Raw genomic sequence first — 57671 nt, 5'->3', positions numbered from 1 at the left:
CCACCGCCCGCGCCGCCGCCGCGACGATCGCCGAGAGGACCGGGCACGCGCGTCACGACGTCGCGATCGTGCTCGGGTCCGGCTGGGTGCCGGCGGCCGACGCGCTCGGCGTGGCCGACGCCGAGATCCGGACCACCGACCTGCCGGGCTTCCTCCCGCCCGCGGTGTCCGGTCACGCCGGCACGATCCGGTCGGTCACGGTCGGTGACCGGCACGTGCTGGTCTTCCTCGGCCGCACCCACCTCTACGAGGGACGCGGCGTCGAGCCGGTCGTGCACGGCGTCCGCACCGCCGCGGCGGCCGGGGTGCGGACCCTCGTGCTCACCAACGCCTGCGGCGGGCTCGACCCGGCCCACGTCGTCGGGCAGCCGGTGCTGCTGCGCGACCACCTCAACCTCACGTTCCGCAGCCCGCTGGTCGGGCCCCGCTTCGTCGACCTCACCGAGGCGTGGTCGAAGCGGCTGCGCCGGCTCGCGCAGGAGATCGACCCGAGCCTGGTCGAGGGCGTCTACGCCCAGTTCCCCGGCCCGATGTACGAGACGCCCGCCGAGGTGAAGATGGCCGGCACGCTCGGCGCCGACCTGGTCGGCATGTCGACGGTCCTCGAGGCCATCGCGGCCCGGGCCGAAGGCCTGGAGCTGCTGGGGATCTCGCTGGTGACCAACGCTGCCGCCGGCATGGGCGGGGAGAACCTCGACCACCACGACGTCCTCGCCGCCGGCGCCGCGGCCGCCTCGCGGATGGGCGGCCTGCTGCGCGAACTGGTCGAGCGGCTGCCCGCCGAGGAGGCGGCGTGACCGAGCTCGACGACCGGGTCGCCGCCTGGCGGGCCGACGAGGTCTCCGACCGCGACGCCACCGAACTCGACGCGCTGGTCGCGGCCGGCGACACCGCCGCGCTGACCGACCGGTTCTCCGCCACGCTGGCCTTCGGCACCGCCGGGCTGCGCGGTCCGCTCCGGGCCGGACCCAACGGCATGAACGCGGCCGTGGTGCGCCGCGCCGCCGCGGGCATCGCCGCCTGGCTGGGCTCGCGCGACGCGTACGGCTCGACGGTCGTCATCGGCCACGACGCCCGGCACCGGTCGCGGGAGTTCGCTCACGACTCGGCGGGCGTCTTCGCGGCCGCGGGGTTCGAAGTCGAGGTTCTGCCCGGCCCGCTCCCGACCCCGGTGCTGGCGTACGCCGTCCGCGACCGTGACGCCGCAGTCGGGATCATGGTGACGGCCTCGCACAACCCGGCGAACGACAACGGCTACAAGGTGTACCTCGGCCTCGACCCCCGGTTGCACGCCTCGCCCGAGGACTCCGTGCTGGGCGACGGCGCGCAGATCGTGCCCCCGGTCGACAGTGAGATCGAGGCGTCGATCGCGGCCGTCGGGCCGACAGCCGCGATCGCGTTGTCCGACGACTGGTCGACCCTCGGCGACGACCTGGTCGAGGGCTACGTGCGGGCCGTGGTCGGTGCGAGCGGTGTCGAGAGCAACGATCCGGCGAACGCTGCACTGCGCATCGTTCACACCTCCATGCACGGCGTCGGCTGGACGACCGTGCAGCGGGTGTTCGACGCCGCCGGGTTCACCTCACTGGTCCCGGTGACGCAGCAACGCGACCCTGACCCCGAGTTCCCCACCGTCGCGTTCCCCAACCCCGAGGAGGCGGGCGCCCTCGACCTCGCGCTCGCCCTCGCCGCGGAGCAGGACGCACAGCTGCTCATCGCCAACGACCCCGACGCCGACCGCTGCGCCCTGGCCGTCCCCGGCTCCGACGGCACCTGGCGCGCCCTCACCGGCGACGAGGTCGGCGTGCTGCTCGCCGACGCCCTGCTGCGCGACGGCGTGACCGGGACGTACGCCACGACCATCGTCAGCTCGACGATGCTCGGCGCCCTGGTCGAGGCGGCCGGTCCCGGCGCGGTCTACGCCGAGACGCTCACCGGCTTCAAGTGGATCGTGCGTGGCGGCGCCGACCTCGCGTTCGGCTACGAGGAGGCCCTCGGCTACGCCGTCGCCCCGTCCGTGGTCCGCGACAAGGACGGCATCTCCGCGGGGCTGCTCGCGGCCGTCCTCACCCGCGACCTGCTCGCCGCCGGGTCGTCACCCGCCGCGCGGCTGGACGAACTCGCCGCGCAGTTCGGCGTCCACCTCACCCGCGGCGTCTCCCTGCGGGTCGACGACCTCGCCGCCATCGGCACCATGCTCGACGCGCTGCGGGCCGACCCGCCGGCCACCCTGGGGGGCCACGAGGTCAGCACGGTCGACCTGCGCGACCAGAGCCCCGCCACCGACGGCGCCCGCCTGACCTGGGAGACCGGCCGCGCCGTGGTGCGGCCGTCGGGCACCGAGCCCAAGCTCAAGGTCTACCTCGAGGTGCGCCGGTCGGTCGCCTCGGGCGAGGTCGCCGACGTCGCGACCGCCCGCACCGAGGCGGCGGCCGAACTCGACGCGATCGCGGCCGAACTCACCTCACGCCTGCGCGCCGCCGCGTCCTGACCGGATTCCGTGTACTCCTGCAGCGTCAGGCTGCAGGAGTACACAGAATTCGACGGCTAGCGCGGGCCGAACTGGCGGTCGCCGGCGTCGCCGAGACCGGGGACGATGAAGGCGTTCTCGTTGAGGCCCTCGTCGATGCTGGCGGTGAACACCCGGACCGGCAGGCCGGTGTCGGCGAGGTTCTGCAGCCCCTCGGGGGTCGAGAGGGCGCAGATGACGGTGATGTCGTCGGCGCCGCGGCTGACCAGCAGCTGCACGCAGTGGATCAACGAGCCGCCGGTGGCGAGCATCGGGTCGAGCACGATGACCGGCCGGCCGGCGAGCGAGTCCGGCAGCGAGGCCATGTACGGCTTGGGTTCGTGGGTGACCTCGTCGCGGGCCAGACCGACGAACCCCATCTGCGACTCGGGCAGCAGGTTGAACGCGGCCTCGGCCATGCCCAGGCCCGCGCGCAGCACCGGCACGAGCAGCGGCGGGTTGGCCAGGGTGACGCCCGTGGTCGTCGTGACGGGTGTGGTCACCGAGATCTCCCGCACCGCGACGGTCCGGGTGGCCTCGTAGACCAGCAGGGTCGCGAGCTCGGTCAGCGCCGAGCGGAATTCGGCGTTGCTGCTGCGTTCGTCCCGCATGACGGTGAGACGCGACGCGACGATCGGGTGGTCGACGACCGTGGTGTCCACGGCTGCTGACCCTAGCGAGCCCGCCCGGGACGGTCCCACACCCCGAGGCCCAACACCGCCCGGTGTTGATCTCCCAGTTGATCAGCGCAAGCGTTCTCGCTCCGGTGTTAAGGTCCGCCTGTGACACCCGGACGCCCCACGTTGGGTGACGTCGCGCAGCGCGCCGGTGTCCACAAGGCCACCGCCTCACGCGCACTGAACCCCGCGACGGCGGCACGCGTGCACCCGGCCACCGCCCAGCGGGTGCGCGAGGCCGCCGACACCCTCGGCTACCGGCCGAACATGAACGCGCGCGGGCTGCGCATGCGCAGCAGCCGCACCGTCGGCGTCATCGTCCCCGACATCCTGAGCCCGCTCTACCCGCCGCTCATCCGCGGGATCGAGCAGGTCCTGGGCGAGCACGACCTGTTCCTGCTGGTCGCCGACACCAACCGGGACGACAACCAGGAGACCCGCGCGCTCGACAACCTGGTGTCGCGGCAGGTCGACGGCCTCATCACGGCGTCGAGCTACACCAGCCACGGCAGCCTGCAGGGGCTCGCGCGCACCGGCACCCCGGTCGTGCTGCTCGACACCACCGTGAGCCCTGACGGGCTCTCGACGGTCGGGTACGACCTGCCGACCGGCGTCCACGACCTCGCCGCGCTCGTCGTCGGAGCCGGGCACCGCAGGATCGGGCTCGTCGTCGGCCCGGAGGCGCCGAGCAACCCGCCGTTGCGCACCGACCTGCACGCCGACGCGCTGCGTCAGCTGGGCCTGGACCCCGCGACGACCCTGGTCCCGGCGCGTGCGGAGAGCTACTCGATCGAGGCCGGGATGGACGCGGGACGGCGCCTGCTCGCCGAGCGCCCCGACATCACGGCGCTCATGGCCCACAACGACGACCTCGCGATCGGCCTGGTGCACGCCGCGCAGGCGGCCGGGCTCCGCGTGCCCGCCGACCTCACGGTCACCGGCTTCAACGACATCGAGGTGGCGGCGTACCTCGACCCTCCGCTCACGACGGCCCGGCTCGACATGCAGCGGTTGGGCCGGGAGGCGGCGGCGGTGCTCGTGCGCGCCATCGCCACCCCCGGCACGGTCGAGCACCACGAGCTGCCGGTGGACGTCGTCGTCCGCGGCTCGCACGGCCCGCCTCGCCGCGACTGAGGATCAGGCGGCGCCGAGCTCCAGCGCCCGGGCGGCGAGCTTCGCGACGGCGTCGACCTCGATGAGGAACCCGTCGTGTCCGTAGGGGGACTCGACCACGTCGAGGCCGTCGGCGCGCGGCAGCAACTCGGCGAGTTCGACCTGCTGCCCGATCGGGTACAGCCGGTCGCTGTCGATGCCGCCGACGACCACCGGCACGTCGACGCCGCCGAGAGCCGCGGCGAGACCGCCCCGGCCGCGGCCGGCGTCGTGGGTGTTCATGGCGTCGGTGAGCGTGACGTAGCTGCCGGCGTCGAAGCGGCCGACGAGCTTGGCCGCGTGGTGGTCGAGGTACGAGGTCACCGCGAAGCGTCCGGGCGGGGCGTCGGGCGGCGCGGCGAACGGGTCCTCACCGAGCTGCGGGTCGCGCCCGAAGCGCTCCTCCAGCTCGTACGCCGACCGGTAGCTGTAGTGCGCGATGCGGCGGGCGAGGCCCAGGCCGTACACCGGTGCGGCGTCCGGCAGGTAGTCCCCGCCGCGCCACGCCGGGTCGCCCGTGACGGCTTGGATCTGCAGCGTCTGCAAGGCGATCTGGTCGGCGCTCGAGGCCGCACAGGTGGCGAGCAGCAGCGCCGAGCCGACCCGTTCCGGCGCCGTGACCAGCCACTCCAGCGCTCGCATCCCACCCATCGACCCGCCGAGCACGGTCGCGAACCGTTCGACGCCGAGCACGTCCGCCAGCCGTCGTTCCACCTCGACCTGGTCGCGGACGGTGACGCGGGGGAACCGCGAACCCAGCCGCGTCCCGTCCGCCTGGAGGGTCGCCGGCCCGAGCGTGCCGCGGCAGCCGCCGAGGACGTTCGCGCACACGACGAACCACCGGTCGGTGTCGACCGCCCCGCCCGGCCCGATGAGCGCGCCCCACCAACCCGGTGTCGGCTGATCGGGTCCGGCCGGTCCGGCGACGTGGGCGTCGCCGGTCAGCGCGTGCTCGACCAGGACGGCGTTGACGATCCGCCCCGTGTCGTCGCGCCGAGGGGTCCCCCACGTCTCGTACGCGACGCGGACGTCGAGGTCGCCGCCCAGTTCGAGCGCGACGACCCCGATGTCCGCGTACCTCCTGCTCATGGAGCGGTCAGGCGCCCTTCGAGGCCCTGAAGCCGGCGTCGAGGTCGGCGAGGATGTCCTCGATGCCCTCGAGACCGACCGCGAGCCGGACCAGGCCGGGGGTGACCCCCGACAGCGCCTGCTCGTCGACCGTGAGCTGGGAGTGCGTGGTCGACGCCGGGTGGATGACCAGGCTGCGGACGTCACCGATGTTGGCGACGTGGCTGTGCAGTTCGAGGGCCTCGACGAACTTCTTGCCGGCCTCGAGCCCGCCCTGGATCTCGAACGCGACGACGGCGCCGGCACCCTTCGGCAGGTACTTCTGGGCGCGCTCGTGGTACTTCGACGACGGCAGGCCGGCGTAGTTCACGCTCACGACCTCGTCGCGCGCCTCGAGCCACTCGGCGACCTTCTGCGCGTTCTGCACGTGGCGCTCGACCCGCAGCGAGAGGGTCTCGATGCCGATCGACAGCTGGAAGGCGTTGAACGGCGAGATCGAGGCGCCGACGTCACGCAGCAACTGCACGCGGGCCTTGAGGATGTAGGCCAGGTTGGCTCCGAGGGCCGAGCCCACGCCGAGGTCCCGGGCGTACGTGACGCCGTGGTAGCTGGCGTCGGGCTCGTTGAAGCCGGGGTACTTGGCCGGGTCCTGGGCGAAGTCGAAGTTGCCACTGTCGACGATGACGCCACCGATCGACGTGCCGTGGCCGCCCAGGTACTTCGTTGCACTGTGCACCACGATGTCGGCACCGTGCTCGAACGGCCGCAGCAGGTAGGGCGTCGCCACGGTGTTGTCGACGATGAGCGGCACGCCGTTCTCGTGGGCGATGGCCGCGATCGGCTCGATGTCGAAGATGTCGTTGCGCGGGTTCGGGACCGTCTCGCCGTAGAAGGCCTTGGTGTTCGGTCGGACGGCCGCGCGCCAGGCGTCGAGGTCGTCGGGGTCGTCGACGAACGTCACCTCGATGCCGAATTTCGGCAGCGTGTAGTGGAACAGGTTGTAGGTGCCGCCGTAGAGGCTCGCGCTCGACACGATGTGGTCGCCCGCCTGCGCGAGGTTGAGGATCGCGAACGTCTCGGCGGCCTGGCCGGAGGCGACGAGCAGGGCGCCGACCCCGCCCTCGAGCGAGGCGATCCGGTCCTCCACCACGGCCTGCGTGGGGTTCATGATCCGGGTGTAGATGTTGCCGAACTGCTTCAGCGCGAACAGGTCCGAGGCGTGCTGGGTGTCCTCGAAGGTGTAGCTGGTCGTCTGGTAGATCGGCAGCGCGCGGGCGTGGGTGGCGGCGTCGGCACTCTGGCCGGCGTGGATCTGGCGGGTCTCGAAGGACCAGGTGTCACTCGACATGTCTTGTCTCCAGGAGTGGTGGGGATCGACGGGCGGAGTCGTCGGGAACTGACCGGGCGGCGGGGGACGAAGAACCTCAGACGGCGCGACACAGCGCGCTGGCGATGCGCGCGAGGTCGACGGCGCGGCGCTGCGTGAGCAGCAGCGGGGCGGCGGTCGACATGAACCCGGAGCGTAACGGTCCGGTGATGGGATGGACACGTGGCAGTGACCCGCCGGACGATGCTGCTGGCGACCGCCGCGGCCGCGGTCGGAGGGCTCGTCGGCTGCGGACGCGCCCCGAGCCCCGAGGGAGACGGCATGACAGCGAGCACGCGGGTCACCTACGGCGGCGACCCGAGCCAGTGGGTCGACCGCTACGACGTGCCCGCAGGTGTGCCCGTTCGGGCGTGCGCCGTGGCCGTCGTGCACGGCGGTTTCTGGCGGGCGCAGTACGACGCCTCGCTCGGCGTCCCCCTCGCCGAGGACCTCGCCGCCCGCGGGTGGCCCGCCTGGAACGTCGAGTACCGGCGGGTCGGCGACGGCGGGGGGTGGCCCACGACGCTCGACGACGTCCGCACCGCCCTCGAGCACGTCGACGCCGAACGGCTCGTCCTGCTCGGACACTCGGCCGGGGGCCAGCTCGTGACCTGGGCGGCCGGGCAACCGTCGCTGAGGGGGCGGGTGGCGGGCGCCGTGTCGCAGGCGGGCGTGCTGGACCTGGTCGGCGCCGCGGAGAACGGCGTCGGCGGCACCGCCGTGCCGGACCTGCTCGGCGGGACCCCCACCGACGTCCCCGACCGGTACGCCTCGGCGAGCCCGCTCGCCCACCTGCCACTCGGTGTCCCCGTGCGGTGCGTGCACGCCCGGGCCGACGCCAACGTGCCCTACGAGCAGTCGGTGACCTACGTCGACGCCGCCACCGCCGTGGGCGACGACGCCACCCTCACCACCGTCGAGGGCGACCACTTCACCCTCATCGACACCGGGTCGGCCGCCTGGACCTCGATCGTCGGACTGATCGGGGACCTCTCGACCTGACTACGGTGGGCTCCGTGAGTCTCGTGGACACGCCGCTGGCGCCGAGCGGTGAGTGGGCCGACGTCACCCGTGACGAGTCGTCCCTGAAGCGCTTCCTGCACGGCCTGCCGGGCGTCGACCAGGTCGGCGCCGAACAGCGGTGCGCGGCTCTCGCCACCCGCAGCATCAAGACCACCGCGAAGGCCTGGGCCATCGACACCGCCATCTCGATGGTCGACCTCACCACCCTCGAGGGCAACGACACGCACGGCAAGGTCGCGTCGCTGTGCGCCCGGGCCGCGAACCCCGATCCCACCGGGCCGTGGCCGGGCGACGTCCCGCCGCCGCGGGTCGCCGCCGTCTGCGTCTACCCCGACCTCGTCGAGACGGCGGTGCAGCGACTGCAGGGCACCGGCGTCAAGGTCGCAGCGGTCGCGACGGCCTTCCCGTCCGGCCGGGCGTCTCTCGACGTCAAGATCTCCGACACCCAGGACGCCGTCGAGGCGGGCGCCGACGAGATCGACATGGTCATCGACCGCGGGGCGTTCCTGTCGGGCCGGTACGGCCAGGTGTTCGACGAGATCGTCGCGATCCGCGAGGCGTGCGGCGCCGCCCACCTCAAGGTCATCCTGGAGACCGGCGAGCTCGTCACCCTCGACAACGTGCGCCGGGCCTCGTGGCTGGCGCTGCTCGCCGGCGGCCACGTCATCAAGACCTCGACCGGCAAGGTGAACCCGGCCGCCACGCCCCCGGTCGCGTTGACGATGCTGCAGGCGGTGCGGGACTTCGCGGGAGGCGGGCGCGGGCACGGCGCCGCGGCCGCGGGCGGCACCGACATCCGCGGGGTGAAGCTCGCGGGCGGCATCCGCACCACCAAGGACGCCGTGCGCTACCTGGTGATCGTCAACGAGGTCGCGGGCCCGGAGTGGCTCCACCCCGACCAGTTCCGCTTCGGGGCGTCGAGTCTGCTCGACGACCTGGTCCTGCAACGCCACAAGCTCGCCACCGGCGCGTACGACAGCGTCCGCTACGTCAGCCACGACTGAGGAAGCCGATGCCCGCCGAACGCACGTCGTCACCCTTCGAGTACGCCCCGGCACCGGAGTCGGCCGCAGCCGGCCGGCTGCGCGAGCACTACGGCATCTTCGTCGACGGCGAGTTCCGCGCCGGCCGCGGTGACGCGGTCAAGACGGTCAACCCGGCCACCGAGGAACCGTTGGCCGAGATCGCCGAGGCGAACGAGGCCGACGTCGCCGACGCCGTGAAGGCCGCGCGCAAGGCCTACGAGAAGGTGTGGTCGAAGACCTCGGGCCGTGACCGCGCCAAGTACCTGTTCCGCATCGCGCGGGCCATCCAGGAACGCTCCCGGGAACTGGCCGTGCTGGAGACCCTCGACAACGGCAAGCCGATCAAGGAGTCGCGTGACGTCGACATCCCCACGGCGGCCGCGCACTTCTTCTACCACGCGGGGTGGGCCGACAAGCTCGAGCACGCGGGCTTCGGCCCGGACCCGCGCCCGCTCGGGGTGGCGGGGCAGGTCATCCCGTGGAACTTCCCGCTCCTGATGGCAGCGTGGAAGCTCGCGCCCGCCCTGGCGTGCGGCAACACCGTCGTCCTCAAGCCGGCCGAGACCACGCCGCTGACCGCACTGACGCTCGCGGAGATCATCGCCGAGGCCGACCTGCCGCCGGGCGTGGTCAACATCCTGCCGGGCGGCCCCGCGGTGGGCGCGGCCGTCGTCGGTGCCGACGTCGACAAGGTCGCGTTCACCGGGTCGACCGAGGTCGGCAAGGCCATCGCCCGCGACCTCGCCGGCACCCGCAAGCGGCTCACCCTGGAACTGGGCGGCAAGGCGGCGAACGTCGTGTTCGACGACGCACCGATCGACCAGGCCGTCGAGGGCATCGTCAACGGGATCTTCTTCAACCAGGGCCACGTCTGCTGCGCCGGGTCGCGGTTGCTGGTGCAGGAGTCGATCGCCGACGAGGTCGTGGCCCGGCTGCAGGAACGGTTGCAGACCCTGCGCCTGGGCGACCCGATGGACAAGAACACCGACATCGGCGCGATCAACTCGCACGCGCAACTGGAGCGGATCCGGGAACTCACCGCGGCCGGCGAGGCCGAGGGTGCGCACCGGTGGTCGGCGCCGTGCGAGATCCCCGAGCGCGGGTACTGGTTCCCGCCGACGCTGTTCACCGAGGTGTCGACCGCGCACCGCATCGCCCGCGAGGAGATCTTCGGACCGGTGCTGTCGGTGCTGACGTTCCGCACGCCGGCGGAGGCCGTGGCCAAGGCCAACAACACGCCCTACGGGTTGTCGGCCGGGGTGTGGACCGAGAAGGGCTCGCTCATCCTCTGGATGACCCAGCGGCTGCGCGCGGGCGTGGTGTGGGCCAACACGTTCAACCGGTTCGACCCCGCCGCGCCGTTCGGCGGCTACGGCGAGTCCGGGTTCGGTCGCGAGGGCGGCCGGCAGGGTCTGGAGGCCTACCTTGCCCACTGACGGCACGCGCGACTCGACGCGCCTCGACGTCCGCAAGACGTACAAGCTGTACATCGGCGGGGCGTTCCCGCGGTCGGAGTCCGGCCGGTCCTATCCCGTCCTGAGCGCGAGGGGGACTCTTGTGGCCCACGCCGCCCACGCCTCACGCAAGGACGTCCGCGACGCCGTGAAGGCCGCCCGTGGCGCGGTCGCGGGCTGGGGCGGGGCGACCGCCTACAACCGCGGGCAGGTCGTCTACCGCATCGCCGAGATGCTCGAGGGCCGACGCGAGCAGTTCGTCGCCGAGGTGCGCACGGCGGAGGGTGTGTCCGCGGCCGAGGCCGGCCGTCAGGTGGACGCGGCCGTCGACCGGTTGGTCTGGTACGCGGGGTGGGCCGACAAGTACGCCCAGGTCGCGGGATCGACGAACCCGGTTGCGGGCTCGTACTTCTCGTTCACGTTGCCCGAGCCGACCGGCGTGGTCGGGGTCGTCGCGCCGCAGGACAGTTCGCTGCTCGGCCTGGTGTCGGTGTTCGCGCCGGTCGTGTGCACCGGCAACACCGCGGTGGTCGTCGCGTCGGCCGCACGGCCGCTCCCGGCGATCTCCCTGGCCGAGGTGCTCGCGACGTCCGACGTCCCCGGTGGCGTGGTCAACCTGCTCACCGGCCCGGTCGCCGAACTCGCGCCGCCGCTCGCCGCCCACCGCGACGTCGACGCCCTCGACCTCACCGGTGTCACGTCCGAGGACCGGCCGGCGCTGGCGCGCGCGGCCGCGGACTCGGTGACCCGCGTGCACGTGCCCGACCCCGAGGACTGGTACGCCGATCCCGGCACCTCCCGGCTCGGCGCGTTCGTCGAGGCCAAGACGGTGTGGCACCCCATCGGGGTCTGAGCGCTGGTCCGGACTGGGTAGGTTCGCACCCGTGACCGCCTCGACCTCGGGCTCGATCGTCCCGATCACCCTCACCGTCAACGGCCGCATCGGCCTCACCCTGTGGGCGCCGCCGTGGGAGGACGACGACGGCGAGGAGTGGCAGGGTTTCCTCGGCGAGGGCAGCACGATCCTCGTGTTCCCGAGCCCGGACGCCTTGGCCGAGTACGTCGAGCAGGTCACCGAGGAGGACCGCGAGACCGACCTCTCGGACCACCCCGGGTGGGAGGACGTCGTGGACTGGCCGGTGACGCAGTTCCGGGCCGGCCCCGAGGACCACTACGACCTCGACGCCGTGTTCGGCTGGGCCGCCGACACCCCGGACCCGATCACCGTGAGCAACGTCGGATCGGTCGTGGAGATGGTCGCCGAGATCGCCGAGTGCTGCGACGACGGCAAGCTCAAGGCGCTGGTCAACGGCACCCCCGAGTACGTCGACGTGCAGGACGAGGACACCAGCTACTCCGGCCGCGAGGGCCAGAAGGCGTGGGACGACCTCGGCGACGTCGTCGCGTCGACGTGGGAGCGGGCCATCGCCCGCGTCGAGAAGTGGTTGGAGTGGCGCGGCGACTTCAGCGCGACCGACCTCGGCACCGAGACCGCGTGGGACCGCATCGGCGCCGAACCCATCGAGATCGTCCTGCCCGAACGCACCGTCTTCACGGTGCGCGGCGAGCGCGAGGACGACGTCCTGTTCCTCGGCGCCGACGAGACGGTCGCGGTCTTCGAGACCGTCGCGGGCCTCGCCCGGTACTGCCGCGAGGCCGAGGAGCACGAGCTCACCAAGCTGGAGTTCTGGGACGAGATCCGCGATGAGGCCGAGGTCCCCGACGACCGCTTCCGCCCCGGCCTCGGCTCCTCGTTCGACCTCACCACCCCGAACTCCCGTGGTGGCGTCCTGCTGCTCGAGCTCATGGACTTCTGCAACCTCGACGCCGACGAGGACGACCTCGCCGACCCCGCCGACCCCGAGGCCTGGGCCGCCGCGGTCGGGGAGGTCGACAGCTGCCTGCAGCAGGAGGACTGAGCCTGCCCGGCCCTCACTCGTCGGGCACGTCGCGCACCGGCAGCGAGGTGCGGTAGGTCCGCCGCGGGACACCGCGACGTACGCGCCACGAGTCGTCGCCGGTCAGGGGCGCCAGGTAGGGCAGGTTGAACAGGTGCGCCGGCATCATGCGACCGGCTCGGTCGGTGTGGCGCTGCGCGAGGTCGGTCTCGAGCATCGGGGCGTGTGAGCCCGTCGTCCCGACCAGGATGACGTCGCACTCCTCGGCGAGCCGGACGATCGTGGAGAGCTTCACGTCCTCGACGTGGCCCGCCTCGACACGACCGACCGTGGAACGGGGCACCCCTGCGGCCTCGGCCAGGTCGCGTTGGCTCAACCCCGCCGACGCACGGCAGGCGCGGAGGAACTCCCCCACCGCGTCCGCGGTCAGGACCGCGAGACGACGGTCGTACTCCCGCGGCTCGCGCACGCGCACCGGCCGGGTCCACTCCCGCACCGGCGGCGGGCCGGGGAGCGGCATCGACTCCGCGACCGCGTCGAGCTCAGCATCGAACTCGGGATCCCACCACTCCGGTCGCTCGACCGACTCGCACGCTTCCTCGCCCTCATCGTCCACGAGATCCAGCCTGCGCCCGGGGTCCGACGATTTCGTGAGCCGACCCCGGTTCGGGCAGTACCGCCTGCGACGCTCTGGCACTGCTCGCGCCGGTGCTAGCAGTGCCAGAGCAGTTCGACCGGGTCGCCGGGTGGCTGGCGACCCGGTAGCCAGAGTGCGTTCGTGGGCCGGAGGCGGTCAGCGGCCCAGTTGGGGGTCGCTGGTGCTGGGGCGGCCGGTCTCGATGCGGCCGGCGAGTTGGCGGGTGCTGACCGGGGCACCGCTCTTGGCCGGGGTGGTGACGGTGAAGTCGTACCAGCCGGCGGTGTCGGAGATCGGGAGCCGGTGGGTCGTGGAACGGCCGGGCGGCACGGTGAGGGTGGTGGGTCGGCGGGGGCGGTAGGCGTCGGCGACCGTGGCGGTGAGCGGCCGGGTGCCGGGGTTGGCCACCGCGAGCACCAGCACGCCGCCGACGACGTCGAGCGTCACCTCGGGTTCGGCGGCCGTGCTCGTGCCCGCCCACCGGCGGTAGAAGCCGTTCGGGCCGTGGATCGCGAGGTCGTACGCACCGGGTGCGCTCCAGTGCGCGGCGAGGCTGCGGCCGGCGCCCAGGGTGTAGCTCGACGGCGGTACCGCGGCGGGTTGCTGGACCCGGGCCTGGAAGTGGGCGCCGATCCTGCCGTCGTTGCGCAGGGCGACGTCGACGCGTCCCGGGGTGACGGTGGCGCGGGCGTCGACGCGGTAGCCGAGCGGGCGCGACGGACGGGTCCCCGGCTCCTGACGCGGCAGGGACGGATCGGCGGGCGGGGTGGGGACGTAGTCGGGGTGCCGCTCGTGGTCGGTCGGCTTGTAGGCGCCGGTGCGCGGCAGGGTCGGCACGCTCGTCGTGGTCTTGGCGAAGTCGAACGCCGAGGTGAGGTCGCCGCACACGGTACGGCGCCACGCGCTGATGTTGGACTCCGCGACGCCGAAGCGCTTCTCGGTGAACCGCAGGACCGAGGTGTGGTCGAAGGTCTCCGAGCAGACCCACCCGCCGGTGCTCCACGGCGAGATGGCGATCATCGGCACCCGCTGGCCGAGCCCGTACGGCGCGCGGACGCCCTGGCTGCCGCGGTACTCCTCGATCGCGGTCGAGACAGTCGACGCGCCCGGCAACGACGGCGTCGACGGGTACGGCGGCACGACGTGGTCGAAGAAGCCGTCGTTCTCGTCGTAGGTCACCAGGAACACCGTGCGCGCCCACACGTCGGGGTTCGCGGTCAACGCGTCGAGCACCTTCGCGATGTACCAGGCGCCGTAGTTGGCCGGCCAGTTCGGGTGTTCGGTGAACGCCTCCGGCGCCGCGATCCACGAGACCTGCGGCAGTTTCCCCGACACGACGTCGCGGCGCAGGACGCGGAACAGATCGTCGCCCTGTGCAGCGTTCGTCCCGGTGCGGGCCTTCTCGTACAGCGCCGACCCCGGGTCGGCGTTGCGGTAGCGGTCGAAGTACAGCAGCGAGTTGTCGCCGTAGTTGCCGATGTACGGGTCGGTCGTCCAGCCCCACGAGCCGTCGGCGTCCAACCCCGTCCCGATGTCCTGGTAGATCTTCCACGAGACGCCCGCGGCTTCCAGGCGTTCGGGGTAGGTCGTCCAGTCGTAACCCGCCTCGTCGTTGCCGATGACCGGACCGCCACCGCGGCCGTCGTTGCCGGTCCACCCCGTCCACAGGTGGTAGCGGTTCGGGTCGGTCGAGCCCATGAACGAGCAGTGGTAGGCGTCGCAGACGGTGAACGCGTCGGCGAGGGCGTGGTGGAACGGCATGTCGGAGCGCTGCAGGTGCGCCATGGTCGTCGTGGACTTGGCGCCGATCCAGCCGTCGTAGTTGCCGTTGTTCCACGCGGCGTGGGTGTCGCTCCACCCGTGCGCGAGGTCCTGGATGAACGCGAGCCCCAGGTCGTCGAGGTCGGGGCGGAACGGCAGCACGTCGGTGTCGCCGTCGGCCTGGTGCCACACGCTGCGCCCGTTGGGCAGCACCGCGGGGTGCGGGTCGCCGTAGCCGCGGACGCCGCGCAGGGTCCCGAAGTAGTGGTCGAAGCTGCGGTTCTCCTGCATGAGGACGACGACGTGGTCGACGTCGTCGATCGTCCCGTGGCGACGGTCGGCGGGCAGGGACGAGGCCCGGGCGATGCTGGTCGGCAGCAGCGAGAGCGCCGAGGCGCCCCCGGCGAGTTGGAGGAAGCGGCGGCGGTCGACGTTCGGCATGCCCCCGGACCCTGCCCGGTCAGTCCGACTTCGCGGCACACATCCCGTGAACGGCGGGCTTCCGGCTCATCAGGGTTCGAGCAACTGCGCGTACCCCGGCTTGATGACGGACTCGATGATCTCCAGCCGTTCGGCGAACGGGATGAACGCACTCTTCATGGCGTTGACCGTCAGCCACCGCAGGTCGCGCCAGCCCCAGTCGAACGCGCCGACCAGCAACTCCATCTCGCGGCTCATCGACGTGCCGCTCATGAGCCGGTTGTCGGTGTTCACCGTGACCCGGAAGCCGAGTTCGCGCAGCAGGCCGATGGGGTGCGTGGCGATCGAGTCGGCCGCGCCGGTCTGCAGGTTCGACGAGGGGCACATCTCCAGCGGGATGCGCTTGTCGCACACGTACTGCGCCAACTGCCCGATCTTCGCGCTGTGGGCGGCCTCGGCCGCCGGCAGGGACGTGTCGAACACGATGTCGTCGACGATGCGGACGCCGTGCCCCAGCCGGTCGGCGCCGCACCACTGGATGGCCTCCCAGATCGACGGCAGCCCGAACGCCTCACCCGCGTGGATGGTGAAGTGCATGTTCTTCTGCCGCAGGAACTCGAAGGCGTCGAGGTGGCGGGTGGGCGGGAAGCCCGCCTCCGCGCCGGCGATGTCGAACCCGACGACGCCCCGGTCGCGGTACGCGACCGCGAGGTCAGCGATCTCCCGCGAGCGGGCGGCGTGGCGCATGGCGGTGGCCAGCACCCCGACCCGGATGTGCCGACCGCGCGCGGCCGCCTGCGCCACCCCGTCGGCGAAACCCTCGAGGGCGGCGTCGAGGACCTGCTCCAACGAGAGGCCCTGCTCGACACACAGCTCCGGCGCCCACCGGATCTCGGCGTAGACGACCCCGTCGTCCGCGAGGTCCTCGGCACACTCACGGGCGACCCGTGCGATCCCCTCGGGGGTCTGCATGACTGCGACCGTGTGGGCGAAGGTCTCCAGGTAGCGCACCAACGAGCCGGAGTCCGCCGCCTCGCGGAACCACGCGCCCAGCTCGACCGGGTCGTACGACGGCAGACCGGTGTAGCCGATCTGCTCGGACAACTCGACGACCGTCTCCGGCCGCAACCCGCCGTCGAGGTGGTCGTGCAGCAGGACCTTCGGGGCGGAGCGGATGACCTCGGGGGTGAGTGGTGCCGGCATCAGTGCACGGTAACGCTCGCGGGTTGCGGTCAGACGGCGTGACGGGCACGACGGCGTGAACGGCCCGACGCGACCGCGAACGCCCCACCGACGACCAGCAGCACGCCGACGCCGAGCAGCGCCCACGGGTCGGACCCGGTGGCCGCCAGTTCGGGGCCGCCGCCGACGACCGTGGGAGCGGTGCTCGGGCCGGTGGTGGGGCTCGACGGCGTGCCACCGGGCCCCACGAAGAGCACCGAGCGTGGCGCGGTGTCCGCCGTGACCGGGGAGTTGGCCCGCAGGTAGTCGACCAGCATGGTGAGGTCGTTGTCGCCGGTCGTGATCGGGTTCGTGCCGCCGCCGAGCGCCGTGAAGTTGTCGCCGCCCGCGGCGAGGAACGAGTTCACCGTGACGCGGTAGGACCCGGCGAGGTCGATCGGCGTGCCGTCGAGCGTCATGCTCCCGGGCACGATGTGCGACCCCGCCGGGGCGTCCGCGCGGTAGCCGTAGCTGAAGCCCGCCGACACCCCGAGGTGCAGGACCGGCCGCGACGCGCCAGCCGGTTGCCACTGCTGCTCGAGGGCGTCCTCGATCTCCTGGCCGGTGTACGACCTGGTGACGACGTCGTTCTCGAACGGCTGCACCGAGAACGCCTCGGAGTAGGTGACGACGCCTTCTCCCCCGCCGTTCGCGCTCGCGGCGACGAGCAGGTCGGCCCGCAGACCGCCGGGGTTCATCAACGCGATCTGCGCGCCACCTCGCCCCGGGTCCGCGGTCCCGGCCAGCTGGACGTCGGCGATGAAGTTGCCGAGCGCCGACTCCGATCCCCGGTCCTCCTCGCCGTCCGCGCCGACCGCCCGCGTGATGTCGGCGGTGATCGCCCCGACCGGCTCGCGGCCCAGTTCCTCGGACTCGGCCACGGCGTCGGCGACGATCGCCGCCACCTCGGGGTCGTCCGGGTAGCCCACGATCGGGAGCAGGTCGGCGGTGCCGTCCGTGACGTCGCCGGCGTTGCTGTTGTAGGTCAGCGTGATCTTGCCGAGGTTGTTGCCGTAGTTGCCGGTCTGCAGGACCGGGCGCGGGTTGCCGTCGGGGTCCTCGATGACGCAGGTGTAGGTCTGGTGCGTGTGGCCGCTGAAGATGGCGTCGACGCTGCCGGTCATCCGGGTGAACGGGCCGAACACGGCGTCGGAGGCCACCGCGGCGCAGTCGTCGGAGGTCGGCGCGCCCTCGTGGGCGAGCAGCACGACGACGTCGGCCTCGCCGTTGGTGGGGTCGCCGTCCTTGAGCTGGTCGGCCACGGTCGAGGCCTCCGCGACCGGGTCGGTGAAGGTGACGCCCGCGATGCCAGCAGGCGAGACGAGCGACGCCGTCTGCTCGGTGACGACGCCGACGAACCCGACCTGCACACCCGCGATCGTGGTCACGACGTACGGGTCCAGCAGCCGCGAGCCGTCCCGGTAGACGTTGGCGCCGAGGATCGGGAAGTCCGCCCGGTCCTCGACCCGACCGGTGAGGTCGTCGGCGCCCTTGTCGAACTCGTGGTTGCCGGTGGCGCTCGCCACCAGGTCCATCGCGTTGAGCGCGTCGATCGTCGGGTCGTCGTCCTGGATGGCGCTCACGAACGTCGACGCGCCGATGTTGTCGCCCGCCGACACGAACGCCGAGTTCGCCGTCTGCAGCTGGTCGAGCATCCCCGCCAGCTGGGCGGCGCCGCCGACCGGGGCGCCGTCGTCGGTCTCGTCGACCGGCTCGATCCGCCCGTGGAAGTCGTTGACGTCGAACAGCGTCAGCACGGTGTCGCCCGGCGCGGCGGCCGCGGGCACCGCCAGGGTCAGACCGCCGGCGGCCACGGCCGTGACGACGGCGAGGGCGGCGAGGGGACGACGAAGGGGGCGAAACGCACGCATGACGTGATCCTGACACAGCTCTGACGTGTGTGGGGCCGCACGACGTGGGAATGATCCGCGGTGCCTGAACTCCCCGAAGTCGAGACCGCCCGGTCCCTCATCGCCGACCACGCGCTCGGCCGCCGCATCGTCGACGTCGACGACACCGACACGTACGTCTGCCGGCCGCACCACCCCGGCGAGATCCGTGCGGCGCTGCTCGGCCGCCGCCTCACCGCCGCCCACCGCCGCGGCAAGACCATGTGGGTCGAGACCTCCGGTCGGCGCGGCGGCAAGGCGCCCGGACCCGACCTCGGCCTGCACCTCGGGATGGCCGGCCGCATCGTGGTCAGCGGCGGAGGCGACGACGCGGCCGAGATCTACGGCGGCGGACCGGGTCGGCGCCACAAGGTCGTCAAGCCCGAGTGGGACCGCTTCACCCTCCGCTTCGACGACGGCGGGTCGCTGCGGTTGTTCGACACCCGTCGACTGTCGCGGGTGCGCCTCGAACCCGACGTCGACGCGCTCGGCCCCGACGGTCTGGAGATCACCCTGGCCGAGTTCCGCGAACGGGTCGGCCGTGGCCGGATCGCGGTCAAGGCCCGCCTGCTCGACCAGTCGACCGTCGCCGGGATCGGCAACCTGCTGGCCGACGAACTGCTGTGGGAGGCGTACGTCTCGCCGAAGCACCCGTGTGACGAGCTCTCCCGCGACCAGCTGACGGCGTTGCACAGAGCAACGAAGCACGCCTTGAAGGAGGCGACGAAGAAGGGCGGCGTCCACACCGGCGAGTTCATCGAGTACCGCAGGGCCGGCGCCCACTGTCCCCGCTGTGGCACCGAGGTGCAGCATGCAACGGTCGGCAGCCGCTCGACGTGGTGGTGCCCCGAGGAACAGGTCTGACCCGGTGTCCTACCGCCGCCCGACCGCGCCCCGGATGCGCTCGACGATCTGGTCGAGCAGCGCGGTCGAGGTCGCGAAGTTCAGGCGGAGCCAGTCCGGGGACGCCCCGTAGTCCGGACCGGGGCTGCCGTACACCGCCGCCTCGCGCAGGAAGAAGGCAGCGGCGTCCTCACCGAGGTCGGCGCCGGTCCAGTCCAGCCACGCGAGGTAGGTCGCGTCAGGAGGGCGCAGGGTCAGGCCGGGGACACCGGCGAGGCCGTCGACCAGTCGGTCACGCTGCCGCACGAGGTGGTCGCGCAGACCGTCCAGCCAACTCCCGCCGTCGGTCCAGGCGGCCGCGGTGGCGACGACGCCCAGTGAACTCGCGACCCCGTGCAGATCAGGGGGTTCGGCATCCCACCGACGCCGGAGTTCGGCCGACCCGACGTGGACGACGGCGGTGCGTACCCCCGCGATGTTGAACGCCTTGGTGGCCGACGTGACCGTGACGGTCCGGGCGGCGACGTCCGCGCCGAGCGAGGCGAACGGGACGTGCCGCCCGGGCGCGTGCACGAGGTCGGCGTGGATCTCGTCGCTCACCACGAGCAGGTCGTGGCGGCCCGCGAGGTCGGCGACCGCCTCGAGCTCGTCGCGTCGGAACGCCCGACCGGTCGGGTTGTGCGGGTTGACCAGCAGCAGCACCCGCGCCGACGAACCGTTGCTCAGTGCAGCGTCGAGGGCGTCGAGATCGTGACGCCAGCTCGTCCCGTCGGGGACCACCCGCAACGGCACGACCCGCCGGCCCATCGACGGGACGGTGGCACGGAACGGCGGGTAGTTCGGCTCCTGCAGCACGACCCCGTCGCCCGGCGTGGTCGCGAGGTCGAGCACGATCTGCAGCGCGGAGATGACGTCGGTGACACCGCGGACGTGTGCCGGGTCGGCGCGCCAGTCGAAGCGGCTGGCCATCCGCTCGGCGAACAGCTCGGCGAGAGGGTGCACCCCGGTCCAGTCCGGGTAGCCGAGGTCGCCACGGTCGATGGTCTCGACCAGGGCGGCGCGGACGGCCGGCGCCACCGGGAAGTCCATGTCCGCCACCCAGGCGGGCAGCACGTCGGGCCCGGGGCGGCGCCACTTGACGCCCTCCTTGCGGCGCAGCCACGTCAGCGGCGGCTCGAAGGCCGGCACCGACGGCGGGGCCACGAGCAGGGCGTCGCGCAGCACCTCCAGCTGGCCGTGGTGCTGGACCAGTTCCTCGAGCACGTGCACCAGGACACCGCCGCGGTCGAGCTCACGGTCCGGCCCCTGGAAGGCGGGATCGGGGGTGGCAGCCGGCGGGGCCGCACTGTCCAGGCCGGTGAGGTCCTCGGCCAACCGGTGCCGCGCGGCACCGATCCGGTCGAGCAACCGGGCCACGGTGCCGGTCGCCTCGAACTCCGCCTCGCGGTCGCGCACGACCTCGCGGCCCGCGACGAGGCGTCCCGCCCAGTACTCGACCACGCCGAGGCAGTGGGTGACCAGCCCGTACGGGGTGTTCGCGCCGGGTAACGCCGGCCGGGCCACCGCTCGGTCGTCCCCGAGCTCCAGCAGGATCGAGCGCATGCCGGCCAGGGCGCGGTCGACGTAGAACAGGTAGTCCTCGACGGAGACCCTGACCCCGCTCCCGGCCGGCACGGTGTCGGTTCGCTCCTCGGGTTGCACCCGTCCAGACTGGCCATGACGCTCGTAACCTGTCAAGCTGGTTACATGCACGTCTTCGTCAGCGGCCGGCCGAGCCTCGACCTGCTCGGCACGCTGAAGTGGCGACGCGACGACCCCGACGAACTGCTCCACACCACAGCCGACGTCCGCGCCTGGTTCGCCGCGGCGGGTCACCCCGTGTCCGTCGCACCCTCGACCGGCGACGTCGTGCGCGTCCACGACGTGCGCGAGGCGTTGTACCGGACGGTGACCGCGGCGCGGGCGGGGTCGCGACCGGCGAGGTCGGACGTCGCCCTGGTCAACGCGGTGGCCGCCGAGCCGGGACCGGAGCTCCGGCTCACCGCGGACGGCACGGTGCGGCGTTCGGCGACCGTGGAGCAGGCTCTGGCCGACGTGGTGCGCGACGGCCTCGACCTGCTCGCGGGCGAGCAGTTGCGGCAGGTGAAAGACTGCGCGAACCCCCGCTGCACCCGGCTGTTCCTCGACACCTCACGCGGCGGGAGCCGCCGGTGGTGCGGGATGACCGAGTGCGGCAACGCCGCCAAGGTCGCGGCGTTCCGCGCCCGGCAGCGTTAGACCGAGACCGGCAACCGCTCCACGCCGCGGATCACGAACTCGGGGCGGCGGGGTGGCGGCGCGGCGAGGGCGAGGTCGGGGAAACGGCCGACCAGCGTGCGCAGGGTGGTCTGCAGCTCGATGCGGGCGAGTGGCGCGCCGACGCAGAAGTGGATGCCCGCGCCGAAGCCGATCTGGGGGTTGGGGTCACGGGTGACGTCGAGGGTGTCGGGGTCGGCGAACACCTCCGGGTCGCGGTTGGCCGCGCCCAGCAACGCCGCGATCTTCTGCCCCTTCTCGACCACCACGCCGCCGATCTCGACGTCGGACGTCGCGGTGCGTTCGAACAGCTGCAACGGCGCGTCGAAGCGGATGAGCTCCTCGACCGCGGTCGCGACGAACGCGTCGTCGTCGAGGTTCTCCCGGACGGTCGCGAGGACGTCGGGGCGCGCGAGCATCGCGGCGAACCCGTTGCCGACCACGTTGACCGTCGCCTCGTGTCCGGCGTTGAGCAGCAGCGTGCCGGTGGTGACCAGTTCGTCCATCGACAGCCGGGAGCCGTCGGCGTCGGCCTCGGCGAGCAGCGAGGACATCAGGTCGTCGCCCGGCTCGACCCGGCGCCGCTCGACCAACGCACGCAGGTGCTCGACGAACTCGGCGCTGGCCCGCTCGGCGGCGTCACGTTGCTCGGGCGTGATGCCGTACTCGTACATCTTCACGATGGCGTTGGACCACGGCCGCAGGAGGTGCCGGTCGGTGGGCGGGATGCCCAGCAGCTCGGCGATGACCCCGACCGGCAGCGGTTCGGCGTAGTGCGCGATGAGGTCGACCGGGCCGTCGGCGCCCGCCGCGGCGAGGTCACCCGCGAGGCGGCCGGCGAGCGCGTCGACCGCCGGTCGCAGCCGTTCGACGTGCCCGCGCGAGAACGCACCCGCGATGAGGCGGCGCAGGCGGGTGTGGACCGGCGGCTCGCTCTCCAGCAGCGAGTGGACGTGGATGAGCTCGAACGCCGGCATCGAGATCTCGGGGAACCGCGGCGACCACAGCCGGCCGAGCGACCGCGAGCGCAGGACGTCGCTCGACGCCCGGTGACTGAACGCCAGCCACATCCCGGTCGGCGCGTGCCACTGCACCGGCGCCTGCGCACGCAGCTCGGCGAACACCGGGTACGGGTCGGCGAGGAACTCCGGATCGGAGAAGGAGAGGTCGTCGATCCTCATGGGCCGGTGGCGCCGCCGCGGGCTCCGGCCGCCTCGAGATCGGCCGGACCGAACGCACGGGGCAGGATCTTCGACATCGGCTCCGGGCCGTCGACGGTCTCGACCAGCAGGTCGTTGCCACCGAACTCGAACAGCAGCTGCCGGCACCGGCCGCACGGCATCAGCGGCTCACCGTCGCCGCCGACACAGCTGAACGCGACCAGGCGACCTCCGCCGCTGGCGTTCAGCGCCGACACCAGCCCACACTCGGCGCACAGGCCCACGCCGTACGAGGCGTTCTCGACGTTGCACCCGACAACGATCCGGCCGTCGTCGACCAGAGCCGCCGCACCGACCGGGAAGTTCGAGTACGGCGCGTAGGCGTGGGTCATGATCTCCCGCGCCGCGGCTCGCAGCGCCGGCCAGTCGATCTCGCTCACTCCCGTTGCCCCTTCCGCCAGACGAGACCGTCGGCCTTCGGCGGCCGCAACCGCTGTGAGGCGAAGGCCAGCACCAGCAGCGTCACGAACTGCGGGGTGTAGGTGACCAGCTCCTGCGGCAGGCTGTCGGTGACCAGGTACCAGACCACCACGAGCCCGGCCAGCACGATCGTGACCACACCGGGCATGATCCGCTTGGCCCGCCAGGCCCGGAACGCGCCCGCGGCGAGGATGATCGCGACGAGCACGAGCAGGGCGTGGACGGAGATCGATCCCTGCCGCAGCTGCAGGGCGTCGGTGTAGCCGAACAGTCCGGCGCCGGCGGCGAGGCCGCCGGGGCGCCAGTTGCCGAAGATCATCGCGGCCAGGCCGATGTACCCCCGGTTGGCCGTCTGGCCCTCCCGGTAGATGTTCGCCAGCTGCACGAGGAACCCGCCGGCCATGCCCGCGAGCGCACCGGACACCAGGACCGCGATCCACTTCATCCGGTACACGTTCACACCGAGCGACTCGGCCGCGCTGGGCTTCTCGCCGCACGAACGCAGCCGCAGGCCGAACGCCGTGCGCCACAGGATGAACCAGGTCAACGGCACCATGAGGATCGCGATGATCGTGAAGACGGTCAGCTGGGTGAACAGGCCGTCGAGCAACCCGAAGACGTCGGACACGAGGAACCAGTGCTTGCGCTCGACCGTGCCGAACAGCGTGTCGGCCCCCGGCAGCTGGAGGTTCGGGAACGTCGGCACGGTCGGCGACTGGGTGGCACCGCCACCGGGCGTGTCGGCGAAGAACACCCCGGCGAGGAACCGCGCGGCGCCGAGCGCGGCCACGTTGATCGCGACACCGGACACGATGTGGTCGACGCCGATGGTGACGGTGGCGAAGGCGTGGACGATCGCGCCGATCACCCCTCCGACGATGCCGCCCACGATCGTCATCCACGCGGTGCCGGTCTCGTAGGCGAACCACGCTCCGAAGAACGTGCCGAGGATCATCATGCCCTCGAGGCCGATGTTCACGACGCCGCTGCGCTCGGCCCAGAGACCCCCGAGCCCGGCGAGCCCGATCGGGACGGCGAGGTTGATGGTGGCGCCGAGCGCACCACCGGAGGTGATGTCCTCGGCGCCGGTGAGGATGCGGGTCAACGACAGCAGCACCAACAGACCGGCGAGGACCAGCAGCAACCGGGGCGCGTTGAGACGGCGGCCGGACGACCGCCGCAGCTGCGGGTCGACCGGCGCGTTGTCGGCGGGCATCTCGCCGTCGAGCGTCTGACTCACGCCGTCGCCTCCTGTCCCGCGGCCGGGGTACTCGGACCCGACGGCGGTGGCGCCGCCGCGAGCTCGCGGCCGACCCGCTTCTGCTGCCGGGTGAGGGCGAACCGGCGCACCAGCTCGTAGGTCACGACGACCGAGAGGACCACGACACCCTGCAGGATCTGCGTGATCTCCTTCGGGATGTCGTACAGGTCGAGCACGATGTTCGACTGGTCGAGGAACGCCCACAGCAGCGAGGCGAACACGATCGCGATCGGGTTGTTGCGTCCGATCAGCGCGATGCCGATCCCGGTGAGGCCGATGCCGGCCGGGAAGTTCTGGGAGTACTGGTGGCTGTCGCCGAGCAGGTTGGGCAGCCCGATCAGGCCCGCGATGGCGCCGGACCCGACCATGGTCAGCATCACCATCTTGCGGACGTTGACGCCGCTCGCGGCGGCCGCGGACTCCGACCGGCCGGCGGCGCGGAGGTCGAAACCGAAGCGGGTGCGGCTGATGACGACCTGGTACAGCACCCCGACGAGGATCGCGATGACGATGAGTCCGTACACCTTCCGGTCCGTCCCCGGGACGAGCGAGAAGCCGACGATCTGACCGCTGCCCGGGATCGGCTTGGTGCCCAGGTTGTTGCCGGACTGCACCCCGAAGATCGACGGTCGCAGCAGGTAGGCCACCAGGCCGGTCGCGATCCCGTTGAGCATGATGGTCGAGATGACCTCGCTGACCCCGCGGTAGGCCTTGAGCAACGCGGGGATCAGCGCCCAGAGGCCGCCCACGAGCATCGCGATGAGGATCGTCACGACCTGGGCCAGACCGTTGGGCAGTGCAACGTTCCCCGCGAACACGGCGGCGACCATGACCGCGAGCCGGTACTGGCCGTCGACCCCGATGTTGAAGAGGTTCATGCGGAAGCCGATGGCCACCGCGATCGCCGCGATGTAGTACGGGATGGCCTGGTTGATGATGCCCGCGAGCGAGTCGCGGTTCTGCAGGCCGTACTGGGCCATGACCTTGAGGGCCTGACCGGGGTTGTTGCCCCGCGTCAGCAGGATCAGCGAGATCAGCAGCGCGGCCACGGCGAGGCCGATGATCGCGGCGCCGATGTTGAGGCCGCCGCGGGTGAGTCGTTCCTTCCACACCCCGCTCACGACGCCACCGCCTCGGTGGCGCCGCCCGCACCGGTCATGGCCGCGCCGAGTTCCTCGGGGGTGACGGTGGCGGGGTTGGCGTCGGCGATGAGCCGGCCCCGCAGGATGACCTTGAGGGTGTCGGACATGCCGATGAGCTCGTCGAGGTCGGCGCTGATGAGCAGGACCGCGAGCCCGGCCGCCCGCGCGTCGCGCAGGTGGTCCCAGATGGCCGCCTGGGCACCGACGTCCACGCCGCGGGTCGGGTGGGAGGCGAGCAGCACCTTCGGGTTGTTCGCCATCTCGCGGCCGACGATGAGCTTCTGCTGGTTGCCGCCCGACAACGAGCCGGCGGCGACCTCGATGCCCGGCGTGCGCACGTCGAACTGCTCGACGATGCGCCGGGTGTCACGCTTCGCGCCCCGGGCGTCGATGAGCGGGCCCCGAGCGTTGGGCTTCTCGGTCTGGTGGCCGAGGATCCGGTTCTCCCACAGCGGCGCCTCGAGCAGGATCCCCTGCCGGTGCCGGTCCTCCGGGATGTAGCCGATCCCGGCCGTGCGGCGCTCCCGGGTGCCGACCCGGCTGATGTCACGGTCACCGAGCAGCACCCGGCCCCGGTCCAGCGGCCGCAGTCCCATGATCGCGTCGACCAGTTCGGCCTGACCGTTGCCCTCGACGCCGGCGATCCCGACGATCTCGCCGGCGTGCAGGGTGAGGTCGATGTCGTCGAGCACCGGGCGGCCGCCGTCGGCCGTGAGCACGGTCAGCCCCTCCAGCCGCAGCGCGACCCGGTCGGTCACGGTCGACTCCCGCAGCTCCGGCACCGGTAGCTGGGAGCCGACCATGAGCTCGGCCAGCTGCCGCGCGGTCGTGGCCTCGGGGTCGACGGTCGTGATCGTCGTGCCGCGGCGGACCACGGTGATCTCGTCGGCGACCTGCAGGACCTCGTCGAGCTTGTGCGAGATGAACAGCACGGTGAGGCCGTCGGCCTGCATGGCGTGCAGGTTCGCGAACAGCTCCTCGACCTCCTGCGGCACGAGCACCGCGGTGGGTTCGTCGAGGATGAGGATCTTGGCGCCGCGGTAGAGCACCTTGGCGATCTCGACACGCTGCCGGGCGCCGACGCCGAGTTCCTCCACGAGGACCTCGGGTCGCAGTTCGAGGTGGTAGGCGTCGGAGATCTCGCGGATCCGACGCCGGGCGGTGCGGAAGTCCAACCGCCCGCCCTTGGTGGGCTCGTCGCCCAGCACGATGTTCTCGAGCACCGTGAGGTTGTCGGCCAGCATGAAGTGCTGGTGCACCATGCCGATGCCGACGGCGATGGCGTCCGCGGGCGAGGAGAAGCGCACCGCCCGGCCGTCGATCTCGATCGTGCCTTCGTCGGGCTTCTGCATCCCGTACAGGATGTTCATCAGCGTCGACTTGCCGGCGCCGTTCTCCCCGACGATCGCGTGCACCTCGCCACGCCGCACCGCGAGGGTGACGTCACGGTTCGCGACGACGCCCGGGTACCGCTTGGTGATGCCGTCGAGGGCGACGGCGATCGGGGCGTCCGGGTCGCGTCCGGGGGTCGGCCCGGACTTCGACAGGTTGGGGCTGGCGATGACGTACTCCCTGGTCACGGCTGGCGGGGGACGGCAGAAGAGAAGAACCCGGGGAGCACGGTAGACCGTGCTCCCCGGGTCCGGGAACCGCTAGCTCATGCGCCCCGAGATCAGGACGAGGGCGTGGTCGGAACCGTGACCGAGCCGTCGATGATCGACGCCTTGGCCTTGTCGATCGCGTCCTTGTAGGGGTCGATCTTCGGGTTCGAGGTCGCGTAGCCGACGCCGTCGTCCTTCAGGGAGAAGGTCTTGGCACCCGGGGTGAACGAACCCTTGCTGTCGTCCTCGATGAAGGTGAAGACCGCGACGTCGACGCCCTTGAGCGCCGAGGTCAGGATCCACGGCTTCTGGTCGGCCGTCGCCGTCTGGTACTGGTCGGAGTCGACGCCGATCGCGAGCTTCTTCTTCGACGCCGCCGACTCGAACAGGCCGGAGCCCGAACCGCCCGCAGCGTGGTAGACGACGTCCGCGCCGGCGTCGTACATGCCGTCAGCCGTGGTCTTGGCCTTGGCCGGGTCGTTGAAGCCGGAGAAGTCCGGCGGCTGCGACAGGTAGGTCACCTGGATCTTGATCGACGGGTCGACCGACTTGGCACCCGCCTCGTAGCCCGCCTGGAACTTCTGGATGAGCGGGGTCTGGACGCCACCGATGAAGCCGATGTTCTTGGTCGTGCTCGCGGACGCCGCCGCGACACCGACGAGGTAGGAGCTCTCGTTCTCGGTGAAGACCAGGCCCTCGACGTTGTCGGCCTTGATCGAGGAGTCGTCGACGATCGCGAACTTGGTGTCGGGGAACTGGGGGGCGACCTTGCCGAGCGCGGTCGCGTAGGCGAAGCCGACGGCGATGATCGGGTTGTAGCCGGTGGTGGCCAGCAGCTTGAGCCGGTCCTCCTTCTGGGCGTCGGTCTCGCCGTTGACGGCCGACAGCTCCTTGATCTCGACGCCGAGGTCGGCCTTGGCCTTGTCCAGGCCCGCCGCCGCGAGGTCGTTGAACGACTTGTCGCCGCGGCCGCCGACGTCGTACGCCATGCCGACCTTGAGGTCGCTGGTGGCGCCGCCGCTGCTCCCACCGGAACCGCTGGCACCGGCCCCGCCGGTGTCACCGCCGCCGCTGCTGCCGCAGGCGGTCAGCCCGAGCACCACAGCCGTCGTCGCCGCCGCGATCTTGGCTGCGGTGCGCCAGCGCCACTGCCCGTTCCCTGAACCCACTCGTCGTCTCCTCTTGAGCCTGTGATCTGTCCTGCGAGATCCGCTGCCGCCGACCCCCTGGTGGGCGGCGGACGCGTCAAGGTAGCGCCCCGGGGTGCGGCGCGGCTGCGGTCGTACCGGCCGCGCCCGGTATTCGTCACCCGATCGTTGCCTGACCGGATCCAGACAATCGAGCCCCCGGCGGGGCCGGGCTGAGGCCCCTGTGACGGATGGGACGGACCGGTCGACTCGGTCACCTCCACCCGGGCCCTCCCGCGCTCCGGCGATAAGCTCCCCCGGTGACGTCGACCGTGACCCCACCGGCGGGGAACACGCCTGCGGGGGGACTGGAGCCCACGGCCCTGCCCGCGACCCCGCCCCGCACGAAACCGGTCGGATCGGTCTACCGCGGCCGTGAGGGCATGTGGTCCTGGGTGGCCCACCGCATCACCGGCGTCCTGACCTTCTTCTTCCTCTTCACCCACGTGCTGGACATCGCGCTGGTGCGGGTCTCGCCCGACACCTTCGACCGGGTCATCGACAGCTACAAGAACCCGTTCATCAACCTGTCCGAGCTCGGGCTGGTCGGTGCCGTGCTGTTCCACGCGCTCAACGGCCTGCGGATCATCAGCATCGACTTCTGGAAGCGCGGACCGCGGGTCCAGCGCCAGTTGCTGTGGGCGGTCGTCGCGATCTGGGTCGTCGTCATGATCCCGGGGGCGTACTTCATGCTGGAACACACCGTGCAGACCCTCTTCGGGAGCACCCGGTGACGATCAACCGCGGGGGCACGTCGTGACCGCCGGCCAGAGCCTCAGCGGGGGCATGCACTCGCCGATCCCGCCGGTCATCGAGGCACCGCGGTCCTCGCCGTTGCGGCGCGGCCGCTCACGCGGCAACTTCGAGCTCTACAGCTGGGCGTTCATGCGCATCAGCGGCGTGGTGCTGGTGGTCCTCGTGCTGGGCCACCTGTTCATCATGAACATCCTCGACGGCGGCGTGCAGCGGTTGAACTTCGCGTTCGTGGCCGGACGTTGGTCCTCGCCGTTCTGGCAGGTGTGGGACCTGCTCATGCTGTGGCTCGCGCAGATCCACGGAACCAACGGACTGCGCACCGTGATCAACGACTACACGCGCAAGGACTCCACCCGGTTGTGGCTCAAGGGCGCGCTCTACGTCGCCTCCGCGTTCACGATCGCGCTCGGCACGCTCGTGATCTTCACGTTCGACCCCACCATCTCGTAAGGGGAGTCCCGTGGTCCAGACCCATTCGTACGACGTCGTGATCGTCGGTGCCGGTGGCGCCGGCATGCGCGCGGCGCTCGAGTCGTCGTCCCGGGTGCGGACAGCCGTCCTCACCAAGCTCTACCCGACGCGTTCCCACACCGGCGCGGCGCAGGGCGGCATGTGCGCCGCCCTCGCCAACGTCGAGGAGGACAACTGGGAGTGGCACACCTTCGACACCATCAAGGGCGGTGACTACCTGGTCGACCAGGACGCCGCCGAGGTGATGTGCCGCGAGGCGGTCGACGCCGTCCTCGACCTGGAGAAGATGGGCCTGCCGTTCAACCGCACGCCCGAGGGTCGCATCGACCAGCGCCGGTTCGGTGGGCACACGCGCAACCACGGCGAGGCCGCCGTGCGCCGCTCCTGCTACGCGGCCGACCGCACCGGCCACATGATCCTGCAGACGCTGTACCAGAACTGCGTGAAGTCCGGCGTCGAGTTCTACAACGAGTTCTACGTGCTGGACCTGCTCATGACGGGCGAGGGCGAGAACGCCATCACGTCGGGCGTCGTGGCGTACGAGCTCGCCACCGGCGAGATCCACGTGTTCGAGGCCAAGGCCGTCGTCTTCGCCACCGGCGGTGTCGGCAAGGTCTTCAAGACCACGACCAACGCGCACACCCTCACCGGTGACGGCATGGGCGTGGTCTACCGCAAGGGCCTGCCGCTGGAGGACATGGAGTTCTACCAGTTCCACCCCACGGGCCTGGCCGGGCTGGGCATCCTGCTGTCCGAGGCCGCGCGCGGCGAGGGCGGCATCCTGCGCAACGCGTCCGGCGAGCGGTTCATGGAGCGCTACGCCCCGACGATCAAGGACCTCGCCCCCCGCGACATCGTCGCCCGCTCGATGGCCTCGGAGGTGCGTGAGGGTCGCGGCGCCGGTCCCGACAAGGACTACGTGCTGCTCGACCTCACCCACCTGCCGCGTGAGCAGATCGACGCCAAGCTCCCCGACATCACCGAGTTCGCCCGCACCTACCTCGGGATCGAGCCCTACACCGAGCCGGTGCCGGTCTTCCCGTCGGCGCACTACGCGATGGGTGGCGTGCCGACCAACATCCGCGCCGAGGTGCTGCGCGACAACGAGCACGTCGTCCCCGGCCTCTACGCCGCAGGCGAGGTGGCGTGCGTGTCGGTGCACGGCTCGAACCGGCTGGGCACGAACTCGCTGCTCGACATCAACGTGTTCGGCCGGCGGGCCGGGATCGCCGCGGCCGAGTACGCCTCGGGCGTCTCCCACGCGGTGGTGCAGGACAACCCGTCGTCGTACGTCGAGGAGTTGGTCGCGGGTCTGCTGGCGTCGTCGGGCACCGAGCGGGTCGCGGACATCCGCCGCGACCTGCAGGAGACGATGGACCTCAACGCGCAGGTCTACCGCACCGACACCTCGCTCAAGCAGGCCGAGCAGGACATCGCCGCGCTGAAGGCGCGGTACGGCCAGATCTCGGTCGGCGACCGCGGCAAGCGCTACAACTCCGACCTGCTCGAGGCCGTCGAACTCGGCTTCCTGCTCGAGATCGCGGAGATCATGGTCGTCTCGGCCCGGGCCCGCAACGAGTCGCGCGGCGCGCACTTCCGGGAGGACTTCCCGAACCGCGACGACGTCAACTTCATGCGCCACACCATGGCGTACAAGCAGTCCGACGGTGAGATCCGTCTGGACTACAAGCCCGTGGTGATGACGCGGTACCAGCCGATGGAGCGAAAGTACTGACATGACCGCCGTTCAGGACGCCCCCGAGGCCACCACCGCCGGCCGTGGCCAGGCGGAGGCCGGTCAGCACCACCAGACACCTCCCCCGCGGACCATCCGGGTCAAGATCCGCCGCTACAACCCGGAGACCGACACCGAGCCGCACTGGGAGACCTACGAGGTCGAGGCCCAGGCCACCGACCGCGTGCTCAACCTCCTGCACAACATCAAGTGGTACGTGGACGGTTCACTCACTTTCCGCCGCTCGTGCGCCCACGGCGTGTGCGGCTCGGACGCCATGCGCATCAACGGCGTGAACCGCCTGGCGTGCAAGGTGTTGGTCAAGGACCTGCCCGACGAGATCACCATCGAGCCCATCAAGGGGCTGCCGTTGGAGAAAGACCTCGTCGTCGACATGGAGCCGTTCTTCGAGGCCTACCGCGCGATCAAGCCGTTCCTCATCACCTACGGCAACGAACCGACCCGCGAACGCCTGCAGTCGGCCGAGCAGCGGGCCCGCTTCGACGACACCACCAAGTGCATCCTGTGCGCCGCCTGCACCACCTCGTGCCCGGTGTACTGGCAGGACGGCTTCTACGCCGGCCCGGCCGCGATCGTCAACGCGCACCGCTTCATCTTCGACAGCCGCGACGAGGGCGGCGAGGAGCGGCTGGAGATCCTCAACGACAAGGAAGGCGTGTGGCGCTGCCGCACCACCTTCAACTGCACGGAAGCCTGCCCCCGCGGCATCGAGGTCACCAAGGCGATCTCCGAGGTCAAGCGCGCGCTGCTGACGCACAAGCTCTGACCACCACACCCCGCGACCGTTGCAGGATGCAGCGGTCGCGGGTGCTGTCCTTCCCCCCGGGGCCGTCGGCCTCGCCCTGAGTCGCGCGCGCGACCACCTCGACGCGCCGGGCCGACGTCGGAATGTCGGATTCGGTGGTGTTCGCCCGTTTGGCGTTCGCAGTTCCTGGGCAAAACCCGCCAGCTAGTTAAAGCTGTCGTGAAGCGGGGCATCACCTCGGCGCAGGTTCTCAAGGATTGCGCAACCTGCTGACACATTCCCCCGTGTGTGAAGCGAGCAAACGATGCCCCCCGTGTCCCGTCCTGCCCGCCGACTGGTCGCCGCGCTCCTCGCGCTGCTGTGCACCGTCGGTCTCACCGCCGCCCTCGCCCCCTCGGCCCAGGCGGCCCCGCCCAAGCCCGCCGCACCGGCGCTCGGCCTCGCCGGCCCCTACACGCCCGAATCGGTGAACGCTGCCACCGCCGCCGGCGTCTCGATCGGCCTGATCGAGATGCAGTGGAGCGTGGCCGAGCCCGCGCCCGGCGTCTACGACACCGCGTACCTCCGGGGCATCGCCGCAGCGATCGCGGCCGCCCGGGCCTCGGGCTACGCCGTCACCCTCAACACCGGCATCCAGAGCGCACCCGCCTGGCTCCTGGCCAAGCCCGGCGCGAAGTTCGTCAACCAGGACGGACAGGCCTATTCTGGTCAACTCGTGCCGAACCTCGTCTTCGGGAAGAACCTGCGCACCTACGCTCGGGCCTACCTGACCACCGTGTTCCGCACGCTGGGAACCGACTTCAACGTCGTGCGGGTCGGCGGCGGGATGTACGGCGAGCTCAGCTACCCCTACACGTTCGACGCGCAGAACCTCGTGACCAACAGCTACTGGGCCTTCGACCGCAACGCCGCCAAGTCCAACCCGGTGCCCGGGTGGAAGCCCGGCGACCCGTCGCCGCACGGCGAGGCCGCCACCTTCCTCACCTGGTACCTCAACGCGCTGGTCGACTACCAGAACTGGCAGGTGAAGGTCCTGCGCAATGCGGGATACCGCGGCAACGTCGCGGTGCTCTACCCGTCGTACGGCATGCGCCCGGGCGACTTCGACAAGGCGGTCGCGACCGACCTGTCCGGCACCAGCAGCGCCGAGATCAACGGCGAGGTCCAGCGCGGCTACGACATGGCCCGCCAGGTGGGCGCGCTCACCGACCGCAAGGCGATCGTCTACGGGACGTGGGGCGAGAACCTGGCCGTCGTCACCTACCTCGCCGGGCTGGCGCACGCGAAGGGTCTGAAGGTGATGGCCGAGAACGCCGGCCCGAACTCGCTGCCGGTCATCGTGGCCGCGCTGCAGAACGCCCAGGCGAACGGCCTGGCGGCGTTCTACCTGATCCGCGCCAGCGACCTCATGTGCGACTGCGACGGCCGCGCCACCCTCGCCCAGATCGGCGCCGCCTACCAGGAGATGCGCGGCGGTCGTTGAGCCGCACCACCGAGCGCCACCCCTCTCGATCCGTCCCACCCCGCCATCCCCCGATCCCCCGATCTCGAAAGGCAGACACGGTGTCCCTCCCCCGCAGCCGGCGAGCCCGTCGCGTCCGACTCGCCGCCGTCCTCGTCTCCGTCTCCACGGCCGTCGCCGTGGCCGTCACCCTGCTCACCGGCGCCCCGGCCGAGGCCGACACCAGCCCCGCGCCCGCGGCTGCGCCCGCGGGCGCGATCTCCTTCGTCGGCAGCGCGGCTGCCGGCGGAGCGGGGATGAAGCTCGGGCTCGCCGGCCCCTACGACGCGAACTCCATCCGGTCCGCCCAGGGCGCGGGTGTCAGCGTGGGCCTCGTCGAAGCCCAGTGGGACCTCGCCGAGCCCGCGCCCGGGGTGTTCAACGTGCCGTACCTGCTGAGCCTGCGACAGGCGGTCCAGACCGTCCGCGCGTCGGGCATCGGCGTCACGCTGAACGTCGGCCTGCACAACGCGCCCGCCTGGCTGCTCGCCCTGCCCGGCGCGCGTTACGTCGACCAGAACGGCGCGACCTACACGGGCGCCCCGGTGCCGAACCTGGTGTTCGGGACGGCCCTGCGCGCCTACGCCCAGGCCTACCTCAACACCCTGTTCGTCACGCTCGGCACGGGGGTCGACCTCGTGCGCGTCGGCGGTGGGGTCTCGGGCGAGCTGAGCTACCCCTACACGTTCGGCTCGAACGGTCTGGTCGCGAACCGGTACTGGGCCTTCGACGCCAACGCCGCGCGCACCAACCCCGTGCCCGGCTGGAAGCCGGGCGCCGCCTCCCCGTCCGGGCAGGCGTCGCGGTTCCTCACCTGGTACCTCGACGCCCTCGCGGGCTACCAGAACTGGCAGATCCAGTCACTGCGTGCGGCGGGCTACACCGGTCAGGTCGCCGTCCTGTACCCGTCGTACGGGATGCGCCCCGGCGACTTCGACAAGGCGGTCGCGAAGAACCTCGCCGGCACGAGCAGCGCCGAGATCAACGGTGAGGTGCAGCGCGGCTACGACATGGCCCGGCAGGTGAACGCCCTGACCGACAGCCGGGCGGTCGTGTACGGCACCTGGGGCGAGAACCTCGCGGTCGTGACCTACCTGGCGGGCCTCGCCCACGCCAAGGGACTCGCCGTCATGGCCGAGAACGGCGGGCCGAACCCGCCGGCGGTGATGGCCGCGGCCCTGCGCAACGCGGTGGCCAACGGTCTGCAGGCCTTCTTCCTCATCCGCGCCACGCAGATGACCTGCGCGTGCAACGGGTGGGCGCAGCTGTCCGACATCGGCCCGGTCTACCGCAGCCTGGTGCCGAGCGGTTCCTGACGTGTCAGCGGCCGCCGACCGGCTCGGGTCGGCGGCCGCGCACCTCGGGGAACGCCACGACGGCGGCGCCCAACCCCACCACGACGGCCACGACGAGCCACGACCACACCTCGGTGCGGGCCACGACCATCGCGGCGATCGCCACCACGACCACGACCGATCCGGCCACCGACCGGCGGCTCGGCGAGGGCCGCACCCGGAGGAACCGGTGCTCGCGGGGCAGGGCGACGTACACCGCGACCGACACCCAGGCCGACACGACCGCGCCGACCGCGAGGCCGGTCACCCCGCCGAGGCGGGCGCCGAGCAGCATCGCACCGACGCCGACGAGCAGCACCGGGACCATCAGCGCGACCCGGCGCCCGGCACCCGGCGACCCGGCGCGCTGGTAGCTCTGGACGAAGGTCGTCACCACGTTCGCGAGGCCCAGACCGAAACCGGCGGCCGCCGCGTACGGCAGGTAGTGCCCGATGTCGGCGAAGTCGTCGGCGAACACGTCGCGGACCAGGTCACCGGGCACGGTGACCAGCGCGAGCCAGACGAAGCCGCCCGCCACGGTGAAGGCACGCAGCGCGGCCGCCCGCTGAGCGGCGTCGTCACGGCCCCCGAGCAGGGGGAACACGGCGAGGGCGACGGCGGAGGAGATGAACAGGGCCGATTTGCCGACGGTCGAGGCCACCTGGAAGCTCGCGACCTGCGACGCGGGCGCCGAGACGGTCGCGGCGACGAGTGTGTCGAGCACCGCGACGATGCCCACGCCGACCTGCAACCCCCCGATCTGGGCGGCCGAGACCACGAGCGGCAGGGTCGACGCGAGGTGGCGGGGCGCACCGATCGCCCGGACGAAGACGGGCGCGGTCGCGAAGACCGCGCCCGAGCCGAGCAGGAAACCGAGCAGCGGCACCGCGCTGCCGGCGTCGGTCGTCACGGCGAGGCCCACACCCACCCCGAACTTGACCAGCACCTCGGCGAGGATCACCGCGGCCAGAGCGGTCGTGCGTCCGCGACCCTGCAGCACCCCCAGGCCGGTCGACCCGACGGCCAACACGAAGACCGTGCCCCCGGTCAGGGCGGCGTCGAGGCCGGACCCGAAGTCGAGGACCAGACCGGCGACGACCAGTCCGGTGACCGTGCCCAGCGCGAGGTTGGTCCAGAACGCGAACGTGACCGCGCGGCGGAACCGGGCGTCGTCACCCGTGGTCACGGCAGCGCGGGTCTCCTGCGCGACGACGTACGGAATGCCGACGCTGCCCACGACGCCGGTCATGAGGATCAGCGACTGGGCGCCGGCGAACACGGCGTACGCACTCGCCGGCACGTTGTAGCTGAGCACCAGCGTGAAGGCGTAGTTGACGACGCCCGCCACGATCGACGCGACGGCGAGCGCGGCCGCCGACGGCGCTGCCGCCGGCACCGTCGCAGGTGCCGCCGCGCCGCCCGGGACGTCGCCCGCCACCGCCGTCACCGGGTCACGCGGCGACGGAGGACACCCGGCGCCGCCGCGACAGTTGCCACCAGGCGAGGCCGAACAGGGCGTCGACCGCGAGCATCCCGCCGAGGACCAGACCGAACCGGCTCGCGGGGGCCCGCAACGCGGGGTCCGGGGTCGGGATCGGCGTGATGCAGGTGGCGAGCGTCTGCCCCGCCGGCACCGTCGGTGTCCCGACCTCCCAGACCGAGATGCTCTCGCTGGTGTGCGACGGCACGGAGAACACCTGACGCCCGTTGGCCTCGATCCAGTCGTTGAGCTCGACCGAGCTGCTGCCGTACGCGAACTTGGCGTCCTTCGGCGACACGAGGAACACGTGCACGCCCTCGGAGAGGGCCTCGGGACCGGAGGCGAAGGCGGTGATCGGTTGGGTGCGCAGGGTCGCGTACCAGTGGAACGGGTCGCCGGTGGCGTTGACCGGCACGCAGTCGGCGTAGTTCTGCTGCAGGAACGTCTCGACACGCGCGGTGGCGTCGTCGTTCTCGAAGACGAAGTACCGCCCCCACCCGACCGCGCCCAGGGCGGCCGAGAGCACCAGCGCGACCGAGACGACCACGGGCAACCGCCGACGGGCGGCGGGCGCGGTCCGCGTCTCGCCGACCTGGTCGACGGTCGAGCGGCCGCGCGTCCGGCGGTGGGCGGCCCGACGCGGCAACAGCGGCCACGCCAGGGTCATCAGCACCGCCGCCGGCACGCTGTAGACGGTCAACTGTTCGTTGGACTGGCCGACCGTGACGCTGTAGAGCAGGAACCCGTAGGACAACACGCCGAGGCCCAGCAGCTGGGCGGCTCCCTCGGACAACCCGCGGCCGCGGCCGGTGGTGAACCACCGCCACAACCCCAGCGCGAGCGAGACCCCGCCGAGGCCGAAGGTGATGTAGGCGCCGCTGTACTGCCAGAACGTGTCGGTGAAGGCCGCGGCGGGCGAGGCGCCCGGGCGGTTGAGCCCGCTCACCTGCACCAGGCCGACGAGCCGCCGGATGCTGAAGGTCTGGGTGAAGAAGAACTGCGCCCAGTCGCCGTTGAGGGCCTCCCAGATCGGGAAGGTCAGCCACACCACGCCACCGAGGAGCAGGGCCCCGAGCTGGCGCCGGAAGCCACGGCCGTCGCGCTGCAGCGCAGCGCCGATCACCGGTGACGCGACGAGGAACAGCGTCGGTTCCTTCACGAGCAGGGCGATGCCGACGAAGGCACCGACCACGGGCACGAACAGTGCCGCGGGCCGGTCGCGCAACCGCCAGCCGACGTACAGCGCGAGCAGGCTCGAGGCGACCGCCATCGGCTCGATGAGCAGCAGCCGGCCGAAGCGCAGCAGGAACGCGTTCAGGGTGACCAGCACGACCGCGCCGACCACGACCCGCCCCGCCACGACCGGGCCGCGCTCGCGCGTCCAGGCCCGGCCGAGCAGCACGGTGAGCACCACGACGGCGACGTCGAGGATCGCGTTCATGTACCGCGCGACGTGGATGGCGTCGAGCACGGGCGCACGCAGGTCGCCGAACAGCCCCAGCCACCCGCCGACCGCGATGAAGAAGATCGGCGGGTGCACGCGGACCGGCTCCACGCCGAACGAGACCGCGTCGTACAGGCCGATGTTGCGGCCGGCGAGCGCGTAGAACGTCTCGTCGATGTTGAAGTCGGGCGAACGGGTGAGGTTCACCAGGTAGACCACCGCCGAGAGCACCACCGCGACGGTGAGCGTCCAGCCGGGGTGACGGTCGACAGCGGCGAAGCCGCGCGCGAACCAGCCCCCGCCCGGCCCCTCGTGAGCGGCGTGCGTGCCGTGACCGGCGCCGGAGCGGGCCTCGTCGTCCGAGGTGACCTCGCTCTCGCGCCGGTCGTCGACGTCGTCGTCGCTCAGGGTCGACACCGCCCGCTGCGTCAGGTCGTGGACGCTCACCGTAGGACACCGGAACCCGGTGCGGAGCGGACCTGCAACAGGGGACTCACGCCACCCGCGCGACGCTCGGCGTGTGCCGGTCGTCGAGGGCGCGGCGGAAGACCTGCTCGTGGCGGGCGCCGTTGGCGTCGACCGAGAGTGCCTCGGCCCGGGCGATCGAGGCCGTCGCGAGAGCGGCCAGCAGGTCCGAGCCGTCGGCGAGGGACGTCAACGCGTTGCGGATGGCCGCGGCGTCACCCGGCGGCACGAGGATGCCGGTCGGCCCCGCGACCTCGCGGACGCCGGGGAGGTCCGACGCGACGGGCACGCAGCCCGCCGCCATCCCCTCGGCCAGCACCAGCCCGTAGGCCTCGGCACTGGTGAGGCTCGGCAGGATCACCACGTCGTGCTCGCTGTAGGCCTCCCAGAGCTGCTCGTCGGTGACCCGGCCACGGAAGCGGACGTCGGCCGCGGAACCCGCGGCCGCAGCCTCGAGCGACGCGCGCTCGGGGCCGTCACCGACGATCGTCACGGCGACGTCGGGGAGCTCGCGCACGGCGTCCAGCAGGACGCCGACACCCTTGTACGGCCGCAACTGACCCACGAACAGGACCCGGAGGGCGGCCTCACGCTCCTCCTCGCGGGGAAGGATCTTGCCGGCGGTGTCGACACCCCACGGGATGACCTCGACCGGGGCGGGCAGGTGGCGGAACTTGTCCGCGTAGGCCTGCGAGCTCACGAGGACGACGTCGGCGACCCGGGCGAACAGCGGCGTGAGGCGGTTGTAGACCGCGGTGACCGGGGCGACCCGCTCGACGACGACGTCGCTGTGGTGGGTGTAGACGACGGTGGGCCGCTCCGCACGGCGCACCGTGCGCACCAGCAGCAGGAACACCTCGCTCATGGACGGCACCGGGCCGTGCACGTTCACGACGTCGTACTCGCCGAGGGTGCGGCGGAACTTGGGCCACGACGCGATGAACGCCGAGAGCCGGATCTCCCCGCGGATGTAGGCCGGGAAGTCGGCGCGGCTCACCACGTCGACCTCGTGGCCGAGACCGGTGAGGGTCCGCTCGAGGTTGCGCACGCAGGTCGAGATGCCGCTGACCACGGGCGGGGCCTCGGACGTGAAGATGAGCACGCGCAGGGGCGCCCCGCCGGCGTGGCCGGACAGCGCCTCGCTGGCGATGTGGGCACGGGTGTGCGGTGCGCTGCCGGTCCAGAGTGCACGCAGCTGGCGCAGGTAACGCCGGGCCTCAGCGATGTCGGACTTGCTGTCGCCCGAGCCGCGTTCGGCGAACTCGAACGGCACGTCGGCCGCGCGGGTCCAGCGTCCGCGGGCGAGGACCTCGAGCAGGATCTTGAAACCGTCGGGCTTGAGCTCGACGCCCGCGACGACCTGACGCCGGAAGGCGAAGAAGCCCGACAGCGGGTCGGACGTGCCGCGCGAGCGCGGGACGGCGAGGTAGGCGAGCTTCTGGCAGCCCCAGGAGGCCACGCGGCGGTAGGTGTTCGACAGGCCGCTCGAGGAACCGTCCTCGACGTGCCGGCTCGCGACCACCAGGTCGACGGCCGGGTCGGAGAACCGCTCGACGAGACGCGGCACGGTCTCCGGCGGGTGCTGCAGGTCGCCGTCCATGACCACGACGACGTCAGCGCCGGAGTGGGCGACACCGCGCATCACGGCCCCGCCGAGGCCGCCGGTGCGGTCGGCCCCCTCGCGGTGGATCACCTCGACGCGGGCGTCGAGAGCCGCGATGCCAGCGAGCACCTCGGGGGTGTCGTCGTCGGAGTCGTCGACGAACACCAGCTTCCAGCCGTCCACGGCCATGGCGGCGTCGAGTCGGGCGTGCAGGGCGCGTACGTTCCCCGACTCGTTGCGGGTCGGGACCACGATCGCGAAAGGTGCGGTGGTCTGGTTTCCGGCGCTCGGTGGGCGCGCGAGATCGACGTGCTCGGTCAAAGTGGTTCCCCCCGGAGAATTCAAAGCAAGAAGTTCGTCCGGAGAGACAGCGTTGTGGCCCGTCCGAACGTTACGAAAGTCTATCGAGTCACGTGTTTCTCTTCCGTGAACGTCAGGTGTGCGCTAGGTGCCGACCTGCCGTACTGCCCGTGGACCGGCGCCCAGGATGCAGTTGTGACCTCAACGACCCTGCAGGATCCGGACCAGATCCTCACCGGTCCGCGCCCACGACGCGCCGTCGGCGAGCGCGTGGCCGCGGGCCACCAGCCCCTCGCGGACACCGGGCTCACCGAGGCGTCGCACGGCGGCGGCCCACTCGTCCGGACGCTCGGCGGGAACGAAGAGCGCGGCGTCGCGGCCGACCTCCCGGAAGACCGGGATGTCGCTCGCCACCACCGGCGTCCCGGCGGCCATGGCCTCCAGCAGCGGCAACCCGACGCCCTCGATGAGCGAGGGGTAGAGGAACGCGGTCGCTCCGGCGTAGAGCCCGGCAAGTTCGTCGTCGCTGACGAACGGCAGGTGCACGACCCGGTCGCCGACGCCGAGGCGCTCGACCAGGTCCGGCACCGGATCGTCGAACCGGGCGTCGACGGAGCCCACCAGGACCAGGTGTTCCTCGGGTCCGAGGCGGGCGAGGGTCTCGACCAGCACCCGGACGTTCTTGTGCGGCCGCCGCGCTCCGACGTGCAGGAAGTAACGCTCGGGCAGTGGCCGACCGTCGACGGTGGGCCGCGCGCCGGTGTCGGTGCGGAAGGTGTCCTCGATGCCCCAGGTGAGCACACGGCCGGGGGGCACGGTGACGTGGTGGTACCGCTCGACGTCGCGGGCCGAGGCGTGGCTGGGGGTGATGACACGGGTACGCCGGACCACCGCCGAGGTCAGCAACCGGTAGAGCGCTCGGGTGCGGGCGTCCGGCGCGAAGCGCGGATCGCTCTCGAGGATGCAGTCGTGCACGATCGCGTAACGCGTCGCGCGACCGGAGAGCGCGGCGCCGAGGTTGTACGGGAACAGGGCGACGTCGGCCCGGGCGCGGCGCAGGGCCGCGGGCCACGCGAGGTACTGCGCCGGCGAGGACAGCGAGGGCGCGAAGTGCACGACCTCGGCGCCGAGGCCGGTGGTCAGGGCCGGCACGTCGAAACGGGTCGAGATCTGTCCGGGCCGCAACGCGACGACCAGGTCGACGTCGGCCGCTCGCGCGAGTTCCGGCAACAGGGCGGAGGTGATCCGGCCGATGCCGTGGTACCGGTCGTCGAGGACCCGGCCGTCGACGAGCAGACGCACGGGCGTCAGCTGGCCGACGCGGTCGGAGCCGCGCCGCCCGGCTCGGAGGGCGCGAGGTGCGGCTGCAGCGCGGCCCAGATCAGGTCGGCCACCTTGTGGTGGCCGGTCTCACTGAAGTGGGCGTGGTCGACGAGGAAGTCGTCCCAGCGCAGCAGCACCGGGCGGGGGTCGACGAACACCGCGTCCGGGTACCGCGTCAGCACCCGTTGGGTCGCCGCCTCGTACTCGTGACCGCTCGCGGTGGACCGCGGCCAGAGCCGTTCGTCGGGGGTGTGCAGGCCGACGACGACCACGAAGACGCCCGCTTCCGTGAGCGTGCGCACGACGGTCTCGAACTCGGGCTCGAACCGGTCGGGGGTGACGCGTCGGTAGCCGCCGGTCAGCCGCACGCCGATGTGCTTGAGGACGAGTTTGGCGAGGCCGGTCGCCTGCTGACGCAGCTCGCCGATCTTGGTGGCGGCACGCCCGCGTGGCTTGGGTTCGAGGCCCTCGACCCCGCGCCAGCTCTTCGGCGCGAACCGGGCGAGGAGGTTCTCGACCGCCTCACCGGCGTGCACCAGGCCGTCGCTGCCGCCGAGGTTGACCAGGGCGAGGTCCGGCTCGAACCGTTGCACGCGGTCGAGCATCCGCACGGCGTCGAGGACGGTGAACGTGCTGCGCGCGTAGGACATCACGCGGTCGGCGTCGAGCCGCCCGGCGATCTCGTCGACGTAGGAGCGGCCACCGGTGCCGTATCCGGCGATGACGCTGTCGCCGAGGGCCACCACCCGGGGTCGGGCGGGCACGCGGCGCACCGCGTCACTCGTGGGACCTTGCACCGCACCTCTCCCCTGGGTCGAACGGGGGACCCCGGTCGACCGAGCCCGACAGCACATCGGAGCGCCCGGGCATCACCGCGTCGTGATGTGGCGCAGCTCGTGTCACGTTCAGTTTAAGCGAGTCCGAGGTGGTCCGGAGCGCCGGTACCGTTCTCGGGACACATCTTCCACCACCAAGAATCGGGGAACCGTCGTGACCTCCCACTCGAAGTGGAGCCGCCGCGACTTCGGCCGACGCGGCGCCCTCGCCGCCGCCGGAGTCGCTGCTGCCGCGGCGGTCGGCACCGACCCGTTCGGCGGTGGGGTGGCGGAGGCCGCCGTCGCTCCGACGGTCTCGGCCACCAACACGGCCCTCGACGGCCTGTCCGGCTGGGACGTCCCGAAGGACTGGGGCGGCTACTGGCGAGCCAAGCTGCAGGCCGCGAAGGCGGGCAACGGCACCGCGGTGTGCGCCCTCGCGGGCGACTCCGTGGGCTTCGGCTACTGGTCGTCGAACCTGTTCGCGACGTCGTGGTTCGAGCAGTTGCGGACCAAGCTCACGGCTGTCGGCGGCAACGGTGGCAGCGGGTTCCAGAGCCAGGCCCACACGCCGTCGGTGATCTACAACCCGAACTCCGGTGTGCCGGCGTACTACCGCTCGGTGCCCGGCAACGTCTGGAGCGAGTCGGCGGGGTGGACACCCCAGGTGCCGCCGTACATCTACGGCCCAGGCGGCGGCGCGCTCATGGCCAAGACCAACGGGGCCACCGTCTCCAACTACGTCGTCGGCAGCAAGCTCGGCGTCTGGTACTACGACGGCGGCGCGAACTTCACCGTCACCATCGACGGCGTGAAGGTCGGCACGGTCAAGGTCGGCACGTCGTACGGGCCCGCCCACGTCGTGTTCGACGTCCCGAACGGCAAGGTCGACGTCCACTCCTGGACGATCACCGGCAACTACAACGCGACCACCGGCCGGGGAACGTCGGTGATCGGTGTCGAGGGCCTCAGTGCGACCGGCGTCCGGCTCGACAACTTCTCGTTCCCGGGCCTGTTCTCGCGGGCGTACGCCAACCAGGACGACGCCCGCAGCGGCACCTACGCGGGCGGGTGGCGCAACCCGGCCGACCTGGTGATCTACGAGCTCGGTGGCAACGACCTGTCCGGTCAGGACCCGAGCTACCCCGACGGCACCCCGCCCGACGTCTGGGCCGCGAACGTGCAGACCTACCTCGACGGCGTGATGAGCAACACCTACGGGGGCGACGCCACCGGCCAGACCGACGTCGTGCTGCTGTTCACGGTGGCGAACTTCGGTGGCGACCTCCACCGGCTCTACTCGGCCTACAAGAGCCGCGCCCTGGGCATCGCGCAGACCTACGGCGCCGCCCTGCTCGACCTCAACGCCATGTTCCACGGCAGCTGGAACGCCTGGTACAAGGCCGGTTACGCGGGCAACCAGAGCGACCCCACCAGGTCCGGCACCGACCTCAACCACCCGAGCGACGCCGGGGCGACCTTCATCGCGAACCAGTTGGCCGCGCTGGTCGTCTCGACGTCCTGACCGGCCCGGTGGCCACCGCCGCCCGCCGGGTCCGGCAGGTGGCCGCCGCGGCTCTGGTCGCCGTCGTCGTGGTGTGGACGTGTACGAGTGGTCCGGTGCTCCCCGATCTCTCGCACCGGCCCGGCCTCGCGCTCGGGTTGGCGGGCCCGTTCACCGAGGCGTCGTTGTACGCCGCGCACGAGGCGGGGGTGGTCGACCTCATCGTCGAGATGACGTGGCGGGAGGCCGAACCCGAGCCGGGGCGCTTCGACGACGCCTACCTCGCCCACGTCGGGCGGCAGGTGACCGAGCTGCGCACGGCCGGGTTCCGCGTGACCCTCAACACCGGCCTGCAGGACGCGCCGACCTGGGTGCTCGACCTGCCGGGTGGTCGGTTCGTCGACCAGCACGGCGAGGTCTACACCCGCACCACGACCCCCAACCTGGTGTTCAGTCCCGACGTGCGCGGGTCCGCCGAGGCGTACCTCGCGCACGTCCTCGGCGGCGCCGGCGGCCTGGGCCGCCAGGTGGACCTGGTGCGCGCGGGGGGCGGCGTGCTCGGCGAACTGAGCTACCCCTACACGTTCGGCCCGGACGGCCTGGTGCAGAACCGCTACTGGGCCTACGACGACCACGCCCGTGCGGCCGACCCGGTCGGAGCGTGGCGTCCGGGCGACCCGTCGCCGCACGGCGAGGCGCAACGCTTCCTCTCCTGGTACCTCGACGCGCTGGTCGACTTCCAGGACTGGCAGGTGGACGCGCTGCGCGCGGCGGGGTACCGCGGCCCCGTCGCGATGCTCTACCCGTCGCACGGCATGCGCCCGGGTGACTTCGACCGCGCGGTCGCGACCGACCTCCGCGGCACCAGCAGCGCCGAGGTGAACGGCGAGGTGCAACGCGGCTACGACTTCGCGCGTCAGGTCGCCGCGCTGCGCGATCCAGGCGTGATCGTGTACGGCACCTGGGCGGAAAACCTCGACACCGTCGGCTATCTGGCCGATCTCGCTCGCCGCAGCGGCCGCCAGGTGATGGCCGAGAACGCGGGCCCGATGTCGCCCGAGGAATTGACCGTTGCACTACGCAACGCTGCGGTCCACCGGCTTTCGGCGTTCTTCCTGATCCGTGCGAGTGACCTCGCCGATGCGTCGCACGGCCGGGCCGATTTCGCCGATGTCGGCCGCGCGTACCGCAGCGTCGCTCCCGACAGCTGACACGGGTCGGCCGCGGCGCCGGCCGCGCGGAGGCAGCGCTCAGCCGCGCCCGCGTCGCACGACACCACGTGCGACCTCGGCGTAGCGGCGGGCGGCCGAGGCGAGGCTGAACCGGGCGGCCTCGCGACGGTTGACCTCACCGAGCCGCTCCCGCAGCCCGGGGTCCTCGGCCAGGCGTACGAGGGCCTCGGCGTAGGGCTCGGGCTCGTGGCCCTCCACGACCCAGCCGTTGACGTCCTGCGCGACGATGCCCTCCGGCACGGCGTCGGAGGTGATGACCGGCAGGCCCGCCGCCATGGCCTCGACCAGCACCAGGCCGAAACTCTCGTACCGCGTGGGGAACAGCAGCACGTCGGCGGCGTGGTAGACGTCGGGGATCTCGCTGGGGTCGACGATGCCCCGCCACTCGACGCCCGGTTCGGGGTCGCCGGCCGGGACGCCCGCGACGACCAGGCGGATCTCGGGCACCTTCTCGCGTGCGAGGCGGACCGCGGCGATCGCGACGTCGAGGCCCTTGCGGTGCCCGGCCTGACCGACCCACACCGCGGTGAGCGGCTCGCCCGCGCGCGAGGCCCGCGGGGCGGCCAGCCGCTCCATGGTGCCGGCGTCGAGCGCGTTCTCGATCACGGTGACGGGCCCGTGGAAGCCGTACTCCGACGCGAGGTCCCGACGCACCATGTCGTGCACGGCGACCTGCTCGGTGCCCGTGAGCGCCCGACGTTCCTCGGCCGTCCGGAAGGCGGCCAGGGCCCGCGCGAGCAGGTTGCCCGAGGACCGCAACACCAGGTAGGGCTTGGCTCCGGCTCCGTGCCACACGACCACGACCGGCACGCGACGGGTCACGCCGAACAGGCGCAGACCCCAGACGCACTCCGGGCAGTGGACGAAGACGACATCGGCCGGGGTGCGCCGCAGGCGGTACCCCAGACGCAGCGAGGCGATGACGTCGCTGATGCCGTCGAGGCCCTCCAGCCGGTGCGCACCGGTGAACGCGGGAAGCGGTTCCACCGACCACGTGGGGTGCTGACGTCGGAGTTCGTGGGTGACGTCACGGACGACCCGCTCGACCCCACCGTGTTCGTGGTACGGACGGCGGATCGCCATGAGCACCCGCAGACCGGGCAGGTCCTCGCCGGCGTCGGGGACGTCGGCGGTGTCGTCAGGCAGCTCGGACACGTCGGTCACGGGGTCGACCCCGGGCGGTGGCGACCGGCCGCGACCGGCTCACTGGTGGAGACGGGCGCCGGACGCTCGGCCGCGCGCAGCCACGACGGCACCCGCGCCTTCTCGACGTACTCGTCGGCGACCAGCCCGAGGCGCAGGGCGAGCGCGAGGTAGACGACACCGGCGACGACGATGAGCGGCCAGGCGGCGAGCAGCGGCACGGCGGCCGCGACCAGCAACAGCGCGATCGTGGGGATGAGCGCGACGGCCCACCGGCCGAGGAAACGGACCGGGACACCGCCGGGACGCTGCACCCGCCAGTAGCCGGCCGTGAGCCCGACGGCGCCGGTCCACCCGCCCGCCAGGGCGGCGCCCGCAGCACCGGCGGGGCCGTAGCGGGGGACGAGGACGGCCAGGGCGACGAGTTCCACGAGGACCGCGACGGGGATGACGACGGCCGCGAGGCGCGCGCGGTCGAGGGCGAAGAGACCCTTCACCATGGTGTTCGTGACGATGATGCCGATCGTACCGAGGGCCAACAGACGCAGGACGAGGCTGTCGTCGCCGTAGCCGGCGGGGAAGAACAGGGCCAGCAGCGGACCCGGGACGAGCGCCATCACCGCGAGCAGCGGCACCACCACGAGGGGGACCCACCGGGCCGCGGCGAGCAGCCAGCGGTGCGAGTCCCACCGCGAGGTACGGTGTGCGGCCATGAACGGGAACACGGCGTCCACGAGCGCGTCGGCGACGAAGTAGCCGGCGCGGGCGAGGATCGAGCACGCCTGGTACGCGGCCACGGCCGCCGCACTCACGCCTGTCGCAGCGCCCACGACACTGAGACCGAGTACGTCGGCGGTGAGCAGCACGGTGAACCCCGCGGTGGCGATCCAGAACGGCACGGCGGCTCCGGCCGTCCGCAGCGAACCGGGTGCGCCGAAACCGGGCAGCACGCCCCGGAGGGCTCGCAACGCGATCACCGTCGCCACCGCCGACCCGGCGAGGAAGCCCGTCGTGACGCCGGCGGTGCCCGCGCCGAGCCCCACCACGAGAGCGATCGCGACAGCGCACTTCACGATGATCTCGACGCTCTGCATGGCGCCGAGGCCTCCGAAGCGGCGGGTGCCCTGCAGGGCACCGTTGAGGACCGCGTTGAACGACAGCACGACGATCTCGGCGGCGACGGTGGCCACGACCGCCGTCGAGTCCGTGGCGATGAGCCGCACGCCCCCCAGCTGGAGCACCACGAACAGCGTGGCCAGCACCGCGCCGATGACCACGTTGCCGATCACCGCCGTGCGGAACTGCCCCCGCGCCTCCTCCGGTGACGGGTTCTCGGCGAGGCGCAGCGCGAGCATCCACGGGAAGCCCGCGGTCAGGACCCCGGTGCTGAGCAGGAGGACGTTCTGGGCGGCCGCGACCGCGCCGAACTCCGACGGCAGGATCAGCCAGGTCAACGCGACGCCGAAGGCGTAGTTCAGCACCGCGCCGGTCGCGAACCGGATGACGAGGATGACGCCGCCCGCGCGGGCGGACCGTTCCGCGGTCAGCGCCGGCACGTCACGACCCCCACCGGGAGCGGGGCGGACGGAGGTCCCACGAGCGTCGGACGGGCTCCGGCGGGACCGGACTGGGTGCGGGACACGCCCCCCATGGTCCGGCACCCCCGGTTACGGGCGTGCGACGGGGAGGGGTCGACCCTCAGGTACGGACCCGTGGGGCGGTCGACAGGGTCGCGCCGGGCGCGCCGGGTCCAGCCGGCGGACCCCGGTCAGGCGCTCGTACAGGTACCCAGGTCGCCGTGGCCCTGCTCGATGTGGACCGCGGCCGAGGTCCGCAGCAGCTGGGCTCCCCGGCGCAGGCCCGGGACCTCGACCGGGTCGACCCGGGTCCACTGCTGCTCCTCCGCCTCCGCCTCGAGCACACGGGCGGCGTGCAACAGCGTCTGCAGCTCGGCGCACGCGTGCAGAGCCAGGTCGTCGGTCGCGGTACCGGGGGTGCGGGTCGCATCGCCGGGCGTGAACTGCTCGGTCATCACGGCCTCCGATGCTCGCTCCGGGCTGAGCGTGTCACCGGATTGTGCCGGAGATCGTCAGGATTTCAACCCGGAAGCTTCCACATCTGGGAGGGAGTTGTCCCACACTTCGCTGTGACAAGGGTCGTTCCGGGCGTTGTCACCCCACCGCGGGTGTCGAGGCAGAGCCCGGACGCCGAGTTGCGCAGGGTGGACCCCGCACCGGCGGCCCAGACCTGGGCCGGGGTGCCGTTGCAGGTCCACATGCGCACGGCTGCGCCGGGGGCGGTCGACCCGCCCGCGACGTCGAGGCAGGCCCCGAGCGCCTTCAGGGTGCCGTTCGACGCCACGGTCCAGCGCTGGGCCGCCGTCCCGTTGCACGTCGTCACCTGGGTCGCGACGCCGTCGCCCGTCCCGGCGCCGACGACGTCGAGGCAGGTCCCGCCCACAGCGCCCACGGGCCCGACCGCGACCGGCTGGGTGATGGTGACCCCGCGCACCAGGTGGGTGTCGGTCACCGCGCCGGTGCCCGCGGTGAAGGCGAGCAACGCGTGGGCGGGGACCGCACCGGTGGCCGTCAGGGGTGCCCCGCCGTCCAGACGCACGGCGATGCCGGTGCTGCTGAGCGCGACGTCGACCACGTGGGTGCCCGACCGCAGCGAGGTCGGTGCCGGTGCGGTGGCGAGGTAGGTCAGGGCGTCGCTGGCGGCGCCCTTCGCCCCCAGCGCGATCCCGATGAAGTTGCCCGACGGGTCCGCCGCGTTCTGGAAGGTGTCGAGGGTGACCGCGAGCCCCGGCAGCGAGCCGTAGCCGAGTGCCCCGCCGGCCTTGCCCAGCGCCGTCGGGCCGGCCTGGGCCGGGTCGAGCAGCGTGAACGTCATGCCGTCGCCGCCGCTGCCGCCCGAGAGCTGGGCGGTGAAGGTCACGTGCAGGCCGTCGGTGCGCACCGGGGTCGGGTAGACGACGCTGCCCGCCTGGTTCGCCACGGCGTCGGTGAGCACGGTGTCTCCGCCCGTCTGGTGGGCCGAGCCGTTGACCCGCCAGCCGCCCGCGGCGGGCGACGGCACCGGCACGGAGTCGGCCACCACGCCGGTCCCCTTCACCGTGACCGGCTGCGCACCGCGGCCGTCGTCACCGGTGATGAGGTAGGTGCCCGTGAAGGCACCTGCGGCCGTCGGCGAGAACGTCAGCGGCTGCTCGATGGTGTCGCCCGGCGCGAGCTGCTGCCCCTCCGACACCGGTTGCGTGGTGCCGAACGGGGCCGTGGGCGGCGCCGCCTTGGTCAGCGTCAGCAACAGGTTGCCGGTGTTGGCGATCTGGAACGAACTCGAGGCGGTGGCGCCCACCGGCACCGTGCCGAAGTCGACGGTCGTGGGCGTCAGCGTCAGGCGGGACGCGCCGGCGACACCGGTACCGGTGATCGGCACGCTGACGGTCCCGGTGTTCGAGGTGACGGTGAGGGCACTGCTGAACGACCCGGCCGCCGAGGGAGCGAACGTGACCGGGACGCTCAGGGCGGCGCCCGGCGCGAGTGTCGCACCCGCCGTCGGGAGCGCGGTCGTGCTGAACGGCGCCGTCGGACCCGTGGCCGACCGGACGGTGGTCGTCGCGGTGCCGGTGTTGGCGATGTTGACGTTCAGGGTGACCCGGCCCGTGGTCGGCACCGACCCGAACGCCAACGTCGGCGGCGAGGCGCCGAGCCCCGGCTGTGTGCCCGTGCCGTGCAGGTCGAAGGCCACGGTCCCGGTCGCACCCGAGGCGGTGCGCACGGTGAACGTGAGCGCGCCGGAGGCCGAGCCGGCCGCGGTGGGGGTGTAGGTCACGGGCACGCTGAAGGTTCCTCCCGCGGCCACCGCCGCGGGCAGCCCGGTTGCCGCCGCGCCGAAGGGTGCGGACGCGCTCACGGCCGTGACGGTCGCCGCCTGGGTCGCCGTCACGGTCACCGTCTTCGTCGCCTTCGCGCCGACGGCCACGGACCCGAAGTCGGTCGGTGACGCTGTCAGGACACCGGCGGCCGGGCGGCCGAAGCCGAACACCTTGCCGTCGCGGGTGCCGACGTACGCGCGCCCGTTGTCGGTCGCGACCTTGGCGAACTTCGTCGCGGTGCCGATGGGGGCGCTGTAACGCAGGTTCATGACGCCGTTGACGGGCACGGCGTCGTAGGCGCGCAGCTGGCCGTTCGAGCCGTTGGCCCCGCTCGCGTAGACACCCCACACCAGGGCGGACCCGGCCGTCGTCCCGCTGGACGTCACGGCCGGGGAGCCGGACGTGTAACCCCAGGTCGACACGCTCGTGCCCACCGAGGTCAGCGACGGCAGCCCGGCTCCCGACACCCCGACCTTGTAGGCGCGCAGGTAGCCGTTGTTCTCGATGGTGTAGACGTACCCGCCGCTGCCGCCGTAGAAGGCGGGCGAGCCCCACACGCCGTTGTACGGGCCGGCGGTCTGCAGCACGTCGTCCGTGGCCCCGGCGCCCTGGGCGTTCCCGCCGAGGTCGTCACGGTCGAGCAGGTACACCCGGCCGTCCTTGCCGACCTGGACCATCAGGTGCGGGTGGGCGGTGGTGCCGAACCCGTCGGGCAGGGCCATCGGGCCACCGGAACCGAGGTCGGCGTCGTCGCGGTCGAGGTTGGTGTTGTTGACCGGGCTGAAGAAGTCACCGGCCTTCATGGTGCCGTCGGCGGCGACGTCGACCCGGACCACCGACTCCCCCAGCGAGGCCGGCGGCCGCGAACCCGGACCGGCGGTCGGCGAGACCCCGTTGCCGGTGGCGAAGAAGATGCGCCCGGAACCGTCGGAGACCAGGCCGCCCCCGGACTGCCAGATCCCCGCGCCCGAGGCCCGGCTGAGCGACTGCGTCGCCCACATCGAGGTCTGCACGCCGGTGCTGGCGTTCACGCCGACGATGTAACCGACGTACGGGGCGTAGTCGCAGTGGCTCGCGAAACCCGCGTAGACGACGCCGTTCATGAGCAGCAGGCCCGGCCGCTGCATCGCGGTCTTGGCGTTGAACGGGTGGGTCGGGTCGTTCGTCGCGGCCCCCGCGATGGCGCGCGGGAAACCGTTGCGCTCTGCACCAGTCCGGATGTCGACGGCGTGCATGTACCAGGTCGGATGGTCGAGGTCCGGCCCGTCGGCGACCTTCGCGGTGAAGTACGCGGTGTGCGTGTTCGGATCGAGGACGGGGGTCGCGGTCATCCCGACGTTCGGCACCAGGTCACCGCAGCCGATCGCCGACGCCGGCCAGAACGGCCCCATGTCGCGCGACCACTTCACCGCGCCGGTCACCGCGTCCAGGCCGTAGGCCTTGTCGTTCTCCGTGACCGCGAGGACGGTGCCGTCGCCGACCACCGGCTGCGCGTAGATCTGACCGTCGAGCTGGGTGGCGAACAACTGACCGAAGTCGGAGCTCGACACCGCCGCCGGCGCGAGACCTGGTTCGTTCGGGTCCCACGCGGTCCGCAACGAGTCGTGCGACACCGTGGTGCTGTCGGCGCGCGCCGTCGGCGCGGCGGCCACGACCAGGCTCGCGCCGACGAGCGCGACGGTCACCGCCCGGGCGACCGCGGCACGGCGGGAAGGGGACAACAGGACGTGCAGGGGCGACATGAGACCTCGAGACCAGGGGTGCGGGGGATCAGCCGCCGCACGGCAACGTGTCGACGGGACACGGCGATGGTTGCACACCGCCACGGTCGTCCGAAGGCCCCTGGCTGTCCTTGTCGTGATCGTGACGTGCCGGAAACGTCGAGGGTTTCACCCTCGCACGACGACGTGGTGGAGTCTCAACCCACCGGGACGATGTCGGCCGCGCCGAGGCGGGCGGCGTCGGCGGTGGCGTCGTCGGGCTGCTTCTGCGACTCCCGCTCGGCCTCGACGCGGGCCACGTAGTGCTCGACCTCGCGCTCCACCTGTTCCGCTCCCCAGCCGAGCAACGGAGCCATGAGGTCGGCGACCACCGGGGCGGCCTCGACACCGCGGTCCCACGCCTCGATGGACGCGCGGGTGCGGCGGGCGAGGACGTCGTCGAGGTGGCGGGCGCCCTCGTGGGTGACGGCGTAGGGCACCTCGGCACGGAGGTAGTCGTCGGCACCGGGCAGCGGCTCACCGAGTGAGGGGTCCTCGGCGACGAGCGCGAGGACCTCGGAGATCAACGAGCCGTAGCGGCCGAGCAGGTGCTCGATCCGGGCGATGTTGAGCCCGGACGCCGAGGCGAGTTCGTACCGCGAGTTCCACACGCCGACGTACCCCTCGGCACCGGACAGCGGGATGTTCTCGGTGCACGAGTCCGGGACCTTGGTGTCGAAGCCGCGCACGGCCTCGTCGATCGCGTCCTCGGCCATGATCCGGTACGTCGTGTACTTGCCGCCGGCGACGACCACCAGGCCCGGTACGGGGTGCCCCACGACGTGCTCACGGGAGAGCTTCGAGGTGGAGTCCGACTCCCCCGACAGCAACGGCCGCAGGCCGGCGTAGACACCCTCGACGTCCTCGTGCCGCAGCGGTGACTTCAACACGGCGTTGACGTGCTCGAGCACGTAGTCGATGTCCGACGCCGACGCCGCGGGGTGGGCCTTGTCGAGGTCCCAGTCGGTGTCGGTGGTGCCGATCAGCCAGTGCCGGCCCCACGGGATGACGAACAGCACGGACTTCTCGGTGCGCAGGATCAACCCGGTGTCCAACTGCAGGCGGTCCCGCGGGACGACGAGATGGATGCCCTTGCTCGCCCGCACGTGGAACTGGCCCTTGGTCTCGGCCATCGACTGGGTGTCGTCGGTCCAGACGCCGGTGGCGTTGACGACCTGCTTGGCCAGCACGTCGAACTCGTGGCCGGTCTCGAGGTCGACCAGCCGTGCGCCGATCACCCGCTCCCCCGCCCGCAGGAAGTCCAGCAGGCGCACCCGGTTGGCCGCGTGCGCGCCGTAGGAGGCGGCGGTGCGGACGATGGTCATGGTGTGACGGGCGTCGTCGACCTGGGCGTCGTGGTACTGCACCGCGCCGACGAGCGCGTCCTTGCGGAGCGCGGGGGCGACCCGCAGCGCCTTGCGGCGGGTCATGTGCCGGTGGTGCGGCAGCGGCTTGACGCCGAGGGTGACGTCGGACGTCGCGGCCATGGCGTCGTAGAGCGCGATCCCCGAGCCCACGTAGGGCCGTTCCCACACCCGGTGGGTCAGGGGGTAGAGGAACGGGACCGGGCGCACCAGGTGCGGGGCCAGCCGGCCGAGCGAGAGCCCGCGTTCCTTCAACGCCTCGCGCACCAGCGCGAAGTCGAGCATCTCGAGGTAGCGCAGCCCGCCGTGCATGAGCTTGCTCGACCGCGACGAGGTACCGCTGGCCCAGTCACGGGCCTCGACGATGGCGGTCGACAGGCCCCGGGTGACGGCGTCGAGGGCGGCACCGGCGCCGACGACTCCCCCGCCGACGACGAGGACGTCCAGTTCACCGCCGTGTTCCATCGCCTCGATCGCGGCGAAACGGTTCTCTGGCGACAGCGCGGCAATCGGCACGGTGGGTCTCCCTCAGTGGTCCTGATCCCAGGGTAGGAGTACCCCTTCAGCGCGGGACGACGACGGTCGCGACCAGGCCGTCGTGGTCCGAGCGGGGGGCCGGCACGGTCGTGACCGACGTCGCCACCGGGCCGCGGGTGAGGACGTGGTCGATGCCCACCAACGCGGGCACCGACCGGTTCGACGGCCAGCTCCGGACCAGCCCGGCGCCTGCCTGCTCGGCGCCGTCACGCCAGCCGTCGACGAGCAGCCGCCGGAACCGGGCGTGGTCGACCGTGGCGTTGAAGTCCCCGGCCGCGAGCACCGGGCCCGGCGGCAGCGCGAGCAGCATCGTGCGGATCCGGTCCAGGTCCACGTACCAGGCGCCCGGGTCGCCCGGGAACGGCGACGACGGGTGCAGGGACAACGCGGTGAAGCTCGTGCCACCGGGCGTGCGGACCGCCGCCTGCACACCGGCGAGCCCGCGGTCGGCGAGCCGGACCGGGTCGGAGATCGGGTACCGGCTCCAGAGGCCGGTTCCGGCCGACTCCGGGCGCGCGTCGAGCACCGAGTACGGCAACAGGTCGTCGAGGCCCGCCCGCCGCAGACCGGCCACCGCGCCGGGGGTGAGCTCCTGCGCGGCGAACACGTCGACGTCCAGCGTGCGCAGTCGCTGCACGAGCCGGCCGGGTGCGGCCTCGCCGTAGAGCATGTTCTGGCTGAGCACCCTCACGGTCTCGCCCCCGGCCGGCGGGGTCCGGGCGACGAACAGGGGTCCGTAGACGACGATCTGACCGACGACGAGCAGCAGCACGGCGACGACCGAGAACCACCCGCGCCGCCACAGGTGCAGCACCAGCGCGACGACCGACAGCGGCGCGAGCACCCAGGCGCCGGCGGCCAGCAGGATGAGCGTCTGGTGGCCGGTGTCGAGGAAACGGGCGAGCAGCCCGAGCCCGGCGAGACCCGCGGCGATCCAGCCCAGCACCGCACCGACCACGCGGGCGACGGGGTGGCGGCGCCGGACCCGCCCGGCCGGGATCTCGTCCGGCGGCAGGAAGAGCGGCGGCCCGGCGGACGGCACGTCGGTCACCACCCCGACAGCGTGCCGGACGTGCGTGTCAGGTGCGTGACGGCGACGGGCGTCCTCTCAGGGCCGCCCGCCGAGACGTCCGATCAGTCCTCCTCGTCCACCCAGTCCAGGGTCTTGCTCACAGCCTTCTTCCAGCCGGCGTAGCCCTTCTCGCGCTGCGCGTCGGTCCACTGCGGGTCCCAGCGCTTGTCCTCGTCCCAGTGGTGGCGCACCTCGTCGGTGGACTCCCAGAACCCGACCGCGAGACCGGCCGCGTAGGCCGCCCCGAGCGCGGTGGTCTCCGCGACCACCGGCCGCGAGACCGGCACGCCGAGGATGTCGGCCTGCAACTGCATGGCCAACTCGTTCGCGGTGACGCCGCCGTCGACCTTGAGCACCTCGAGGGTGACGCCGGAGTCGGCGGTCATCGCGTCGGAGACGTCCTTGGACTGATAGCAGATCGACTCGAGCGTGGCCCGGGCCAGGTGGGCGTTGGTGTTGAAGCGCGAGAGGCCGACGATCGCGCCGCGGGCGTCGCTGCGCCAGTAGGGGGCGAACAACCCCGAGAACGCCGGGACGAAGTACATGCCGCCGTTGTCCTCGACCTGACGAGCGAGGGTCTCGACCTCGCTCGCGCCGGAGATGATGCCGAGCTGGTCGCGCAGCCACTGCACCGCCGAGCCCGTGACGGCGATGGAACCCTCGAGCGCGTACACCGGGTCCTGGTCGCCGAACCGGTAGCAGACCGTGGTGATGAGGCCGTGCTCCGACCGCACGATCTCGGTGCCGGTGTTGAGCAGCAGGAAGTTGCCCGTCCCGTAGGTGTTCTTGCCCTCGCCGGGCTGGAAGCAGACCTGACCGACCATCGCCGCGTGTTGGTCACCGAGGGCCGCGCCGATGGTGACGCCCTCGAGTTCCGACGGTCGGGAGACCGCCCCGAACGCATCGGGCGACGACGAGGAGACGATCTCCGGCAGCATCTGCTTCGGGATGCCGAGGAAGCCCAGCAGCTCGTCGTCCCACTGCAACGACTCGAGGTCCATGAGCATGGTGCGGCTGGCGTTGGTGACGTCGGTGACGTGACGACCGCCGTTGCGCCCACCGGTGAGGTTCCAGATGACCCAGCTGTCGGTGGTGCCGAACAGGGCGTCGCCGTTCTCGGCCGCCTCGCGCGCACCGTCGACGTTGTCCAGGATCCACTTGATCTTGCTGCCGGCGAAGTACGGCGCGGGCGGCAGCCCGGCCTTGTGCTTGATGGTCTCGGCGTGCCCCTCGCGCTCCAGCGCCGAGATGATCGAGGCCGTGCGGGTGTCCTGCCAGACGATCGCGTTGTAGTAGGGCCGACCGGTGTTCTTGTTCCACACCACGGTCGTCTCGCGCTGGTTGGTGATGCCGATGGCCGCGAGGTCGGACGGGTCCAGGTTGGCGCTGTTGAGCGCCGAGGCCATGGTCGACGCCGTGCGCTCCCAGATCTCGACCGGGTTGTGCTCGACCCACCCCGCCTTCGGCAGGATCTGCTCGTGTTCGAGTTGGCTGCGTGAGACCTCGCGGCCGTCGTGGTCGAAGATCATGAAACGCGTGCTGGTGGTGCCCTGGTCCACGGCACCGACGTAGTCGGCCATGATGCGGTCGCTCCTCCTCGAGCTGGGTGTTGCACGGGACAACGGTCGGTCAGATCGTGCGCTCCCGGGGGACCGTGCCCTGCTCCTCCGTCTCGGGCTCGGCGGTCGGGTCGACGTCGGGGTCCCGCGGTAGGAACCGTCCTATCAGAGCCTTGTAGGCGCCCGCACCCACCAGTCCGCCGATGAGCGGCCCGACGATCGGCACCCAGAAGTAGAGGTTGCCGTACTGGTCCCGGAACGCGGTGCCGTACCCGGTCAGGAACGAGGCGACACGGGGGCCGAAGTCGCGGGCCGGGTTGATGGCGTAGCCGGCGTCGGTGCCCCAGGCCATGCCGATGGCGACGACGAGCAGCCCGATCAGCAGGGGGGCGATGTTGGCGAGCGGCGGGCTGTTGCGCACGTCGGTGAGCGCCATGATCACGAACAGCAGGATCGCGGTGCCGATGATCTGGTCCCGCAACGCGCCGAGGTCACTGACCGGGAAGCTGCCGTTGCCGGGCAACGTCGAGAACACGCCCTGGGTCTTGATGGTGTGCCCCGGGTCGACCGCGGCGAGGGTCTCCGAGTAGTTCCACCGCACGAGCAGCGCGGCCACGAAGGCGCCGGCGGTCTGCGCCACGATGTACGGCGCGACCTTGCGCCACGCGAAACCCTCGAACACGGCGAGGGAAACCGTGACGGCCGGGTTGAGATGGGCCCCGCTGCGACGGCCCGCGACGTACACGCCCAGGGTGACACCCAGGCCCCACGCCCAGGTGATCGAGTCGTGGTCGCCGAGGCTGCCGTCGGGCGCCGAGAGCACCTGCGCCACGACGCCGTTGCCGAACAGGATCAGGATCATCGTGCCGGCGAACTCGGCCGCGAGCGCCCCGAGCAGGCCGGTCGTGCGTCGCCGTTCGGCCTCGGTCACCACTGCGTCGGCCACCGGCCACCGCCTTCCCACCCGTGCGCTCACCGTCGAACGCAGGACGTGGGTTACCCGCAGCGGGCACGATCGTCACGAACCGGGCAACATGCCGCACCCTCGCGAGCTGCCGCCGGTGCAACCTGCAACGGTCAGCGCCGGGACGCGACCAGTCCGCGGACACCGAGCACACCGATGGCGGTGCCGAAGACGATCGACACGACGATCAGCACGGCGTGCACGAGGAAGAACGCGGTGGGGCCGTCGGACCAGGAGCGGTCGTCGGCCCAGATGTTCTTGAGGAACGTCAGCCAGATGATCCAGCTCCACACGCCGAACAGCACCAGCGCGGTCGACACCGGGCGCGAGAGCCGCAGGCCACGGCGGGTGTCGGCGGGACGGTCGGAGGTGGTGGTCACCCCTCCATCATCGCGCGGGCGGGCTCCCGGGCTGCCCGTGAGGTTCCCGGGCCGGGGCGCGGACACGTCCTACGCTCTCCCCCATGTCACGGCGGGGACTGCTGGCCGTCGTCGCCGCGGCGCTCGTCGTCACCGTCGGCGCGCCGGCCGCCGCCGCCGACCCCGTCCCGACCCCCAGCGCACCGCGCCCGACCTCGACCGCGGCGTCGCCCGAGGC

The 57671-nt window shown here is 72.0% G+C and carries 47 protein-coding genes (1 of these 47 running past the window's edge); 18 read left to right on the top strand and 29 right to left on the bottom strand.

Going from position 1 to position 57671, the window contains the following annotated elements; all coding sequences use genetic code 11:
* Both ACXR2U_RS12455 and ACXR2U_RS12450 read left to right on the top strand, forming a co-directional pair.
* Positions 1–797: the 3' portion of a purine-nucleoside phosphorylase gene (locus ACXR2U_RS12455; protein ID WP_458825392.1), read on the top strand. The gene continues 4 nt to the left of window position 1, outside the view; only the last 797 of its 801 coding nucleotides appear in the window; the start codon falls outside the window, past its left edge; its stop codon occupies positions 795–797.
* Entirely contained in the window at positions 794–2491 is a 1698-nt protein-coding gene (locus ACXR2U_RS12450) for a phospho-sugar mutase (RefSeq protein WP_458825349.1), read from the top strand. The genes ACXR2U_RS12455 and ACXR2U_RS12450 overlap by 4 nt, the downstream gene beginning before the upstream one ends.
* 56 nt (positions 2492–2547) lie before the next feature.
* On the opposite strand, the gene upp is transcribed toward ACXR2U_RS12450, so the two are convergent.
* Positions 2548–3171, bottom strand: a complete 624-nt coding sequence (upp, locus tag ACXR2U_RS12445; protein WP_458825348.1) for a uracil phosphoribosyltransferase — start codon at positions 3169–3171, stop codon at positions 2548–2550.
* Between the two features lie 120 nt (positions 3172–3291).
* Here upp and ACXR2U_RS12440 point away from each other — a divergent pair, with 120 nt between their 5' ends.
* On the top strand, positions 3292–4320 hold the full coding sequence (locus ACXR2U_RS12440) for a LacI family DNA-binding transcriptional regulator (RefSeq protein WP_458825347.1): 1029 nt from the start codon (positions 3292–3294) through the stop codon (positions 4318–4320).
* 3 nt (positions 4321–4323) lie between these two features.
* Here the strand turns inward: ACXR2U_RS12440 and metX are convergent, their stop codons facing one another.
* The 3 genes from metX to ACXR2U_RS12425 form a co-directional block, all read right to left on the bottom strand.
* Positions 4324–5427, bottom strand: coding sequence for a homoserine O-acetyltransferase MetX (gene metX, locus ACXR2U_RS12435; protein WP_458825346.1), 1104 nt, complete (start codon positions 5425–5427; stop codon positions 4324–4326).
* 7 nt (positions 5428–5434) lie between these two features.
* Positions 5435–6754 (bottom strand): bifunctional o-acetylhomoserine/o-acetylserine sulfhydrylase, encoded by a 1320-nt coding sequence (locus tag ACXR2U_RS12430; RefSeq protein ID WP_458825345.1) that lies wholly within the window; start codon positions 6752–6754, stop codon positions 5435–5437.
* A gap of 76 nt (positions 6755–6830) precedes the next feature.
* Positions 6831–6917: a putative leader peptide gene (locus ACXR2U_RS12425; RefSeq protein ID WP_458825391.1), complete on the bottom strand. Its 87-nt coding sequence runs from the start codon at positions 6915–6917 to the stop codon at positions 6831–6833.
* Positions 6918–6955: 38 nt separating this feature from the next.
* Between ACXR2U_RS12425 and ACXR2U_RS12420 the strand changes: the two genes are divergently transcribed.
* The 5 genes from ACXR2U_RS12420 to ACXR2U_RS12400 are packed head-to-tail and all read left to right on the top strand — an operon-like array spanning position 6956 to position 12193.
* Positions 6956–7774 (top strand): alpha/beta hydrolase family protein, encoded by an 819-nt coding sequence (locus ACXR2U_RS12420; RefSeq protein WP_458825344.1) that lies wholly within the window; start codon positions 6956–6958, stop codon positions 7772–7774.
* A 23-nt stretch (positions 7775–7797) separates the two neighbouring features.
* Positions 7798–8799, top strand: a complete 1002-nt coding sequence (gene deoC / locus ACXR2U_RS12415) for a deoxyribose-phosphate aldolase (protein ID WP_458825389.1) — start codon at positions 7798–7800, stop codon at positions 8797–8799.
* 8 nt (positions 8800–8807) lie between these two features.
* Positions 8808–10256, top strand: a complete 1449-nt coding sequence (locus ACXR2U_RS12410; protein ID WP_458825343.1) for an aldehyde dehydrogenase family protein — start codon at positions 8808–8810, stop codon at positions 10254–10256.
* Positions 10246–11127: an aldehyde dehydrogenase family protein gene (locus tag ACXR2U_RS12405; RefSeq protein WP_458825342.1), complete on the top strand. Its 882-nt coding sequence runs from the start codon at positions 10246–10248 to the stop codon at positions 11125–11127. Before ACXR2U_RS12410 ends, ACXR2U_RS12405 begins: the two co-directional genes overlap by 11 nt.
* A gap of 31 nt (positions 11128–11158) precedes the next feature.
* Positions 11159–12193, top strand: a complete 1035-nt coding sequence (locus ACXR2U_RS12400) for a hypothetical protein (RefSeq protein ID WP_458825341.1) — start codon at positions 11159–11161, stop codon at positions 12191–12193.
* A 13-nt stretch (positions 12194–12206) separates the two neighbouring features.
* Here ACXR2U_RS12400 and ACXR2U_RS12395 read toward each other — a convergent pair whose 3' ends face one another.
* The 4 genes from ACXR2U_RS12395 to ACXR2U_RS12380 form a co-directional block, all read right to left on the bottom strand.
* A complete protein-coding gene (locus ACXR2U_RS12395) occupies positions 12207–12788 on the bottom strand; it encodes a helix-turn-helix domain-containing protein (RefSeq protein ID WP_458825340.1) in 582 nt (193 codons plus the stop codon).
* 177 nt (positions 12789–12965) lie between these two features.
* Positions 12966–15011, bottom strand: coding sequence for a phosphocholine-specific phospholipase C (locus ACXR2U_RS12390; RefSeq protein WP_458825339.1), 2046 nt, complete (start codon positions 15009–15011; stop codon positions 12966–12968).
* 69 nt (positions 15012–15080) lie between these two features.
* Positions 15081–16193, bottom strand: a complete 1113-nt coding sequence (locus ACXR2U_RS12385; RefSeq protein WP_458825338.1) for an adenosine deaminase — start codon at positions 16191–16193, stop codon at positions 15081–15083.
* Between the two features lie 29 nt (positions 16194–16222).
* Positions 16223–18082, bottom strand: coding sequence for a bifunctional metallophosphatase/5'-nucleotidase (locus ACXR2U_RS12380; protein ID WP_458825337.1), 1860 nt, complete (start codon positions 18080–18082; stop codon positions 16223–16225).
* A gap of 60 nt (positions 18083–18142) precedes the next feature.
* Here ACXR2U_RS12380 and ACXR2U_RS12375 point away from each other — a divergent pair, with 60 nt between their 5' ends.
* The gene (locus ACXR2U_RS12375) at positions 18143–18964 is read left to right on the top strand and encodes an Fpg/Nei family DNA glycosylase (RefSeq protein WP_458825336.1); all 822 of its coding nucleotides are present in this window, start codon (positions 18143–18145) and stop codon (positions 18962–18964) included.
* A 9-nt stretch (positions 18965–18973) separates the two neighbouring features.
* Here ACXR2U_RS12375 and ACXR2U_RS12370 read toward each other — a convergent pair whose 3' ends face one another.
* The gene (locus tag ACXR2U_RS12370) at positions 18974–20617 is read right to left on the bottom strand and encodes an aminotransferase class I/II-fold pyridoxal phosphate-dependent enzyme (RefSeq protein ID WP_458825335.1); all 1644 of its coding nucleotides are present in this window, start codon (positions 20615–20617) and stop codon (positions 18974–18976) included.
* Between the two features lie 72 nt (positions 20618–20689).
* Here ACXR2U_RS12370 and ACXR2U_RS12365 point away from each other — a divergent pair, with 72 nt between their 5' ends.
* Entirely contained in the window at positions 20690–21220 is a 531-nt protein-coding gene (locus ACXR2U_RS12365; protein ID WP_458825334.1) for a CGNR zinc finger domain-containing protein, read from the top strand.
* On the opposite strand, the gene ACXR2U_RS12360 is transcribed toward ACXR2U_RS12365, so the two are convergent.
* The 6 genes from ACXR2U_RS12360 to ACXR2U_RS12335 all read right to left on the bottom strand — a co-directional run bounded on the left by ACXR2U_RS12360 (position 21217) and on the right by ACXR2U_RS12335 (position 28051).
* Positions 21217–22419: a cytochrome P450 gene (locus tag ACXR2U_RS12360; protein ID WP_458825333.1), complete on the bottom strand. Its 1203-nt coding sequence runs from the start codon at positions 22417–22419 to the stop codon at positions 21217–21219. The two genes, ACXR2U_RS12365 and ACXR2U_RS12360, sit on opposite strands and share 4 nt — an antisense overlap.
* Complete coding sequence (locus ACXR2U_RS12355) at positions 22416–22838, bottom strand: cytidine deaminase (RefSeq protein WP_458825332.1); 423 nt, start codon at positions 22836–22838, stop codon at positions 22416–22418. The genes ACXR2U_RS12360 and ACXR2U_RS12355 overlap by 4 nt, the downstream gene beginning before the upstream one ends.
* Complete coding sequence (locus ACXR2U_RS12350; protein WP_458825388.1) at positions 22835–24094, bottom strand: ABC transporter permease; 1260 nt, start codon at positions 24092–24094, stop codon at positions 22835–22837. Before ACXR2U_RS12350 ends, ACXR2U_RS12355 begins: the two co-directional genes overlap by 4 nt.
* A 20-nt stretch (positions 24095–24114) precedes the next feature.
* On the bottom strand, positions 24115–25260 hold the full coding sequence (locus ACXR2U_RS12345; RefSeq protein WP_458825331.1) for an ABC transporter permease: 1146 nt from the start codon (positions 25258–25260) through the stop codon (positions 24115–24117).
* Positions 25257–26828, bottom strand: a complete 1572-nt coding sequence (locus ACXR2U_RS12340; protein WP_458825387.1) for an ABC transporter ATP-binding protein — start codon at positions 26826–26828, stop codon at positions 25257–25259. Before ACXR2U_RS12340 ends, ACXR2U_RS12345 begins: the two co-directional genes overlap by 4 nt.
* A 125-nt stretch (positions 26829–26953) precedes the next feature.
* Positions 26954–28051: a BMP family lipoprotein gene (locus ACXR2U_RS12335; protein WP_458825330.1), complete on the bottom strand. Its 1098-nt coding sequence runs from the start codon at positions 28049–28051 to the stop codon at positions 26954–26956.
* A 326-nt stretch (positions 28052–28377) separates the two neighbouring features.
* Between ACXR2U_RS12335 and sdhC the strand changes: the two genes are divergently transcribed.
* From sdhC to ACXR2U_RS12305, 6 genes are all read left to right on the top strand, one after another.
* Positions 28378–28803, top strand: coding sequence for a succinate dehydrogenase, cytochrome b556 subunit (gene sdhC / locus ACXR2U_RS12330; RefSeq protein ID WP_458825386.1), 426 nt, complete (start codon positions 28378–28380; stop codon positions 28801–28803).
* 52 nt (positions 28804–28855) lie between these two features.
* A complete protein-coding gene (locus tag ACXR2U_RS12325; protein WP_458825329.1) occupies positions 28856–29275 on the top strand; it encodes a succinate dehydrogenase hydrophobic membrane anchor subunit in 420 nt (139 codons plus the stop codon).
* Between the two features lie 64 nt (positions 29276–29339).
* Entirely contained in the window at positions 29340–31031 is a 1692-nt protein-coding gene (sdhA, locus tag ACXR2U_RS12320) for a succinate dehydrogenase flavoprotein subunit (RefSeq protein ID WP_458825385.1), read from the top strand.
* Position 31032: 1 nt separating this feature from the next.
* Positions 31033–31818, top strand: a complete 786-nt coding sequence (locus ACXR2U_RS12315) for a succinate dehydrogenase iron-sulfur subunit (RefSeq protein WP_458825328.1) — start codon at positions 31033–31035, stop codon at positions 31816–31818.
* Between the two features lie 292 nt (positions 31819–32110).
* Positions 32111–33280, top strand: a complete 1170-nt coding sequence (locus ACXR2U_RS12310) for a beta-galactosidase (RefSeq protein ID WP_458825327.1) — start codon at positions 32111–32113, stop codon at positions 33278–33280.
* A gap of 80 nt (positions 33281–33360) precedes the next feature.
* Positions 33361–34614, top strand: coding sequence for a hypothetical protein (locus tag ACXR2U_RS12305; RefSeq protein WP_458825325.1), 1254 nt, complete (start codon positions 33361–33363; stop codon positions 34612–34614).
* 4 nt (positions 34615–34618) lie between these two features.
* Here the strand turns inward: ACXR2U_RS12305 and ACXR2U_RS12300 are convergent, their stop codons facing one another.
* The 5 genes from ACXR2U_RS12300 to ACXR2U_RS12280 all read right to left on the bottom strand — a co-directional run bounded on the left by ACXR2U_RS12300 (position 34619) and on the right by ACXR2U_RS12280 (position 42011).
* The gene (locus ACXR2U_RS12300; RefSeq protein WP_458825323.1) at positions 34619–36079 is read right to left on the bottom strand and encodes an MATE family efflux transporter; all 1461 of its coding nucleotides are present in this window, start codon (positions 36077–36079) and stop codon (positions 34619–34621) included.
* A gap of 4 nt (positions 36080–36083) precedes the next feature.
* Positions 36084–38003, bottom strand: coding sequence for an ArnT family glycosyltransferase (locus ACXR2U_RS12295; protein ID WP_458825322.1), 1920 nt, complete (start codon positions 38001–38003; stop codon positions 36084–36086).
* 46 nt (positions 38004–38049) lie between these two features.
* Positions 38050–39876, bottom strand: a complete 1827-nt coding sequence (locus ACXR2U_RS12290; RefSeq protein WP_458825321.1) for a glycosyltransferase — start codon at positions 39874–39876, stop codon at positions 38050–38052.
* Positions 39877–40125: 249 nt separating this feature from the next.
* Positions 40126–41226 carry a glycosyltransferase family 4 protein gene (locus tag ACXR2U_RS12285; protein ID WP_458825320.1) on the bottom strand — a complete coding sequence of 367 codons (1101 nt, stop codon included), beginning with the start codon at positions 41224–41226 and terminating at the stop codon, positions 40126–40128.
* 5 nt (positions 41227–41231) lie between these two features.
* Complete coding sequence (locus ACXR2U_RS12280) at positions 41232–42011, bottom strand: SGNH/GDSL hydrolase family protein (RefSeq protein ID WP_458825319.1); 780 nt, start codon at positions 42009–42011, stop codon at positions 41232–41234.
* Between the two features lie 226 nt (positions 42012–42237).
* Between ACXR2U_RS12280 and ACXR2U_RS12275 the strand changes: the two genes are divergently transcribed.
* Together ACXR2U_RS12275 and ACXR2U_RS12270 are read left to right on the top strand one after the other, a co-directional pair.
* Positions 42238–43587 (top strand): SGNH/GDSL hydrolase family protein, encoded by a 1350-nt coding sequence (locus ACXR2U_RS12275; RefSeq protein WP_458825318.1) that lies wholly within the window; start codon positions 42238–42240, stop codon positions 43585–43587.
* A gap of 8 nt (positions 43588–43595) precedes the next feature.
* Positions 43596–44777, top strand: coding sequence for a hypothetical protein (locus ACXR2U_RS12270; protein WP_458825317.1), 1182 nt, complete (start codon positions 43596–43598; stop codon positions 44775–44777).
* Between the two features lie 39 nt (positions 44778–44816).
* On the opposite strand, the gene ACXR2U_RS12265 is transcribed toward ACXR2U_RS12270, so the two are convergent.
* From ACXR2U_RS12265 to ACXR2U_RS12225, 9 genes are all read right to left on the bottom strand, one after another.
* Positions 44817–45962 carry a glycosyltransferase family 4 protein gene (locus tag ACXR2U_RS12265; RefSeq protein WP_458825316.1) on the bottom strand — a complete coding sequence of 382 codons (1146 nt, stop codon included), beginning with the start codon at positions 45960–45962 and terminating at the stop codon, positions 44817–44819.
* Positions 45959–47497: an MATE family efflux transporter gene (locus ACXR2U_RS12260; RefSeq protein ID WP_458825315.1), complete on the bottom strand. Its 1539-nt coding sequence runs from the start codon at positions 47495–47497 to the stop codon at positions 45959–45961. Before ACXR2U_RS12260 ends, ACXR2U_RS12265 begins: the two co-directional genes overlap by 4 nt.
* Positions 47498–47709: 212 nt before the next feature.
* Positions 47710–47973, bottom strand: coding sequence for a hypothetical protein (locus ACXR2U_RS12255; RefSeq protein WP_458825314.1), 264 nt, complete (start codon positions 47971–47973; stop codon positions 47710–47712).
* A gap of 65 nt (positions 47974–48038) precedes the next feature.
* Positions 48039–51560 carry a choice-of-anchor D domain-containing protein gene (locus ACXR2U_RS12250; protein ID WP_458825312.1) on the bottom strand — a complete coding sequence of 1174 codons (3522 nt, stop codon included), beginning with the start codon at positions 51558–51560 and terminating at the stop codon, positions 48039–48041.
* 176 nt (positions 51561–51736) lie between these two features.
* Positions 51737–53458, bottom strand: coding sequence for a glycerol-3-phosphate dehydrogenase/oxidase (locus tag ACXR2U_RS12245; RefSeq protein ID WP_458825311.1), 1722 nt, complete (start codon positions 53456–53458; stop codon positions 51737–51739).
* A 46-nt stretch (positions 53459–53504) separates the two neighbouring features.
* Positions 53505–54533, bottom strand: a complete 1029-nt coding sequence (locus ACXR2U_RS12240; RefSeq protein ID WP_458825310.1) for an endonuclease/exonuclease/phosphatase family protein — start codon at positions 54531–54533, stop codon at positions 53505–53507.
* A gap of 80 nt (positions 54534–54613) precedes the next feature.
* A complete protein-coding gene (gene glpK, locus ACXR2U_RS12235; RefSeq protein ID WP_458825309.1) occupies positions 54614–56131 on the bottom strand; it encodes a glycerol kinase GlpK in 1518 nt (505 codons plus the stop codon).
* A gap of 49 nt (positions 56132–56180) precedes the next feature.
* A complete protein-coding gene (locus tag ACXR2U_RS12230) occupies positions 56181–57056 on the bottom strand; it encodes an MIP/aquaporin family protein (RefSeq protein ID WP_458825307.1) in 876 nt (291 codons plus the stop codon).
* Positions 57057–57187: 131 nt separating this feature from the next.
* Positions 57188–57412 carry an SCO4848 family membrane protein gene (locus ACXR2U_RS12225; RefSeq protein ID WP_458825384.1) on the bottom strand — a complete coding sequence of 75 codons (225 nt, stop codon included), beginning with the start codon at positions 57410–57412 and terminating at the stop codon, positions 57188–57190.
* Positions 57413–57671: the final 259 nt, after the last annotated feature.

The organism is Jatrophihabitans sp. YIM 134969, from assembly GCF_054456675.1.
This window is presented reverse-complemented; position numbering and strand designations above follow the sequence as displayed.

Coding starts and splice junctions, on each gene's coding strand:
- ACXR2U_RS12365 (WP_458825334.1), top strand. CDS start 20,690: ATGCACGTCTTCGTCAGCGGCCGGCCGAGCCTCGACCTGCTCGGCACG.
- glpK (WP_458825309.1), bottom strand. CDS start 56,131: ATGGCCGACTACGTCGGTGCCGTGGACCAGGGCACCACCAGCACGCGT.
- ACXR2U_RS12350 (WP_458825388.1), bottom strand. CDS start 24,094: ATGCCCGCCGACAACGCGCCGGTCGACCCGCAGCTGCGGCGGTCGTCC.
- ACXR2U_RS12390 (WP_458825339.1), bottom strand. CDS start 15,011: ATGCCGAACGTCGACCGCCGCCGCTTCCTCCAACTCGCCGGGGGCGCC.
- ACXR2U_RS12255 (WP_458825314.1), bottom strand. CDS start 47,973: ATGACCGAGCAGTTCACGCCCGGCGATGCGACCCGCACCCCCGGTACC.
- ACXR2U_RS12430 (WP_458825345.1), bottom strand. CDS start 6,754: ATGTCGAGTGACACCTGGTCCTTCGAGACCCGCCAGATCCACGCCGGC.
- ACXR2U_RS12410 (WP_458825343.1), top strand. CDS start 8,808: ATGCCCGCCGAACGCACGTCGTCACCCTTCGAGTACGCCCCGGCACCG.
- ACXR2U_RS12385 (WP_458825338.1), bottom strand. CDS start 16,193: ATGCCGGCACCACTCACCCCCGAGGTCATCCGCTCCGCCCCGAAGGTC.
- ACXR2U_RS12250 (WP_458825312.1), bottom strand. CDS start 51,560: ATGTCGCCCCTGCACGTCCTGTTGTCCCCTTCCCGCCGTGCCGCGGTC.
- ACXR2U_RS12360 (WP_458825333.1), bottom strand. CDS start 22,419: ATGAGGATCGACGACCTCTCCTTCTCCGATCCGGAGTTCCTCGCCGAC.
- metX (WP_458825346.1), bottom strand. CDS start 5,427: ATGAGCAGGAGGTACGCGGACATCGGGGTCGTCGCGCTCGAACTGGGC.
- ACXR2U_RS12325 (WP_458825329.1), top strand. CDS start 28,856: ATGCACTCGCCGATCCCGCCGGTCATCGAGGCACCGCGGTCCTCGCCG.
- ACXR2U_RS12425 (WP_458825391.1), bottom strand. CDS start 6,917: ATGTCGACCGCCGCCCCGCTGCTGCTCACGCAGCGCCGCGCCGTCGAC.
- sdhA (WP_458825385.1), top strand. CDS start 29,340: ATGCGCGCGGCGCTCGAGTCGTCGTCCCGGGTGCGGACAGCCGTCCTC.
- ACXR2U_RS12315 (WP_458825328.1), top strand. CDS start 31,033: ATGACCGCCGTTCAGGACGCCCCCGAGGCCACCACCGCCGGCCGTGGC.
- ACXR2U_RS12380 (WP_458825337.1), bottom strand. CDS start 18,082: ATGCGTGCGTTTCGCCCCCTTCGTCGTCCCCTCGCCGCCCTCGCCGTC.